The 57,671-nt window shown below is 40.6% G+C and carries 50 protein-coding genes (2 of these 50 running past the window's edge); 26 read left to right on the top strand and 24 right to left on the bottom strand.

Features of this window, described 5'->3' with window-relative positions:
* On the top strand, positions 1-260 hold the final stretch of the coding sequence (locus ACH30E_RS14120) for an MFS transporter (protein WP_490825300.1). 1,045 nt of this gene lie to the left of the window's left edge; 260 of the gene's 1,305 nt are visible here — the last part of the coding sequence; the start codon falls outside the window, past its left edge; its stop codon occupies positions 258-260.
* Between the two features lie 61 nt (positions 261-321).
* On the opposite strand, the gene ACH30E_RS14115 is transcribed toward ACH30E_RS14120, so the two are convergent.
* From ACH30E_RS14115 to ACH30E_RS14105, 3 genes are all read right to left on the bottom strand, one after another.
* Entirely contained in the window at positions 322-1,173 is an 852-nt protein-coding gene (locus tag ACH30E_RS14115; protein ID WP_490825301.1) for a hypothetical protein, read from the bottom strand.
* Between the two features lie 80 nt (positions 1,174-1,253).
* The gene (locus ACH30E_RS14110; protein ID WP_490825302.1) at positions 1,254-1,574 is read right to left on the bottom strand and encodes an EF-Tu C-terminal domain-related protein; all 321 of its coding nucleotides are present in this window, start codon (positions 1,572-1,574) and stop codon (positions 1,254-1,256) included.
* Between the two features lie 96 nt (positions 1,575-1,670).
* Entirely contained in the window at positions 1,671-1,886 is a 216-nt protein-coding gene (locus ACH30E_RS14105) for a hypothetical protein (RefSeq protein WP_490825303.1), read from the bottom strand.
* A 145-nt stretch (positions 1,887-2,031) separates the two neighbouring features.
* Here ACH30E_RS14105 and ACH30E_RS14100 point away from each other — a divergent pair, with 145 nt between their 5' ends.
* Entirely contained in the window at positions 2,032-2,508 is a 477-nt protein-coding gene (locus ACH30E_RS14100) for a YcxB family protein (protein ID WP_490825304.1), read from the top strand.
* An 85-nt stretch (positions 2,509-2,593) separates the two neighbouring features.
* Here ACH30E_RS14100 and ACH30E_RS14095 read toward each other — a convergent pair whose 3' ends face one another.
* On the bottom strand, positions 2,594-3,022 hold the full coding sequence (locus ACH30E_RS14095; protein WP_294990118.1) for a GNAT family N-acetyltransferase: 429 nt from the start codon (positions 3,020-3,022) through the stop codon (positions 2,594-2,596).
* A 483-nt stretch (positions 3,023-3,505) separates the two neighbouring features.
* Here ACH30E_RS14095 and ACH30E_RS14090 point away from each other — a divergent pair, with 483 nt between their 5' ends.
* From ACH30E_RS14090 to rnc, 3 genes are all read left to right on the top strand, one after another.
* Positions 3,506-3,742: an acyl carrier protein gene (locus tag ACH30E_RS14090; RefSeq protein ID WP_026751146.1), complete on the top strand. Its 237-nt coding sequence runs from the start codon at positions 3,506-3,508 to the stop codon at positions 3,740-3,742.
* A gap of 90 nt (positions 3,743-3,832) precedes the next feature.
* On the top strand, positions 3,833-5,086 hold the full coding sequence (gene fabF, locus ACH30E_RS14085; RefSeq protein WP_294990125.1) for a beta-ketoacyl-ACP synthase II: 1,254 nt from the start codon (positions 3,833-3,835) through the stop codon (positions 5,084-5,086).
* Between the two features lie 5 nt (positions 5,087-5,091).
* Positions 5,092-5,805: a ribonuclease III gene (rnc, locus tag ACH30E_RS14080; RefSeq protein ID WP_294990128.1), complete on the top strand. Its 714-nt coding sequence runs from the start codon at positions 5,092-5,094 to the stop codon at positions 5,803-5,805.
* A 678-nt stretch (positions 5,806-6,483) separates the two neighbouring features.
* On the opposite strand, the gene mce is transcribed toward rnc, so the two are convergent.
* Positions 6,484-6,897, bottom strand: coding sequence for a methylmalonyl-CoA epimerase (gene mce / locus ACH30E_RS14075; RefSeq protein WP_294990131.1), 414 nt, complete (start codon positions 6,895-6,897; stop codon positions 6,484-6,486).
* 125 nt (positions 6,898-7,022) lie between these two features.
* Here mce and ACH30E_RS14070 point away from each other — a divergent pair, with 125 nt between their 5' ends.
* The 3 genes from ACH30E_RS14070 to ACH30E_RS14060 all read left to right on the top strand — a co-directional run bounded on the left by ACH30E_RS14070 (position 7,023) and on the right by ACH30E_RS14060 (position 9,184).
* Positions 7,023-8,240: an IscS subfamily cysteine desulfurase gene (locus tag ACH30E_RS14070; protein ID WP_490825305.1), complete on the top strand. Its 1,218-nt coding sequence runs from the start codon at positions 7,023-7,025 to the stop codon at positions 8,238-8,240.
* 119 nt (positions 8,241-8,359) lie between these two features.
* On the top strand, positions 8,360-8,779 hold the full coding sequence (gene iscU, locus ACH30E_RS14065; RefSeq protein WP_294990136.1) for a Fe-S cluster assembly scaffold IscU: 420 nt from the start codon (positions 8,360-8,362) through the stop codon (positions 8,777-8,779).
* 54 nt (positions 8,780-8,833) lie between these two features.
* A complete protein-coding gene (locus tag ACH30E_RS14060) occupies positions 8,834-9,184 on the top strand; it encodes a HesB/IscA family protein (RefSeq protein WP_294990139.1) in 351 nt (116 codons plus the stop codon).
* A gap of 180 nt (positions 9,185-9,364) precedes the next feature.
* On the opposite strand, the gene ACH30E_RS14055 is transcribed toward ACH30E_RS14060, so the two are convergent.
* A complete protein-coding gene (locus ACH30E_RS14055; protein WP_490825306.1) occupies positions 9,365-9,697 on the bottom strand; it encodes a hypothetical protein in 333 nt (110 codons plus the stop codon).
* A 105-nt stretch (positions 9,698-9,802) separates the two neighbouring features.
* Between ACH30E_RS14055 and ACH30E_RS14050 the strand changes: the two genes are divergently transcribed.
* The 5 genes from ACH30E_RS14050 to ACH30E_RS14030 all read left to right on the top strand — a co-directional run bounded on the left by ACH30E_RS14050 (position 9,803) and on the right by ACH30E_RS14030 (position 16,573).
* Positions 9,803-10,525, top strand: a complete 723-nt coding sequence (locus ACH30E_RS14050) for an ABC transporter permease subunit (protein WP_490825307.1) — start codon at positions 9,803-9,805, stop codon at positions 10,523-10,525.
* A 9-nt stretch (positions 10,526-10,534) separates the two neighbouring features.
* Positions 10,535-12,280 carry a gliding motility-associated ABC transporter substrate-binding protein GldG gene (gene gldG / locus ACH30E_RS14045; RefSeq protein ID WP_490825308.1) on the top strand — a complete coding sequence of 582 codons (1,746 nt, stop codon included), beginning with the start codon at positions 10,535-10,537 and terminating at the stop codon, positions 12,278-12,280.
* Positions 12,281-12,328: 48 nt separating this feature from the next.
* A complete protein-coding gene (locus tag ACH30E_RS14040; RefSeq protein ID WP_294990151.1) occupies positions 12,329-13,294 on the top strand; it encodes a TerC/Alx family metal homeostasis membrane protein in 966 nt (321 codons plus the stop codon).
* Positions 13,295-13,311: 17 nt separating this feature from the next.
* Entirely contained in the window at positions 13,312-15,807 is a 2,496-nt protein-coding gene (locus ACH30E_RS14035; protein WP_490825309.1) for a bifunctional UDP-N-acetylmuramoyl-tripeptide:D-alanyl-D-alanine ligase/alanine racemase, read from the top strand.
* Between the two features lie 88 nt (positions 15,808-15,895).
* Positions 15,896-16,573, top strand: a complete 678-nt coding sequence (locus ACH30E_RS14030) for a lipoprotein signal peptidase (RefSeq protein WP_294990154.1) — start codon at positions 15,896-15,898, stop codon at positions 16,571-16,573.
* Positions 16,574-16,805: 232 nt separating this feature from the next.
* On the opposite strand, the gene ACH30E_RS14025 is transcribed toward ACH30E_RS14030, so the two are convergent.
* The 9 genes from ACH30E_RS14025 to hemA form a co-directional block, all read right to left on the bottom strand.
* Entirely contained in the window at positions 16,806-17,831 is a 1,026-nt protein-coding gene (locus ACH30E_RS14025) for a hypothetical protein (protein WP_294990156.1), read from the bottom strand.
* A 34-nt stretch (positions 17,832-17,865) separates the two neighbouring features.
* Positions 17,866-18,861 (bottom strand): 2-hydroxyacid dehydrogenase, encoded by a 996-nt coding sequence (locus ACH30E_RS14020; protein WP_490825310.1) that lies wholly within the window; start codon positions 18,859-18,861, stop codon positions 17,866-17,868.
* A 71-nt stretch (positions 18,862-18,932) separates the two neighbouring features.
* Positions 18,933-20,225 carry a glutamate-1-semialdehyde 2,1-aminomutase gene (gene hemL / locus ACH30E_RS14015; RefSeq protein ID WP_490825311.1) on the bottom strand — a complete coding sequence of 431 codons (1,293 nt, stop codon included), beginning with the start codon at positions 20,223-20,225 and terminating at the stop codon, positions 18,933-18,935.
* An 89-nt stretch (positions 20,226-20,314) separates the two neighbouring features.
* Positions 20,315-21,292 carry a porphobilinogen synthase gene (gene hemB, locus ACH30E_RS14010; RefSeq protein ID WP_490825312.1) on the bottom strand — a complete coding sequence of 326 codons (978 nt, stop codon included), beginning with the start codon at positions 21,290-21,292 and terminating at the stop codon, positions 20,315-20,317.
* Between the two features lie 72 nt (positions 21,293-21,364).
* Positions 21,365-22,273, bottom strand: coding sequence for an oxygen-dependent coproporphyrinogen oxidase (gene hemF / locus ACH30E_RS14005; RefSeq protein ID WP_490825313.1), 909 nt, complete (start codon positions 22,271-22,273; stop codon positions 21,365-21,367).
* 108 nt (positions 22,274-22,381) lie between these two features.
* Positions 22,382-23,413, bottom strand: coding sequence for a uroporphyrinogen decarboxylase (gene hemE / locus ACH30E_RS14000; RefSeq protein WP_490825314.1), 1,032 nt, complete (start codon positions 23,411-23,413; stop codon positions 22,382-22,384).
* A gap of 102 nt (positions 23,414-23,515) precedes the next feature.
* Entirely contained in the window at positions 23,516-24,220 is a 705-nt protein-coding gene (locus tag ACH30E_RS13995) for a uroporphyrinogen-III synthase (RefSeq protein WP_490825315.1), read from the bottom strand.
* Positions 24,210-25,184: a hydroxymethylbilane synthase gene (locus ACH30E_RS13990; RefSeq protein WP_490825316.1), complete on the bottom strand. Its 975-nt coding sequence runs from the start codon at positions 25,182-25,184 to the stop codon at positions 24,210-24,212. Before ACH30E_RS13990 ends, ACH30E_RS13995 begins: the two co-directional genes overlap by 11 nt.
* A gap of 8 nt (positions 25,185-25,192) precedes the next feature.
* On the bottom strand, positions 25,193-26,401 hold the full coding sequence (hemA, locus tag ACH30E_RS13985; RefSeq protein WP_490825317.1) for a glutamyl-tRNA reductase: 1,209 nt from the start codon (positions 26,399-26,401) through the stop codon (positions 25,193-25,195).
* Between the two features lie 245 nt (positions 26,402-26,646).
* Between hemA and hemH the strand changes: the two genes are divergently transcribed.
* The 4 genes from hemH to ACH30E_RS13965 all read left to right on the top strand — a co-directional run bounded on the left by hemH (position 26,647) and on the right by ACH30E_RS13965 (position 32,902).
* Positions 26,647-27,675, top strand: a complete 1,029-nt coding sequence (hemH, locus tag ACH30E_RS13980; RefSeq protein WP_294990180.1) for a ferrochelatase — start codon at positions 26,647-26,649, stop codon at positions 27,673-27,675.
* Positions 27,676-27,796: 121 nt separating this feature from the next.
* Complete coding sequence (locus ACH30E_RS13975; protein ID WP_490825318.1) at positions 27,797-28,348, top strand: CopD family protein; 552 nt, start codon at positions 27,797-27,799, stop codon at positions 28,346-28,348.
* A gap of 231 nt (positions 28,349-28,579) precedes the next feature.
* Positions 28,580-31,966, top strand: a complete 3,387-nt coding sequence (ileS, locus tag ACH30E_RS13970) for an isoleucine--tRNA ligase (RefSeq protein ID WP_490825319.1) — start codon at positions 28,580-28,582, stop codon at positions 31,964-31,966.
* Positions 31,967-31,972: 6 nt separating this feature from the next.
* A complete protein-coding gene (locus ACH30E_RS13965; protein WP_490825320.1) occupies positions 31,973-32,902 on the top strand; it encodes a TraR/DksA family transcriptional regulator in 930 nt (309 codons plus the stop codon).
* Between the two features lie 134 nt (positions 32,903-33,036).
* On the opposite strand, the gene ACH30E_RS13960 is transcribed toward ACH30E_RS13965, so the two are convergent.
* Positions 33,037-34,857, bottom strand: a complete 1,821-nt coding sequence (locus ACH30E_RS13960; RefSeq protein ID WP_490825321.1) for an ABC transporter ATP-binding protein — start codon at positions 34,855-34,857, stop codon at positions 33,037-33,039.
* Positions 34,858-34,922: 65 nt separating this feature from the next.
* Here ACH30E_RS13960 and rbfA point away from each other — a divergent pair, with 65 nt between their 5' ends.
* On the top strand, positions 34,923-35,294 hold the full coding sequence (rbfA, locus tag ACH30E_RS13955) for a 30S ribosome-binding factor RbfA (protein ID WP_490825322.1): 372 nt from the start codon (positions 34,923-34,925) through the stop codon (positions 35,292-35,294).
* Between the two features lie 109 nt (positions 35,295-35,403).
* Positions 35,404-36,609 carry an FtsX-like permease family protein gene (locus tag ACH30E_RS13950; protein WP_490825323.1) on the top strand — a complete coding sequence of 402 codons (1,206 nt, stop codon included), beginning with the start codon at positions 35,404-35,406 and terminating at the stop codon, positions 36,607-36,609.
* Between the two features lie 116 nt (positions 36,610-36,725).
* On the opposite strand, the gene ACH30E_RS13945 is transcribed toward ACH30E_RS13950, so the two are convergent.
* The gene (locus tag ACH30E_RS13945) at positions 36,726-37,568 is read right to left on the bottom strand and encodes a transketolase (RefSeq protein WP_294990201.1); all 843 of its coding nucleotides are present in this window, start codon (positions 37,566-37,568) and stop codon (positions 36,726-36,728) included.
* A 158-nt stretch (positions 37,569-37,726) separates the two neighbouring features.
* Here ACH30E_RS13945 and frr point away from each other — a divergent pair, with 158 nt between their 5' ends.
* A complete protein-coding gene (frr, locus tag ACH30E_RS13940) occupies positions 37,727-38,290 on the top strand; it encodes a ribosome recycling factor (protein ID WP_490825324.1) in 564 nt (187 codons plus the stop codon).
* Between the two features lie 176 nt (positions 38,291-38,466).
* On the opposite strand, the gene ACH30E_RS13935 is transcribed toward frr, so the two are convergent.
* Positions 38,467-39,339, bottom strand: coding sequence for a DMT family transporter (locus tag ACH30E_RS13935; RefSeq protein ID WP_294990207.1), 873 nt, complete (start codon positions 39,337-39,339; stop codon positions 38,467-38,469).
* A 377-nt stretch (positions 39,340-39,716) separates the two neighbouring features.
* Here ACH30E_RS13935 and ACH30E_RS13930 point away from each other — a divergent pair, with 377 nt between their 5' ends.
* From ACH30E_RS13930 to ACH30E_RS13920, 3 genes are all read left to right on the top strand, one after another.
* Positions 39,717-40,457 carry a PPK2 family polyphosphate kinase gene (locus ACH30E_RS13930; RefSeq protein ID WP_490825325.1) on the top strand — a complete coding sequence of 247 codons (741 nt, stop codon included), beginning with the start codon at positions 39,717-39,719 and terminating at the stop codon, positions 40,455-40,457.
* Between the two features lie 55 nt (positions 40,458-40,512).
* Complete coding sequence (mscL, locus tag ACH30E_RS13925) at positions 40,513-40,944, top strand: large-conductance mechanosensitive channel protein MscL (protein WP_294990213.1); 432 nt, start codon at positions 40,513-40,515, stop codon at positions 40,942-40,944.
* A 153-nt stretch (positions 40,945-41,097) separates the two neighbouring features.
* A complete protein-coding gene (locus ACH30E_RS13920) occupies positions 41,098-41,928 on the top strand; it encodes a segregation and condensation protein A (protein WP_294990216.1) in 831 nt (276 codons plus the stop codon).
* Here the strand turns inward: ACH30E_RS13920 and ACH30E_RS13915 are convergent.
* Positions 41,897-42,463 carry a murein L,D-transpeptidase catalytic domain-containing protein gene (locus ACH30E_RS13915; RefSeq protein WP_490825326.1) on the bottom strand — a complete coding sequence of 189 codons (567 nt, stop codon included), beginning with the start codon at positions 42,461-42,463 and terminating at the stop codon, positions 41,897-41,899. The two genes, ACH30E_RS13920 and ACH30E_RS13915, sit on opposite strands and share 32 nt — an antisense overlap.
* A 100-nt stretch (positions 42,464-42,563) precedes the next feature.
* On the bottom strand, positions 42,564-44,495 hold the full coding sequence (gene dxs, locus ACH30E_RS13910) for a 1-deoxy-D-xylulose-5-phosphate synthase (protein WP_490825327.1): 1,932 nt from the start codon (positions 44,493-44,495) through the stop codon (positions 42,564-42,566).
* Between the two features lie 191 nt (positions 44,496-44,686).
* Here dxs and ACH30E_RS13905 point away from each other — a divergent pair, with 191 nt between their 5' ends.
* The 3 genes from ACH30E_RS13905 (at position 44,687) to ACH30E_RS13895 (ending at position 47,915) form a co-directional block, all read left to right on the top strand.
* Complete coding sequence (locus ACH30E_RS13905) at positions 44,687-45,751, top strand: sensor histidine kinase (RefSeq protein ID WP_490825328.1); 1,065 nt, start codon at positions 44,687-44,689, stop codon at positions 45,749-45,751.
* 21 nt (positions 45,752-45,772) lie between these two features.
* Positions 45,773-46,504, top strand: a complete 732-nt coding sequence (locus ACH30E_RS13900; RefSeq protein WP_294990228.1) for a LytR/AlgR family response regulator transcription factor — start codon at positions 45,773-45,775, stop codon at positions 46,502-46,504.
* A 115-nt stretch (positions 46,505-46,619) separates the two neighbouring features.
* On the top strand, positions 46,620-47,915 hold the full coding sequence (locus ACH30E_RS13895; protein WP_490825329.1) for a M28 family metallopeptidase: 1,296 nt from the start codon (positions 46,620-46,622) through the stop codon (positions 47,913-47,915).
* A gap of 50 nt (positions 47,916-47,965) precedes the next feature.
* Here the strand turns inward: ACH30E_RS13895 and ACH30E_RS13890 are convergent, their stop codons facing one another.
* The 4 genes from ACH30E_RS13890 to ACH30E_RS13875 form a co-directional block, all read right to left on the bottom strand.
* The gene (locus ACH30E_RS13890; protein WP_490825330.1) at positions 47,966-49,006 is read right to left on the bottom strand and encodes a PorP/SprF family type IX secretion system membrane protein; all 1,041 of its coding nucleotides are present in this window, start codon (positions 49,004-49,006) and stop codon (positions 47,966-47,968) included.
* Positions 49,003-55,380 (bottom strand): PKD-like domain-containing protein, encoded by a 6,378-nt coding sequence (locus ACH30E_RS13885; RefSeq protein WP_490825331.1) that lies wholly within the window; start codon positions 55,378-55,380, stop codon positions 49,003-49,005. The genes ACH30E_RS13890 and ACH30E_RS13885 overlap by 4 nt, the downstream gene beginning before the upstream one ends.
* A gap of 463 nt (positions 55,381-55,843) precedes the next feature.
* Complete coding sequence (locus ACH30E_RS13880; protein WP_294990240.1) at positions 55,844-56,701, bottom strand: mechanosensitive ion channel family protein; 858 nt, start codon at positions 56,699-56,701, stop codon at positions 55,844-55,846.
* A 139-nt stretch (positions 56,702-56,840) separates the two neighbouring features.
* Positions 56,841-57,671, bottom strand: the end of a protein-coding gene (locus ACH30E_RS13875) for an APC family permease (RefSeq protein WP_294990243.1). It continues 909 nt past the right edge of the window; the window shows 831 of its 1,740 coding nt (coding positions 910-1,740); the start codon falls outside the window, past its right edge — the gene reads right to left on this strand; the stop codon is at positions 56,841-56,843.

Here is a 57,671-nt window from a genome sequence, read left to right as displayed (position 1 = left end):
ACATATTTACAACTGTAAGTGATTCATTCCCCAAAAAAGCCATCGCATCTGTTACAGGAATCGGTGGTATGTTCGGATCACTGGGAGGAATCTTACTTTCCTTACTGGTGCAGAAAAATATGTTTGTTTACTACCGCAGCATTGATAAAATTGAAGTGGCCTACTATATCATGTTCTTCATCTGTGGTTTCGCATACCTGGCTGGCTGGCTGGTAATGAATGCGTTGATTGGAAAGAGAAGGGAGATGGTGGAGATTTAGTTGTAGTCCATAGACCATAGACCATAGTCCATGGTCTATGGACAGTGAGTGGCGAGCGCTGTCAGGTCAGGTATTCTATATAGATTGTTTCTGTGGGATAGGATACTTTCTTGACGGCTAATGTAGGGCGGTATTCATTTTTGGTTTGTAGGAGAATCGTTGAATCGTCTTTCCAGCTAACGTTTATATTATGAATGCCTTCAATTGAATAAATAGGAGTTAGATATTCTTTAGTATAAATCTGCACTGATGTAGTAGCAGTTTTAGCGAATGTTTCTTGTTGGACAAGCAGTTGCTTATGGTGATCCGGAGATGCAACTGTCCAGGATTTAAAGTCTTTGGGTATTGGTCCGCCAACCGTTGACATATAGGTTACTGTTACAGAGTTATCATCATTTTGAACTCTAGATATTTCAGTACTATAATGACTTAAATCCTCGTACGTATGAGGCGGAAAGTTTTTTTCAACATAGTCTTGACTTAATTGTTCCAGTCTCTTTTTTTCCCCAGTATTGGTATTTGTTTTTTCATAATACTGCATCAGACTGTTGCAATCATATAGATCTTGCTGGCTGTTTAGCTCCGTCTTATTGTTGAATGATTCAGCAAGTGTTCTTATGTTTTCAAATAAGTCTTTTGTAAATCCTGTTTGCTCTTTAATAAAAGCGGCATAATTCAAATCCATCTTTCTTTCCAGCATCCTCAGCCAACGGTCAAGCTGGTATTTTAGTTTGGAAGCGTTCTTTTCCTGATAATCTTTTTCAGCCTGTATTTTTTCCCGTTGGAACATTTCCATTACCGGGTCTTCGTCATCACAGACAACAGTACTGCTATGATGTTTAATCATATAATCAAGCGTAGCTTGTAAAATGGTATATTTCTGTAAAAGCGTTGTTTTTTTAAAATCACTCATAAATGAACTTTAATTAGTGTTGGCGAGGAATATGCGTGAGTAAAAATTCAAATCAATTTTTACTCACTACTCACTATTGACTATTCACAACTCACTTTCTCTGCACTCAAAATAATTCCTGATCCAATGGCTTTGCTTCCTTCGTTCAGGGTGAAAGCATCATTGGACTTAAGATTCTTGCGAATATGTTTGGCGGGAATTAAGCGGATAAATACGGTGCCGGAATCACCAGGGTTTAATTGTGCCTGATCCAGCAGTTCTATTTCACCACAAAAATATTGCGTAGTATTAAATGCCAAGGCAGGTCTGTAACCTGTAGCAGCAGGGTTTTGTCTTCCACCCAAACTAGTGGGAAGAAGAGAAATTTTTGCTTTAATATTATAGGCTGTCCTTGATATCATTTGGTTGAATAAAGGTAATAAATTTGTTGAAACAGTTTAAATGTTGCTGGTCGATATTTATAGCGTCATGACCATCTAATTCCTGCCGAATATGTGTTACCTGTAAAAAAACTGATCATCAACCGATACGGTTAATATATCGGTATATGGAGGTACAAAATTCCGCTTAATACTTGCTACTACATATTCCCTTACAGCAACTTCATTACAAAAGAATTGCTTCGCCTCAAGCGTATTAATTTGGGTACGGAAACAGTTATGTAATTGTATATCTTCTTGTTCGGCATCAGAAACTGCACGATATAAAATCATAAACCAGATTAAAAATTAATCGGGCAATATGCATAATCATATCATGCTTTATGAACGTATTTATACCTGATTTTTTCCAAAGCCCCATGACAATAAATCCGACATCAGCGATCAGACATCAGCCATCACTCATTATCTTTGCTTTATGCAGTTAAGCTTCTCCTACGACAAACGAAAAGTAATACAGGCCCTCCGTTATCACTTTGTACAGAAACCTGAAATCAGGATTTTAATGATACTGGTGAATGTATTTGCTATTGCGGCGGCGGTGCTTTTTTATATGAAGAAAATAAGGCCAGAACCATTTCTGCTTGGGTCATTTATCTGGATCATGCTCATGTCATCCTTCTGGTATTTTCTACCCAATAATATTTATCGGAAAGCGAGTACATTCAAAGAAAGTTTTATAATTGATTTCAATGAATCGGCCATTAGACTGGAAAATGAGCGTGGGTATGTAGACTGGGAGTGGACAAAATTTGTCCGTTATTTTGAGAGTCCGCATTTTTTTCACCTCTATTTCGATAGTAAATCCTTCTTCCTGATCCCCAAAGAACCCATGGGCGACGAGTTCCGCCACGATTTGAGAGGACTGCTGAAGACGAAGATTGGCGATAAGTAAACAGAAGAACAGAGGAATGTCCAATATCCAATTTCCAAGGATTTACTTCGACGTTGGATATTGGACATTCCTCGGTTCTTCTGTTCTACAAGCTTTTTTCCATTACATAATGCGGAATGGTTACTTCCTGGAATTCGTCGCTGCAGATTTTATAGCCTTGTTTTTCGTAGAAACCAACGGCAGATGCGCGGGCGTGCATGGTGAGGCGCTTGTAGCCGCGGTCGCGGGCGATGTTTTCGGCAAACATCATCAATACCCTTCCAATCCCTTTTCCTTGTAGTCCGGCATAAACAGCCATTTGTCTTAGGCGAACTGTTTGAGGGCCGTCTTCCGTGAGCATACAGCATCCTTCCAGCTTTTCTTCGTCGAAACAGCCTATCAGGATATCATTGGTTTCTTTGGCCAAATCTTCCATGGTAAAACTGAGTCCCAGGGGTTTACGCAATATCTGGTAGCGTAATTCAACCATTTGCTGGTACTCTTTACTGCCGTGATCAATGAGTTTTAATGCCATAAGACGTACAAGATAGGAATCATTTTTAATATTTGAGATAGTGTCCGAAAGACCGAAAGTCGGGGAGTCCGGGAGATGGGAATGGGGTGTTTTGGGGTGAGGGTTGGAGTTATGTATATGATTTGAGAGGGAGTATGAAAGTCCGAAAGTCAGGGAGTCCGATGACCGGAAGACGAAAACCGGGTGTTTTAGGGGGAATACGGCGCAATCAATATTTAAAACGCACTTTCCTTCGGACTTTCGGACTCCCGGACTTCCGGTCTTTTTAAAATTAGTCCGAAAGTCCGGGAGTCCGATGACCGGAAGATGAAAACCGGGTGTTTTAGGGGGGATATTGGCGCAATCAATATTAAAACGCTCTTTCCTCCGGACTTTCGGACTCCCGGACTTCCGGTCTTTTTCTCTGTGGAAACAAATATGCCCGAAAAGATTGCTTATTTGACAAAAAGTATATTTTTGCGGCTGTAACAAAAACTTTTTACAATGTCAGACATCGCAACAAGAGTTAAGAAAATCATAGTTGACAAGTTAGGGGTTGACGAGGCCGAGGTTACCAATGAGGCTTCTTTTACCAACGATCTCGGTGCCGATTCACTGGATACCGTTGAGTTGATTATGGAATTCGAAAAAGAATTCAACATCTCTATTCCTGATGAGCAGGCAGAAACCATCACCACCGTTGGTCAGGCTGTTGCTTACCTGGAAGAACATGCCAAGTAAGAATTAATTTTATTTAAGGAATAATTTTACATCCGCCTTATTGCGGCTTCGGCCTCGAAAGGCGGATGTTCACTTAAACAGGTTTTGATCATGGAATTAAAGCGCGTTGTTGTTACCGGAATTGGCACCCTCACCCCGTTAGGAAATAACCTTGAAGATTATTGGACGGCGTTGATCAATGGTGTACCCGGAGCTGATAACATTACTTTATTTGATGCATCCAAATTCAAAACACGTTTTGCATGTGAGATCAAAGGCTTCGATCCAACACTCTTTATGGATCGTAAAGAAGCCCGTAAAACAGACCGTTTTGCACAACTCGCTATCGCTGCCAGTGAAATGGCCGTTTCCGATGCGGGTATTTCCAAAGACAATGTAGATATTGACCGCGTAGGCGTAATTTTTGCAAGTGGTATAGGTGGACTTACCACTTTCCAGGAAGAAGTGATCAACTTTGCAAAGGGCGATGGAACACCACGTTTCAATCCCTTTTTCATTCCTAAAATGATCCTGGATATTGCTGCCGGACTTATCTCCATGCGTCATGGATTTCGCGGACCTAACTACGCAGTAGTGAGTGCCTGCGCATCCAGTACCAATGCTATTATCAGCGCAGTAGATACCATTCGCCTGGGTAAGGCAGATATTATTGTTTCAGGTGGCGCAGAAGCCGTTATCAGTGAAGCCGGACTTGGTGGTTTTAATGCCATGAAAGCCATGAGCGAACGTAACGATGACCCTAAAACAGCCAGCCGCCCTTACGATAAGGACCGCGATGGTTTTGTAATGGGAGAAGCTGCCGGTGCACTTATCCTGGAAGAATATGAACATGCCATCAAACGTGGCGCAAAAATCTATTGCGAAATTGCAGGTGGTGGCGCAACAGCAGATGCATATCATCTTACTGCTCCACACCCTGAAGGACTAGGCGCGCGCAATGTAATGTTTGCTGCTTTGAAAGATGCTGGTATGCGTGCCGATGAAATTGATTATATCAATACCCACGGAACATCTACCCCATTAGGAGACGGAGCAGAAGTAAAAGCAATTACCGAAGTATTTGGTGAACACGCCTACAACCTCAATATCAGCGCAACCAAATCTATGACAGGTCACTGTCTGGGAGCAGCAGGAGTAATTGAGGCTATAGCCTGTATTAAAAGTGTGATGCACGACATCATACCGCCAACTATTAACCATTTTACCGATGACCCGGAACTTGATCCTAAATTGAATTTTACCTTCAATAAGGCACAACAAAAAACCGTAAGAGCCGCTTTAAGCAATACATTTGGTTTCGGAGGGCATAATGCCTGTGTAATCGTGAAAAAATATACAGCCTAAGATTTGTGCAGTTTTTAAAACGACTTTTTTCATCCAAATCGTCAGACGCTTCTTTTGAGGCACAACTGAAAAATGTATTGGGCCTAAAACCCGGTAACCTGCTTATTTATCGTACTGCCCTCAGTCACCGTTCGGTAAAAGACACCCCGGAAGAAAATAATGAACGCCTCGAATACCTTGGTGATGCGGTGCTAAGTGCCGTTGTTGCCGACTATCTTTTTAAAAGATATCCGTATAAAGGCGAAGGCTTTCTCACAGAAATGCGCAGTAAAATGGTTAACCGCCAGCAACTGAACGATATCGCCCTTAAAATGGGTCTGCGCAAGCTTACCTTCTACAACAAATTCGACAATTCCCTCAAAGGAAGTCAGATATTCGGAAATACACTCGAAGCAGTTGTTGGTGCGGTGTATCTTGATAAAGGGTACGAGAAAACACAACACTGGGTACTCAAGCAGATTGTTATTCCACACATGTTTGTAGACGATCTGGAATCGGTTGACATTAACCTGAAAAACAAACTAATCGGCTGGGCGAGTAAACACGGACGTACACTTACTTTCGACCTGGCAGACGAAAAAATGGAAGGCTCCCGCCGCCTCTTCACCATTCATATCATACTAGACGGCGAACTTCTTTCCGTCGGCAAAGGCTACAATAAAAAAGACGCCTCCCAGGTTGCCGCGCAAGCAGCGGTGGAAAAACTTGGGCTGCAATAGAAACAGAGTAATAAGGAACATGAAATAAGAAATCAGAAAGGATAACTACTTTCTGATTTCATGTTCCTTATTCCTTATTTCTCTGTTCTTTTTGCTTCCTGATACAGTTCAATCTACACCCCATTCTTTCCATCGGCAAAGGCTGCAATAGAAACAGAGAAATAGGGAACATGAAATAAGAAATCAGAAAAGGTAACTACTTTCATATTTCATGTTCCTTATTCCTTATTTCTCTGTTCCTTTTGCTTCCTGATACAGTTCAATCTACACCCCATTCTTTCCGTCGGCAAAGGCTGCAATAGAAACAGAGAAATAGGGAACATGAAATAAGAAATCAGAAAGGGTAACTACTTTCATATTTCATGTTCCTTATTCCTTATTTCTGTGTTCCTTTTGCTTCCTGATACAGTTCAATCTACACCCCATTCTTTCCGTCGGCAAAGGCTGCAATAGAAACAGAGAAATAGGGAACATGAAATAAGAAATCAGAAAGGATAACTACTTTCATATTTCATGTTCCTTATTCCTTATTTCTCTGTTCTTTTTGCTTCCTGATACAGTTCAATCTACACTCCATTCTTTCCATCGGCAAAGGCTGCAATAGAAACAAAGAAATAGGGAACATGAAATAAGAAATCAGAAAGGATAACTACTTTCTTATTTCATGTTCCTTATTCCTTATTTCTCTGTTCCTTTTGCTTCCTGACAAAGCTCCACCAACACCCCATTCGTTCCTTTTGGATGAAGGAAGCAGACGAGTTTGTTGTCGGCGCCGGATTTGGGTGTTTCGTTGAGGAGTTGGAAACCAAGCCCTTTTAAACGGGCCATTTCAGCCTCAATATCAGCTACTTCGAAGGCAATATGGTGTATCCCTTCCCCCTTTTTCTCGATAAAACGGGCAATTACGCCATCTGGGTCGGTACTTTCCAATAGTTCTATCTTGGTTTCCCCTACCTGAAAAAAGGCTGTATTGACGTTTTCTGAGGCCACAGTCTCGGTTTTGTAGCAGGGGGTAGACAGTAATTGCTCGAATAATGGGATGGAAATCGAAAAATTTTTAACGGCAAGGCCAATATGTTCAACTTTTAACATCTTTTATTGTTTTAAAATAGGCTTTCGATTTGTGAAAAAAAGCGGCTGGAAGCGGGTTTCAGTTCTGCAAGTATAAACCGATTGACGTATTTTTGTATTAATAAGCAAGCAAATTTCTCTGTACTATGTTGAAATTACCGATTTACCTTGATAACAATGCCACCACACCCATGGATCCCCGTGTGTTGGAAGCTATGATACCTTACTTTACCGAACATTTTGGTAATGCGGCCAGTCGTAACCACTCATTTGGCTGGCAGGCTGAAGAAGCGGTGGATTATGCACGTGAGCAGGTGGCTAAACTGATAGGAGCTGATCCGAAAGAGATCATCTTTACCTCAGGCGCTACCGAAGGTGATAACCTGGGTATCAAAGGGGTGTACGAAATGTACGCCAGTAAAGGGAATCATATCATTACCTGTACTACAGAACATAAAGCGGTATTAGATACCTGTAAGCATATTGAAAGATCAGGTGGGGAAGTTACCTACCTGGAAGTTAATCCGGAAGGATTGATAGACCTGAAAGAACTGGAAGCTGCAATTAAACCCAATACCATCCTTATTGCCATCATGTATGCCAATAATGAAATCGGGGTTATTCAGCCAGTAAAAGAAATCAGCGCCATCGCTCGCAAACACGGTGTTCTTTTCTTTACAGATGGAACCCAGGCAGTAGGTAAAATACCTGTTGACGTAAACAAAGACGGTATTGATATTATGGCTTTTACCGGACATAAAATGTACGGTCCAAAAGGCGTTGGTGCTCTTTATGTACGCCGCAAAAACCCAAGGGTAAAAGTAACTGCCCAGATGGATGGCGGTGGTCATGAGAGAGGCATGCGCAGCGGTACATTGAATGTATCTGGTATTGTTGGCTTTGGTAAGGCTTGTGAACTCGCAAGACTAGAAATGGCCGATGATGCTGCCAGACTGAGCAAACTGCGCGATAAGCTGGAAAATGCTTTAATGCAGTTGGAAGAAGCTTATGTGAACGGAAGTCGTGAACACCGTTTACCACATGTAAGTAATATTTCTTTTAAATACGTAGAAGGAGAGGGATTGATGATGGGCTTTAATAAAAACATTGCCCTTTCATCTGGTTCAGCTTGTACTTCTGCTTCACTGGAACCAAGTTATGTATTAAAAGCACTAGGACTGGGCGATGATCTGGCACATAGTTCGCTTCGTTTTGGATTGGGTAGATTTACTACCGAAGAACAAATCGACTACACCATCAAGGCTGTAAGTGAAACCGTATTAAAACTGAGAGAAATGAGTCCACTCTGGGAAATGTTCAAAGAAGGTATCGACCTGAACAGCATTGAGTGGGCACACCACTGATAATTTGAAAATGGGGTGATTTGAAAATTTGAAAATGATTTTTGAATTACCCAATTACTAACAAGTAGTATCGTCATTTTCAAATTTTCAAATTGTTTAATTTTCAAATTGATTCAACCATGGCATATTCAGAAAAAGTAATCGACCATTATAGTAACCCCAAAAATGTGGGTACGCTAGATAAAGGAAAAAAGAATGTAGGTACTGGTTTAGTTGGAGCTCCTGAGTGTGGCGACGTTATGCGTCTTCAGATTGAAGTAGACGATGCTACCGGTGTTATTACAGACGCTAAATTCAAAACTTTCGGATGCGGATCAGCCATTGCTTCTTCATCACTCGCTACTGAGTGGTTGAAAGGTAAAACAGTTGATCAGGCTGTTCAGATCGATAATATGGATCTGGTGGAAGAGTTAAACCTTCCTCCTGTAAAGATTCACTGCTCAGTATTGGCAGAAGATGCTATTAAAGCAGCTATCAACGATTATCGTAAGAAGAATGGTCTCGAAGAACTGGTATTCGAAGAGAAAGGCGTGCACTAATTTGTAAAAGGCTATTTTTCAACCATTAGCCATGAACTATTAACTATTAGTCAAATGGTCGCAACAGAGAACAGCATATACGTAAGCGATAAAGCAAAGAAAAAAGTACAGCAACTGATGGATGAAGCAGGTGTTGCAGGAGATACTTCGTACTTTTTAAGGGTCGGTGTTGTAGGAGGTGGATGTTCGGGCTTGAGTTATAAACTCGATTTCGATAATGAAATAAAACCAATGGATCAGGTTTTTGAAGACAATGGCGTGAAAGTAGTAACAGACCTGAAAAGTTTTTTATACCTCGTAAATACAGAACTTGATTTCTCCGATGGATTGAATGGCAAAGGATTTTATTTCAATAACCCTAATGCCAGCAGAAGTTGTGGATGTGGGGAGAGTTTTGCGGTGTAATGATAAATTATTAATGAATTATAAAATGCCTGGTATATCCAGGCATTTTTCTTTTGTAAACAAAAAAGCCTGGTATAGCCCAGGCCTTTTCCAAAAACCAACGGCATTTGTGTAAACAAATGCCAGAACAGGTTATCTGACACACATGAGAAAAAAAGAATGGCCTGTTCGATCGATTTGCTAGTTGAAAATAATATTCCCTTTCTCAGGCGGTGCCGGTGGAGCCGGCCGTTCTGGTTTTTGAATAACTATTGGAGGGTCTCCTTTTGGAGCTTTTTTGAGTTTTATTTTTGTTTTTTCAACCGGCGGAGGCGGTGGTGGCGGCGGTTGAGTGCCGGGCAACATTTTAATCTTTGGGGGATTGAATTTTGGTGCTGCTTTTGGCCGCTCAACTGGCGGCGGCGGTGGCGGCGGCATTTTCTTAACCAGCTTTTCAGATTGGTTCGTTTGAGCATTTGCAAATAAGCCCACGCCAAATACCGTAAGTAATAGCAGGATGATTTTCTTGAACATATGGCTGTTTTAACTTTAGATGCCATATTCAACAGATTCCATAAAGAACACATAAAATATTTATGAACGGCACTGTTATCGAAGAGAACAATTAGTTTTGACAATATGTGGATTATCTGCAAAAAAGAATGGCAACAATTCTTCAGTAGCTTAACAGGCTTTATTGCCCTGGCAGTATTCCTGCTGATCAATGGTCTGATGCTATTCGTTTTCCCGGAAACAAGTATCCTGGAGTTTGGATATGCCAGTCTGGCCGGCTTTTTTAGCTTAGTACCCTGGATACTTTTATTCGTTGTACCTACCATTACCATGCGAAGTTTTTCGGATGAATATCGACTAGGTAATTTTGAAATATTACGTACACTACCCCTTTCTCCGGGTCAACTTGTTTGGGGAAAGTTTTTCGGTGCCCTGATAATTGTTTTTTCCGCCATACTACCTACCATTATTTATGCCATCTCCATACAAACACTCAGTGTAACCGGAGGAATAGACATAGGTGCGACAATTGGTAGTTATTTAGGTCTGTTATTACTCGGTGCCGTTTTCACCGCAATCGGAATTTGTACCAGTAGCTATACTAATAATACAGTAGTAGCATTTATTGCCGGAGCTTTTGTATGCTTCTTGTTATACAATGGATTCGATGCCATCAGTAAACTGTCTGTATTTAGTGGAGGAATGGATTATTACCTGGAAATGCTCGGTATCCATTTTCATTACCGCAGTATCAGCAGAGGAGTAGTCCGCATAAGCGACATTGTTTACTTTTCTGCTATTATATACTTTTTTCTTTTTCTCACACAAAGGAACCTGTTGAAAAGATAACGCACCATTATGCCGCAATTATTAAAACATAAATATGGTTGGTTGGGCTTGCTGGTAATACTGGTAGCATTGATTTATCTATCGGCTAATATTGGTTACAGGGCAGACCTGACCGCAGATAAGCGATACAGTCTTACCAACCCTACAAAACAATTATTATCAACCCTGGATTCAACCATTCAGGTAGATGTTTTTCTAACGGGTGAATTGCCTGCAGACTATAAAAAACTTTCACTGGCTACACAGGAGTTACTGGATGAATTTAAGTCACTGTCGGGTAACCAACTGATTGTGAAATTTGAAAAGCCAGGGGAAGATTTATCCAACGATACAGCCCGAGCCATACTTTATGATAGCCTGGCAAGTTTGGGTGTTATATTTGAAAGAAGTGAAATAACCAGCAGCGATAAATCTACCGCACAACTTATTATTCCATCAGCCCTTGTGCGTTATGGAAACAGAAGACCTATTGCTATTGACCTGAGAAGCAGCAGAAAAATTTTCAGGCAATACAATGTGATGAATGATGTTGAGCCGCTTGAAGACAAGGAAGCCACACGTAATGCAGCCGAGGCATTATTGGAGTATAAGTTCGCTAATGCCATCGATAAACTTACCAGAAAAAATATTCCTACCATCGCTTATCTGGTTGGTAATGGTGAACCAACAGACCTTAAAGTAAATGATCTGGGAGAAAGTTTACGTAATGAATACAGGCTGGCCGTCTTTGACCTGAAACAAGGTTATCCCGACCCTACACTAATCGATGCAATGATTATTGTAAAGCCCACACAAACTTTTACGGAGGAAGACAAACTAAAATTGGATCAGTATGTAATGAATGGCGGTAAGCTGATTTGGTTCATCGATAAACTACATGCTGAATTAGACAGCCTGATGCGCAGCCAGGCAGAGTATACTGCATTTGACCGTGGATTAGACATTGATGATCTTCTTTTTAAATATGGTGTTCGTATTAATGGAGATTTGTTGCAAGACCTGAACTGTTCTAAAATACCTATTGTTATTGGCCGCAATCCCGATGGTTCACCCAATATGCAGCGTGTTCCCTGGCCTTATTATCCTTTTTTGGCATCCCAAACGAATAACCCTATTTCAAAAAATATAGACCGGGTATTACCCATCTTTCCATCCAGTATCGATACGGTTAAGGCACCGGGAATTCAGAAAACAATATTATTGGCATCTGATACCAATAGCCGTCGCATTTCTTCTCCGGCCATTGTATCAATCAACAGTGTAAAATCAGAAGAGGATCTGCGGAGCTTTAATAAAAGTTTTGTGCCGGTTGCGGTATTGCTGGAAGGAAACTTTCAGTCATTATTTGCGAACAGGGCCAGCAATAACTTAATGGATTCAGTACAAAGAACAACAGGCCGCCCATTTTTAAAAGCAGCTAAAGTATCCGGGAAACAAATTGTAGTATCTGATGCTGATATTGTAACCAATGCATTAAGTAATACAACCGGTCCACTTTCTATGGGTGAACTTCCCTTTGAAGGGTATCGATTTGCCAACCGGGAGTTTTTCCTGAACTGTATAGATTACCTGGTAAGCAATAATGGCTTATTTGAAAGCAGGAATAAAACCATTGTACTCCGCTTATTGGATAAAGAAAAAATAGCCAATCAAAAAAATACCTGGCAATGGATTAATATTCTTGCCCCGCTGGTATTATTGGGAATAGCAGGAGCAACACTGCAATTGAGGCGAAAAAAGAAATACGGCAAGTAAACACCTGCGACGTGCTGGAATCTTATCTTTACGGTCTAATTTACCCTCATGACCACTCATCAGATCGTATACCTTGTTTTTGGGATCGTTTTAGTTCTGGCACTTGTATTTGACCTTGGTTTGCTGAGTAAGAAGAATGCCCAGATAACCATTAAACAGGCTTTAAAACAGACTTTTTTCTGGGTTTCGCTTGCATTGGCATTTTTCGTTTTTATGTGGGTTGAAGAAGGACAAAAGCTGGCCCTCGAATACCTGAGTGCTTACCTGATGGAATGGAGCCTGAGCATCGATAATATTTTTGTATTCATCCTCATATTCAATTCTTTTAAAGTAAAAGAAAAATTCTACTCCCGCGTATTGTTGATTGGTATTCTAATGGCCATCGTATTCAGGGTTATTTTTATAACGATTGGCGTTGCCTTGGTTGAACAGTTTCATTGGGTGTTGTATATTTTTGGTGTGTTCCTGGTTTATACCGGATACAAAATGTTTACTTCAAATGAAGAGAAAGAATTTGAACCCCACGACACAAAAATTTATCGCTTCCTGAAAAAATACCTGCCCCTGGCACCTCATGATGGCGATGGCAAATATGTGGTTCGTGAAAATGGTAAACCTTTATACACCACTTTGTTTGTGGTAGTAGTATTACTTGCATCGATTGATCTTGTTTTTGCGCTTGATTCAATTCCGGCTGTAATGGGTATTTCCAGAGATAAGCTGGTGATTTATACCTCCAATATTTTTGCGGTACTTGGACTGAGATCCCTGTTTTTCTTATTGCGTGGAGCAGTTTCAAAATTCGATTACCTGCAACAGGGAATCGCTATTGTACTGGTAATTATTGGCGTGAAAATGCTAGGCGAACATTATATCAATATGTGGGTGGATAAGAGCACACAGGTATTTATCTCCCTCGGACTTATCGTACTCTGTATTTCGGGATCTATATTTTATTCGATGTTTGCTAACAAAAAAGGAGCGCCCAAGGATGTGCACGATGGGTCACTCTGATAAAACCATGCTCTTTATTGGCGTATACAATTCAACATATAGCAACCATCATCAAAGCAGAACGGATACCGTCCGTTGATCAGTCTATTCAATACCTGCTAACCGACAGCCGTAAACTGGTATTTGCAGAAAACACCTTGTTTTTTGCCTTGAGTGGTCCGCGGCGTGATGGGCATAGCTTTATTACAGAGTTATACAGCAGGGGACTTCGTTTTTTTGTAATAGGGAAACAGGGGATAGATACTACTATATATCCCGATGCCATATTCCTTGAAGTGCCGGATGTATTGCAGGCATTGCAACAATTAGCCGCATGGCACCGAAAACAATTCAGTATTCCCATTATTGGCATTACCGGTAGTAATGGAAAAACGATAGTAAAAGAGTGGCTATACCAATTATTACATACAGAGGCGCAAATTGTAAGAAGTCCAAGAAGCTATAATTCACAAATCGGTGTTCCTTTAAGTGTTTGGCAACTCAATCAATCTCATACACTGGGTATATTTGAAGCAGGCATTTCAAAGGAAGGTGAAATGGAAGCCTTGCAGCAAATTGTGCAACCTACAATTGGTGTATGGACCAATATCGGAGCTGCACATGCGGCAGGGTTTAAAGATGAATTATCAAAAGCTGTAGCCAAGGCAAAATTATTTTCGGATGCGGATAGTCTAGTGTATTGTAAAGATAGTATTGAACCTTTGCTGGATATTTCGGGAAAGAACAGACAACTATTTAAAGAAAATATTCAGTTCTTCAGTTGGAGCAGAGAGACTACTGCTGATTTGCGGGTGACTGCGGAAGAAAAATCAACACAACAAACCCTTGTCAGTGCAACTTACCAGGGTAGCCAGGTACAAATTCAAATACCTTTTACCGATCGTATATCAATTGATAATGCCATCACTTGTTGGGCCGTATTATTATTAATGGGCTATTCTGCAGAATGGATAAATAAACGCATGATGTTGCTGGAAGCAGTAGATATGCGTATGCAATTGAAGCGAGCAGTTAATAATTGTTATCTGCTGAACGATAGCTATAGTAATGATATAGCTTCACTCGAACTGGCACTCGATTTTTTATTGCAACAGGCTGGAAAAAATAAAACCACACTGATCCTTTCTGATCTTTTGCAAACCGGTAAAACGGATGCACAGTTATATACCTATATCATAGAACTACTGATACAAAGAGGGGTAAGCAGGTTGATTGGTATTGGCAGCATGATGCGCAGCCAAAGTACTGTTTTCGAAAAATATAAGTCCGATATTGAATTTGTTTTATTCGAATCGACGGAAGATTTTCTAAAGCATGCTTCATTGAATCAATTCAGGGATGAATATATTTTATTGAAAGGAGCCAGGGTATTTTCCTTTGAAAGGATCAGTCAATGGCTGGAACAAAAAATTCACCAGACCGCAATGGAAGTAAACCTTACGGCCATGGTTCATAACCTGAAAGCATACCAGCAGGAGCTTTCACCGAGTACCCGTATCATGGCCATGGTAAAAGCTTTTAGTTATGGAAGCGGTACTGCGGAAGTAGCAAGGATATTGCAATTCCATAAAGTAGATTATCTGGCAGTAGCATATGCCGATGAAGGGCTTGAATTGCGCAAAGCGGGGATAAGCATGCCGATCATGGTAATGAATGTTGATGAAGCCGGCTTTGATGCCATGATACAATACGACCTCGAACCGGAGATATATTCTTTCAATATTTACCATGCTTTCCACCAGTTTTTAAAGAGGCAGGCTATTACCCAGTATCCGGTTCACATAAAGTTCAATACAGGTATGAACAGATTGGGCTTTGAGGTTTCTGAAGCAAGCGAACTGGCTACTCACATGAAGGAACAGGGAACCATGGTTGCCAAATCGGTATTGAGTCATCTGGCAGCAAGTGAATCTGCTTCACTGGACGATTTCACCCGTGAACAGGTTCGCAGGTTTGAAATAGCAGTGGCAGCGATGAAAGAGGTACTTGGTTATTCATTTATCAGGCATATTGCAAATTCGGCAGGTATATTCAGACATCCGGAATACCAGTATGATATGGTGAGGTTGGGAATTGGATTATATGGTGTTGACAGCGCCAACCAGCATCAGTTGTCGTTACAGACAGTTGCAACGCTTAAAACTACCATAGCGCAAATCAGAAGGGTTCCTGTAGGCGAAACCGTAGGTTATAATAGAAAAGGTGTTCTAAGCCGTGATAGTATGATTGCGACCGTAAGAATAGGCTATGCAGATGGCTATAGTCGCAGCCTCGGAAATGGCAGTGGATATATGATGTTGAAGGGCAAAAAAGCACCTGTAGTGGGTAATATTTGTATGGATATGACCATGATCGATGTTACAGATATACCAGAAGCCACCGAAGGAGATGAAGTAGAAGTTTTCGGTGCCCAGGTACCGGTTCAGGACCTGGCTGACTCATCTGGGACCATTGTGTATGAAGTGATGACCGGAATCAGCCAACGGGTTAAAAGGGTATATGTAGAGGAATAAAAGCATGATTTAACAAACCAACCTTTTAGTGAATACCAGATTTGTTGGTTCAGCCCCTATCTTTGCGACTGTATAAATTTACCAGTAAGTGAAAGGAAAGCAGCTGTTTTTATTGATCCTCGCCATTATTGTAGCCGATCAGGCATTAAAGTTTTATATCAAACTGAATTATTATGCTGGTGAGGAGCATAAAATAATTGGTGATTGGTTCAGGCTGCATTTTGTTGAAAATGAAGGCATGGCCTGGGGCTGGAAATTTGGTGGCGGCTTTGGGAAAATAGCCCTCACACTTTTCAGATTGGTTGCCGTAATCTGGGGTACTTTCCTGCTGCGCGATTTCATCAAGAAACATTACCATAAAGGTTTTATGATCTGCGCCGGACTCATTTATGCCGGGGCATTGGGTAACCTGATAGATAGTTTATTTTATGGATTGATCTTTGAGCAAAGCAATCCTTTTACACAAAATGTAGCCACTTTGTTTCCTTCAGGTGGCGGCTATGCTGGTTTATTGCATGGTAAAGTGGTAGATATGTTTTATTTCCCCATCATTACTGATACTCATTATCCAAGTTGGGTGCCATTTGTTGGGGGAGATGACTTTGAATTTTTCAGACCAGTGTTTAACCTTGCCGATGCCTCTATCTCGGCTGGTGTAATAGCCATCTTAATCTTCCAGAATAAATTCTTCAAACACCAGAAAGAAGAAAAACATTCAACCGTAGAAACCAAATCTGTGGTGGATGATAAAACGCAGATATTCTAGTAATATTTCGCCAGATAGCATCATGTAAAATCAGCGGGTAAGATAAATATCTGATTGCTGTTGATGCGTAATCGTTATTAATAGAACAGGAATTTTCAAGATTTATCATGATATATCTTGAAAATCATGAAGATCTGCGTTCCATCATACGCTACACTTCCAACCAGATTATCTCAGACGGCAATGGCTATCAATTCATTGCTTACCAAGAACCCCTATTAATGTGGACTAATTAGAACACTTCTTTTCTCTTTAAGGAAACAGACTGATTAGCTGCAGGAATTACCTGATCAATCAGGCCAACCCCTTTCGCATAATAGCTGGTTCCTTCAATAAGCGCGCGGTAGCTGCCGCCATCTGGTTTGAAGTGAATAACCCTTTTTACGCTTATTACATCTGAATAGGAAGTATTAAACACATTGTAGGTAATGCCTTTACCCATGATGGTAAATACAGCTTTGCTAACACCTACTTCCGACCCTAGTTTTACTTTGCCATATTCCGGACTTTCCCATGTTGTGCTTACGGCTACATTATCTTTCAGAAAAGGATAGGTAATGAATGTATTTGGAATAGAATCGAAAAGAAAGAGGTAATCGAAATCTGTGGTGCTTAGTGCATAGTAATTTCCGGCATTGTCTTTCGAGAAATAATAAGGTTCTCCCAGTGGATTTGTATCAAATTGTTTGAAGACCATATTATCGAAGAATACGGTCTGATTGGTAACAGTTGACCTGAAAGTATCCAAAGTGCCAAGTTTTGGAAGGTATTCGTAGGTCCAGTTTGATGCAAGTGTATTGGGGAAATAATCTGTACTTGTACCCCCACCTGAACCGCCGGTTGCAGTTGTTACTACAGAGAAAGCACAGAAGCTGCTGCCAAATGTGAGTACAAAATCTGCTCTGTTGGGCAGTATGGGTTTACCGTATCCTTTCAGTTTTACGGTTGTAGCTCCGGTTGTTAAAGCAAAGCCCGAATCAATGAACCACATTCCATTGATGGTATCTGAATAAATCTTGTATTTTCCTTGTAAGGTGAAGTTTACCTTAATAACAACATAGTTGCTGTCTGTAAGATTCTGGTCAATTACATATTCACCATGTACAACTGCATCTTTGCATGAACCAGAGCTATCTGTTAATGAACCTTGGGCAGTACCGCCCAGTCCTGTTCCTTCTTTACTTACCTCTTTTTGGCAAGCCCAGATAAACAAAACTGCAGAAAGTAAAACGACCCATCTGGAACTGATTTTTTTCATAGTGCCTTAGCTTTTCTATACTCTTAGACTAAAATTAAGCCAATAACGCAGCCTCGTCCTTCAAATTACTATTTTTTAGTAAATGCAACACATTATTTAACGTAGTAATAGCAATCTGGGAAAGGGCCTCATCGGTGAAAAAGGCCTGGTGGGCGGTGATCAATACATTCGGGAAGCTCATGAGCCGCTGGATATCATCATCCTGGATGATATTTGAGGATAAGTCCCTGAAAAACAGCTTTTCTTCCTGTTCATAAACATCCATACCCAAAGCTCCGATATGTCCTTTTTTTAGTGCCTGGATAATGATTTTTGTATCAATTAATCCTCCTCGGCCCGTATTAATGAGCATGGCCCCTTTTTTTATATAATCGATGGTTTCAGCTCCGATAATATGTTTGGTTTGTTCGTTTAAGGGGCAGTGTAAAGAGATGATATCCGACTGTAATACTTCAATAAGTGGGTGATAAGTTACGCCGATTGATTCCATTTCTTTATTGGCAATCAGGTCGAAAGCTTTAACTGAACATCCAAATCCAAGCATGATTCTGCAAAATGCTTTACCAATATTTCCTGTGCCAATTACACCAACCGTTTTGCCATGCAGGTTAAAACCCAATAACCCATTTAGTGAAAAATTTTGTTCCCTTACACGGTTATATGCTTTATGTGTTTTTCGGTTAAGGGTGAGAATCATTGCAGTTGCATGTTCGGCAACAGCTTCAGGAGAATAGGCGGGAACCCTGCAAACATGGATAGCATTTTTACGGCAGGCTTCCAGGTCAACATTATTAAATCCTGCACAGCGAAGTGCAATCACTTTGACGCCATGTTCTTTTAAAATAGAAACAACGGATGCATTTACTTTATCATTCACAAAAACACAAACTGCATCAGCGTTTTTGGCTAATGAGGCTGTATGTTCATCGAGAGAAATGTCAAGAAATTGCAACTCAAACCCCAACGTATCATTATACCGCTCAAAAAAAAGCCGGTCATAAGGCTGGGATGAGAAGAAGGTGAGTTTCATGGGGTAAAGATAGTGAATGGTCAATGGTGAATTGTCAATAATCTATTTATTCACCATTGACCATTCACCATTCACACCTCACTAATTTCCCTCAAGCTCTCCCTAGTCGCCTCAATAGTAGCATCCAGATCGGCATAGCTAAGTGCGTTGTTGAGAAACCAGCTTTCAAAGGCGGATGGGGGGAGATAGATGCCTCGTTTCAGCATGGCATGAAAATATTTGTTGAAAAAGGCATTATCTGCTGCAGCAGCAGATGCAAAATCAGTAACGGGATGCTTGCTGAAATGCACACTGATCATCGAACCTTTTCTGTTGATAATATAAGGCACTCCGGATGCTGCCAATACTTTGTCTAGTCCTTCGTGCAGGTAATTTGTTTTATCGTTTAGTTCCTGGTAGATGGATGGATTATTTTTCAACTCCTGTAATAAAGTATAACCAGCAATCATAGCAATAGGGTTACCACTTAAAGTGCCTGCCTGGTAAACATTTCCAAGCGGAGCAATTTTTTCCATGATTGCTCTTTTTCCACCAAATGCTCCAACTGGCATACCGGCACCTATTACTTTACCATAGGTGATAAGATCGGCATCGATATTCAAAACTTCCTGAGCTCCGCCTGCTGCTAAACGAAAGCCTGTCATAACTTCATCAAAGATGAACACAATACCTTCATCGGTACATATTTTTCTTAACCCTTCCAGGAAACCAGGTGCTGGAAGAATACAACCCATATTGCCAGCTACCGGCTCAATGATGATGGCTGCAATTTCATTTTTATTTGAAGCAACCAATGCTTTTACGGCATCCAGATCGTTGTATGCACAGGTGAGCGTATCGTTCGAAACACCTCCTGTTATACCTGGTACTGTTTGTATATCAAAAGTAGCTAAGCCACTTCCGGCTTTTACAAGAAAGGCATCGGCATGACCATGATAACAACCTTCGAATTTGATGAACTTATTTTTGCCGGTATAACCACGAGCCAATCGTAAAGCACTCATGCAGGCTTCGGTACCACTGCTAACCATCCTGATAAGGTCTACATTCGGCGCCATGCTTTTTATCAGTTCAGCCATTTCAATTTCTAATTCAGTTGGCGCGCCGTAAGAAGTAGATAAAACTGCTTTTTCCTGAATGGCTTTCACCACAGGCTCATAAGCATGTCCGAGGATCATCGGACCCCAGGAGGCGATATAATCTATATATCTGTTACCATCTGCATCATACAGGTATGCGCCTTTGGCTTTTTCCATAAATAACGGAGTGCCACCCACACTTTTAAATGCCCTTACGGGTGAGTTGACACCTCCTGGAATTGACTGTTGCGCACGTTCGAAGAGACTAATGCTTTTATTGTACATTGTAATAATTATTGTTGGTGGATTGCCACTGAAAGCACTGAAATACACAGAATCTTTCTGTGCTTCTCTGTGTACTCTGTGGCAATCAATTATCCGTTAATCAGTCTAATAAGATCTTTCGCAAAATAGGTCGCAATCAAATCTGCACCTGCGCGTTTAATTGAGGTAAGACTTTCGATGATTGCTTTTTCTTCATTCAGCCAGCCCAATTTGGCGGCGGCTTTGATCATGGCATATTCACCGCTTACCTGATAAGCACTAACTGGTACATCAACTGCATTTTTTACTTCGCGAATAATATCAAGGTATGCCATCGCAGGTTTTACCATTACTATATCTGCACCTTCTTCCACATCCATAATGGTTTCTTTGATGGCTTCTGTTCGGTTGGCGAAATCCATTTGATAAGTTTTCTTATCACCAAAACCAGGAGCGCTATCAAGTGCATCTCTGAAAGGCCCATAAAAACAAGAAGCATATTTAGCACTATAACTCATAATGCCCACTTTTGTAAAGCCTGTTTCTTCCAATCCGGTTCTGATAGCACCTATGCGGCCATCCATCATATCGCTGGGGGCTACAAAATCGCAGCCGGCTTCTGCATGACTGATACTCATTTTAACCAGAGCCTCAACCGTTTCATCGTTTACAATCTCTCCATTTTTTACAATACCATCATGTCCATAAGAAGAAAACGGATCAAGGGCAACATCTGTCATGACAACCATACCCGGAACAGCCTCTTTAATTGCTTTGATGCTTCGTTGCATCAACCCGTTTTTATTCCAGGCTTCTTTACCTGTATTATCTTTCAGTTCATCTTTACATTTAATAAAAAGCAACACGGAACGAATACCCATATCCCATAACAATTTCACTTCTTTCACCGTAAGATCAAGCGACATACGGTAGTACCCAGGCATTGACGCAATTTCTGTTTTTATATTTTCGCCTTCATCAATAAATAAGGGAGCAATAAAATCAGCCGGCGTCAATATCGTCTCCGCCACCATCGCACGAATGGCAGGTGATTGTCGGAGGATTCGGTTTCTTCTTTGCAATTGCATAGTTTGTAAATTTATAGATGTCAGATATCAGATCGCAGATATATTAAATCTGACATCTGCCATCTGACATTTTTATATCCATTCCCCCGGATGCAAACAAGCCTGCAACAATTTCCATTCTTCAGATCCTTCGGCTGGTTGGTGGTTGTAATCGAAACGAACGGTTGGTGGTAAGCTCATTAGAATACTTTCAATCCGGCCATTTGTTTTGAGTCCAAAGATAGTTCCTCTATCGTGTACAAGGTTGAATTCTGTATACCTGCCCCTGCGTATCTCCTGCCAGTATTTGTTTGCGGCGGTAAAGGTTGTTTTCTTTCTTTTTTCAATGATGGGTACATAGCTATCGATGAATGCGTAACCACATGCTTTGGCAAGACCCATCCAGAATTCAACCGTTTTTTTATCATCTGCACGCTGGTAATCATAAAATATGCCCCCAATGCCTCTTCGTTCCATATTGCGATGCCAGTTAACGAAATAGTCGTCACATTCTTTTTTGAATTTGGGATACAAAGTGATGTCGAATGAGTCGCATGCATCTTTATATGTTCGGTGAAAGAACTGTGCATCTTCTTCAAAAAGATAATAAGGAGTCAGGTCTGTACCGCCACCAAACCATCTGTCGATTACTTCACCTGCTTCATTGTACAATTCAAACATGCGATAATTGCAATGTACAGTAGGAACAAACGGATTAAAAGGATGTATTACCAAACTCAATCCACATGCAAACCAACTGTGTCCGTTAATCTTCAGTTGGGTACGCATAAGGTCGGTAACTTCGCCAAATACGATGGATGTATTTACACCACCTTTCTCCAGCACGCTACCATTACTGATAACCCTTGTTCTGCCTCCACCTCCTTCAGGGCGATCCCAGAGGTCTTCTTTAAATGTTGCTTTACCATCTGCCTTCTCCAGTGTAGTGCATATATCGTCTTGCAACTGGTGGATGAAGGATATCCATTGTTCTTTGATCATAAGGTTGTATTGGTTAGTGAGGTGTGAATTGTCAATGGTGAATTGTCAATAGTTGATAGTAAAGTATATGATTTCAGCATACCCCATTCACCATTCACCATTGACTATTCACGCTTCATATCTAAACTCTTTAACTGCATCCACAAAAGCCCTTGCATGGTCAACGGGTACATTGGGTAGTATACCGTGGCCGAGGTTGGCTATATGTCTGCCCGGTCCAAATGCTTTGAGCATATCTTTTACTTCCTGTTGAATTACTGGAATGGGTGATAATAATTTAGCCGGGTCAAAATTTCCCTGGAGGGTAACATTATTACCTGCAAATTGTCTGGCTAGCGCTGGTTTAATACACCAGTCTATTCCCAATCCATGTGCGCCTGTTGCTGCCATTTGATCAAGACTATGCCATGCACCTTTGGCGAAGATGATGGTTGGTGCCTCATCTTTTACTGCGGCTACAATTTGACGCATATATCGCAAAGAGAGGTTTTCAAAATCATGCGGACTTAATAACCCGCCCCAGCTATCGAACAACTGTACGGTATCTGCGCCGGCTTTTATTTGTGCTTTCAGGTAGGCGATAGTGGTGTCGGTGATCATTTGAAGCAGTTGGTGAGCAAGTTCCGGTTGAGTATAACAGAATGCTTTGGCTTCATCAAAAGTTTTTGATCCCTTGCCTTGGACCATATAACAGAGTAATGTCCATGGAGCACCTGCAAAGCCAATCAATGGCACACGACCATTTAACTCCTGCTTAATTAGTTTGATGGCATCAAATACATAACCAAGTGTTTCATGAACATCGGGTACCCTAACACGGTTCATATCATTCACCGTTTTAATTGGATCGGGCAACACTGGTCCTTTGCTTTCTATCAGTTGCACTTCTAATCCCATTGCCTGGGGCACTACCAGGATATCTGAAAAAAGGATCGCAGCATCAACACCAATAATGTCAACAGGCTGTAAGGTAATCTCACAGGCGAGTTCCGGCGTCTGACAACGTTCAAAGAATCCATATTTTTCTCTCAAAACCATGTATTCAGGCAGATAACGGCCAGCCTGGCGCATCATCCAAACGGGAGTTCTTTCAGTTGTTTCACCACGAAGGGTGCGGAGGAGTAGATTGTTTTGTAGCATAGGCTTGTTGTGTGGGAGGCGTGAATTGTCAATTGTGAATTGTCGATAGATAGTACTACAAATTCTAAAGTCAATCCCTATTCACCATTCACAATTGACAATTCACGATCTCCTAAAGTGTTTTATCGCTTTTCTCACCAGTTCTTCTTTCCCTGGCGAGTTGGCGGTGATTATTTTATTATTGGTGTATTGTTTAATTGCTGTTGCGGTTGTTTGTCCAATGGCGAATAGTACAGTTTGATCAACCACTTTATTTATACTGAAATAACTGTGAACGGCACTTGGACTAAAAAATATCACACCCTGGTAATTGTTTTCCAATTTTTTCGGTAGGGCTATGGTTTTATAAACCACTACTTCATTCAGGTCAATGCCTGCTTTGGCAAGTTTTTCGGGTAGCTCGTCTCTGCGTTGATCTCCGCAGAAGAAAACGACTTCGTCGGTATCTTCATTTTCAATGATGAGGTCTGCCAGATCAGCGGCGCTGCCAGCGGTTCCGGCTATAGCATTTTCACCAAAATAGTTTGTGATCAGTTCTGCTGTAGTATTACCCATGCAATAGATATTCCATTCAGGAACCTGTTCATCGAGCATGGTTATTACTGATTCAACGGCATTCATACTGGTGAAAACAACCGTGGCATATTGCAGCGCGGTTTGTTCCACTTCTTGTTGAACGTCTATATCCTGAATGGGTTCTGTATCAATAAATGCAATAGCATTTAGTTGAATACCCGATTCAGCGGCTTCAGCTACCAGTGTTTTACTAACTGGTCTTGTACTTAATATGGAGTAATTAGCACTCATTTTTTCTAATGGCGCGAATAATTTCGGCGCCTCCTTTTTCTATGATTTCCCTGGCTGCTGTTTCTGCTGTTGAAATTGCTTTTTCAATGGATGTTTTATGGATCACCGCAATTTTCTGTTTGCCGTTGAGTGATAAAACATTTCCACGGAAAATAAATTCGTTGTTGGCTATCGTTGCCAATGCACTGATTGGCGTTGCGCATCCACCCATTAATGCACGAAGAAAAGTTCTTTCTGCACTTGCGCAGATTGCAGTAGCTTCATGGTTGAGGGTTGCGCATTGTTCAAATATTTCTTGCTCACCTTCTCTGCAAACAACCATCACAGCTCCTTGCGCAGGGGCAGGGAGCATCCAATCCAACTCAATAGATTTTTCCGGTCTAAGGTTAATACGCTCTAGTCCGGCAGCAGCAAAAATGGCACCTTGCCAGTTACTTTCTTCCAGCTTGCGTAAACGTGTATTTACATTACCCCTGAGATTATCAAACTGATGGTTCGGATACCTGTTCAGCCACTGGGCTTTTCTTCTGACACTGCTGGTCGCAACTGTGAATGGTGAATGGTGAATTGTGAATGACTCTTCATTCACCATTGACCATTCACCATTCACGCAACCAATTGCTTCAAGTGTGGTGTCATCTTTGTAGACCAGTAAATCTTTATGAGATGCTCGTTGTAATACTGCTGCTTCCCTGATTCCCTTTGCGAGTTGAGTAGGAACATCTTTCATGGAGTGAACGGCAATATCAATTTTATTGTTTAGCAGCGCGGCATCGAGTGTTTTGGTGAAGATACCCTGTACGCCAATTTCATATAAAGGAGTAACCAAGTCAATATCACCTTCACTTTTTATGTACACGAGTTCAGTAGCTATTCCTTTTTCTTCCAATAGCTTTTGTACCCATGTGGCTTGCCACACGGCTAACTGACTGTCGCGTGTACCTATTCTGATTACCCTGTTCATGTATAGAATTAATGACTTATGGTCATGAAATCGTTGATAGCCTCAATGTAATGACAGCCTGGTTGATTCCTGCTGCGCATTTTTACTGCTACATTATTCACCACTTTTTGGATGGCTTCGGTATTAATATCGTTCGACACCCGCTGTGAAGTTAGAAACAATCCACAGGAATGCATATCGTGTAATTTTTGTTTGACCGCTTTGAGTACAGGTACATGACGGCGCTGACTGGTCCATTCAGCAAACTCATTCATATATTGTTGAATGATGTTCATGGCTTTGGGCACTTCTGCCTTGCGCTTGCGGAGGGTTTGATCGTTGATTTTTGACAGGTCATCAACATTCGCGAGCACTATGCCTTGTTGATGCGCCAGTTGAGGATCTATATTATTTGGTATAGAAAGGTCGATCAGTATTTTCTGTGATCCGGTTCTAAGGTTAGCGGTAGTTAATACAGGGTTTTCAGCATTCGTTGCAACAATCACGATATCGGCACTGTTAACTTCCTCTGTAAGGTTATCCCAACTGGCATATTGCAGATTCATTGAAGCGGCAAGTTCCTGGGCTTTTTCTGCTGTTCTGTTAATCAGGGTAATATTATTTGTATCGAGATAGTCTACCAGATTTTTACAGGTGTTGCGACCAATTTTACCGGTTCCCAGTAAAACGATTTTTTTACCTTTTGTATCAACTATCTGTTGACGAATAAATTGAATGGCTGCAAATGAAACAGAAATGGTTCCGCCACTCAAGGCTGTTTCATTTTTGATTTGCTTGGAAGCCTGTAAAACGGTGTTGAATAGTCTATCGAGGAAGGCACCGATCATATTTCTTTCCCTCGCAAATTTTACCGCGAGTTTCATTTGTCCAACAATCTCATAATCGCCTAAAATCTGTGAGTCTAAACCTGCCCCTACAGAAAAAATATGTTGTAATGCCTCTTTATCCTGTTTGATGTAGCAACGCTGCATAAATGTTTCGGCGTCACCCACGGTTACTTCGCAAAGTAACTGTATAAGGGTGGCAGCATCTGGAGCCAGACCATAAATTTCGGTTCTATTACAGGTGCTTAATACAAAAAGCTCTTTTAATCCGATTTTGGCGGCCCTGTTAAGAATAGTATGGTATTGATCGGGATTAATAGCAAAATGTCCACGGATGGCTGCATCCGTTTTTTTATAGTTAATCCCTGCAACAAAAAATTGTCCTTTCTCCATAATCTTTAGCGAACCTTATATATCGCCTTAAATAAGTACGCAAAGGTATCTCGCATGGTTTCTTTAAAAACATGACAAACGTCATTACATTGTCATTTCTATGTCAGAATTTTATAGGAACGGTTGTTATTGCCCTATAAATTAAATCTGATGAACAGTTTACTTCGTTGATTATGCAAAATTGAAAGGGTAGAACTTTTTACAATGGTAATTGTTAGTCTACTTTTGCACATTCAAACCGAAATATGGCAACAAATACGAAGCGCGCACTTTTATTGATGAATCTTGGATCTCCTGATTCAACGGAAGTGAAGGATGTTAGAAGATACCTGAACGAATTTTTAATGGATGGACGCGTAATAGATATCCCATATCTCGTTCGTGTTTTATTGGTTAGAGGCATTATCGTTCCTTTTCGTGCCCCTAAATCGGCAGAAGCTTATAAGAGCGTCTGGACAAATGAGGGATCGCCGCTCATTGTTCTAACAAAACAGTTACAGCAGGCACTACAGCAAAAGATAAGTGAGCCGGTGGCCATTGCTATGCGGTATGGAAATCCATCCCCCAAACAGGCTTATGATGAACTGATGAAAGAAAATCCTGATTTGGAGGAAGTGGTATTACTCCCTTTGTACCCCCACTATGCCATGAGCAGTTATGAAACGGCGGTGGAATATGCGAAAGAACACTATGAAAAAGGCAAATATGGTTTTAAACTTACTATCATAAAACCATTCTATGACGATGCTGATTATATCGATGCGCTGGCACAATCCATGAAGCCTTATACGGAACAGGAGTATGATCATTTTTTATTCAGTTACCATGGTGTTCCCCAAAGACATATCCGCAAAAGCGATACAACCGGCTGTCATTGTCTGCAGGTAAACAATTGTTGTGAAACGGCTTCTGCTGCTCATGCAACTTGTTACCGTCACCAGTTGGTGGTAACCACAAAACTGGTAGCAGAAAAATTAGGTATTCCCAAAGAAAAATACAGTATCTCATTTCAATCAAGATTGGGCAAGGGATGGCTGGAACCCTTTACGGATAAGCGTCTGGAAGCTATGCCTGGTGAAGGCATTAAAAAATTACTGATCGCCTGTCCAGCTTTTATCAGCGACTGCCTGGAAACCATTGAAGAGATAGGTGAGGAAGGAAAAGAAACTTTTATGCATGCCGGCGGCGAATCCTTTACCCTTATACCTTGTCTGAATACACATCCTGCGTGGGTGGATACAATAATTAGGCAATTTGAAAATTTGAAAATTTGAAAATGATGTATTATTTAATAGTAGGCTATATTTAGCATTAGGAAAAAGAGTGAAAATGAAAGTCCGTATCAATCTGCTTCATTTTCAAATTTTCAAATTAGCTCATTTTCAAATTTCCAAATTGTACAATTATCTCAAAGCCCTCCACATCATCTTCATCGTAACCTGGTTTGCGGGGATGTTTTATATGCCGCGATTATTTATTTATGCAACTGAGGCAGGGGAGAAGGGTGAGCCGGAGCAATCTATTTTGAGGGCACAGTTTGCTATTATGATGAAAAGACTGTGGTATGGCATTACCTGGCCATCGGCTATTATCACCTTAATAATGGGCCTGTCGGTCTTATTTCATGGTGGCTGGCATAAAACCCTTTTTGAGCCTGAAGGAAGGTGGTTATTGGTAAAACTGGTTTTTGTCGTTCTATTGTACGCCTATCATCTTTCTCTTCACCGAATCTTTAAACAGGAAATTTCCGGGGTCTTTAAATACAGTTCTAACCAACTCAGGCTATGGAACGAAGTGGCTACGGTATTTCTGGTTGCCATCGTAATGCTGGTATCCGTAAAACAAAGCATGAGCTTTTTGTGGGGATTGGCCGGGTTATTCCTTTTTATCCTGGTTCTGATGGCTGCAATCCGCATCTATAAAATGGCCCGCAACAGAAAGAAATAGCCGATACCGGTTTTTTTGTGCAATTCCTGTCTTTTTTGTAACTTTATAGAATATATGCCTATTTATATTTAATTGATTATCAATTAAATACTTCTCATTTTCTATGCCAGATAGCGCATTTTTAGCATTCAGGCCTCGGCTTTAAGCATTCTCCCCTATATTACGTACCTTTGCAGCCTTTAAAACCTGCCTGATAAGGCGTTTCAGGCAAAGCAAGCAGATAGGAAATATATGAGTCTTAAATACACGGAATTTTCAGGATTGAACCTCCCGGCCATAGAAAAAGAAATACTGGCTAAATGGAAGGATGGACAGGCTTTCGAACAAAGTGTTTCATTGCGTGAAGGCAAAACACCATTTGTATTTTATGAAGGGCCACCCAGCGCCAATGGTATGCCCGGTATTCACCACGTTATTTCCCGTACGTTGAAAGACATGGTTTGTCGCTACAAAACCATGCAGGGTTTTCAGGTTAAACGCAAAGGCGGTTGGGATACACACGGATTGCCAGTTGAATTGGGTGTTGAAAAAGAATTAGGAATCACTAAAGAAGATATTGGTAAGAAAATTTCTGTTGAAGATTATAACCAGAAATGTCGTGAGGCGGTAATGCGCTACAAAGATATCTGGGACGATATCACTACTAAAATGGGTTATTGGGTAGATCTGAACGATCCATACATAACTTTTGATAATAAATACATTGAATCGCTCTGGTGGATTTTGAGTGAATTATATAAGAAAGGCTATCTCTATGAAAGCGTTTCTATTCAACCCTATTCTCCTGCGGCCGGAACCGGATTAAGTTCACATGAACTCAATCAACCTGGTACTTACAAAGATGTAAAAGATACCAGTGCCGTTGCAATGTTCAAAGCGATTAAAGACAGCAAAACGGCCTTCCTTTTTGATGCAGCAGGTTCTGAAGAAGTGTTTTACATGGCCTGGACCACCACTCCGTGGACACTCCCTTCCAATCTTGGATTAACAGTTGGACCAAATATTGATTATGTATTGGTTAGCACTTTTAATCCATACACACATCTTCCAGTGAATGTTGTATTGGCAAAAAGCTTACTGGGCAAGTATTTCAAACCAGAAGGTGAGAATGGTGATTTTGCTGGTTATAACGCAGAAGTAAAATTATTGCCCTGGAAAATTATTACAGAATTTAAAGGTGCCGCAATTGAAGGAGCTACTTATGAACAGTTACTTCCTTATGAAGCAAACGCACCAAAGGTTGTTGAAGAAATTACGCCCGGTGCTAAACCATTCCGCATATTGTGTGGCGATTTTGTAACAACAGAAGACGGTACAGGTATCGTACATACAGCGCCTGCATTTGGTGCGGATGACTATAAAGTTGGACAGAAATACAATATCGGTATACTTACCATGGTTGACCGCGAAGGGAAATTTGTGGATGGACTGGGAGAATTCAGTGGCCGTTATGTAAAGAATTACAAAGACGATAAAGATTATGTGGATGTAAACGTAGATATCTGCGTAAAACTGAAAAAAGAAAACAGGGCCTTCAAGGTTGAAAAATACGAACACAGCTATCCACATTGCTGGAGAACAGATAAACCTATTCTTTACTATCCTTTAGATGCATGGTTCATCAAAACCACTGCTGTTAAAGACAGGATGGTAGAGTTGAATAAAACCATCAACTGGAAACCAAAGAGTACCGGTGAAGGACGTTTTGGTAACTGGTTGGAAAACATGGTAGACTGGAACCTGAGCAGAAGTCGTTACTGGGGAACTCCTTTACCTGTTTGGCGCACAGAAGATGGCAGCGAAGAAATTTGTATCGGTTCAATCGAAGAACTGAATGAAGGTATCCGCAAAGCCAATGAAGTGTTAGGAGGCGATGTCAATAAAAATTATTTGCACGAAGGTATTCTTGATTTACATAAACCTTATGTTGATGAAATAGTATTGGTAAGTGCATCGGGCAAACCAATGCACCGTGTACCAGATTTAATTGATGTTTGGTTTGATAGTGGTGCTATGCCATATGCTCAGTGGCATTATCCATTCGAAAACAAAGAAATGATTGACCCCGCTCTTCCCTCTCCACACCGTGGAGAGGGCCAGGGTGAGGCGTTCCCTGCAGATTTTATTGCGGAAGGTGTTGACCAAACCCGTGGCTGGTTTTATACTTTACATGCGATAGGCGTAATGTTGTTTGATAGTGTTGCATATAAGACTGTTGTGAGTAACGGATTGGTGTTAGACAAGAATGGCAACAAAATGAGTAAGCGCCTCGGTAATGTGGTGAATCCATTTGAAACCATTGAAAAATATGGTGCAGACGCAACCCGTTGGTATCTGATTACCAATGCATCGCCCTGGGATAACCTGAAATTCGATATCGAAGGCATTCAGGAAGTACAACGTAAGTTCTTTGGAACCTTATACAATACTTATCAATTCTTTGTGCTGTATGCTAATGTAGATGGGTTCTCTTTCAAAGAAGCAAGTTTGCCACTGGCTGAAAGACCTGAAATCGACAGATGGATTCTTTCTTCCTTAAATACCCTGGTTAAGAAAGTTACGGCTGCAATGGATGATTATGAACCTACTATTGCAGGACGTGCCATTGAAGAGTTTGTAGATGAGCACCTGAGTAACTGGTATGTGCGTCTTTGTCGCCGTCGTTTCTGGAAAGGAGAATATGAAACAGATAAGATTAGTGCTTACCAAACTTTATATGAGTGTCTGGAAACCATTGTTAGACTGATGGCGCCTGTTTCACCATTCTTTAGTGATGCAGCATTCCGTAACCTCAATGCCGTTACAGGAAGGTTTAGTGTTGCATCTGTGCACCATGCAGATTTTCCGGTGGCCAATGAAGCTGCAATAGATGCTGTATTGGAAGAGCGTATGCAACTTGCACAGGATGTTTGTTCGCTGGTATTATCGCTTCGTAAGAAAGTGAATATCAAAGTACGTCAGCCATTACAGAAAGTGTTGATACCTGTGCTTAATCCGGCAATGAAACATCAGCTTGAGCTGATTGAGGATCTGATAAAAGCGGAAGTAAATGTGAAGGAGATGGAATATATCACCGACACAGAAGGAATCATCAAGAAAAAAATCAAGGCTAATTTCAAGGCACTCGGTACCAAACTGGGGGGCAAAATGAAAGCAGTAAGTGCATTGATCGCTGGTTTTAATCAGCAGGAAATTGCTACAATTGAAAAAGAAGGTCAAATTTTATTGAATCTGGAAGGTGAGCAGGTAGAAATCCTCCTGGGGGAGGTAGAAATAGCCGCTGAAGACATTCCGGGATGGAGTGTGGCCAGTAAGGGAAGTCTTACGGTAGCGCTCGACATAACCCTTACCGACGAGCTGAAACAGGAGGGAGATGCCCGAGAATTCGTGAATCGGATACAAAATATCCGGAAAGACAGCGGTTTTGACCTTACAGACCGTATATTCGTGACCGTGCTTGAGGCAGAAAGCCTTAAGCCGTCTATTGTTAAGTATAACGATTATATTTGCCGCGAAATTTTGGCAGATGTCATTCAATGGGTGCCTGAAATAACCGATGGCATTGAAATTGAAGTAAATGACACACTGCTGAAAGTGGTAGTAAACAAAAAAGGATAAAAGCGTATGGCTACGAAAAAACCAGCTCCTAAGGCAGCTAAAAAACCGGCTCCCAAGGCAGCACCAGCCAAGAAAACAGCTTCTAAACCAGCACCCAAGAAAGCTGCTGTTAAACCTGCGCCTAAAAAGGCGGCTAAACCGGCTCCAAAGCCTGCTCCTAAAAAAGCGGCTCCTGCCAAAAAAGCAGCTAAGCCTGCGCCAAAACCTGCTCCTAAACCAGCAGCAAAAGCGCCTGTAAAAGCTACCAAGCCTGCGCCTAAACCCGCACCGGCCCCAGTAAAAAAAGCGGCAGCTCCGGCAAAACCCGCACCTAAAGCACCCGTTAAAGCAGTACCTGCCCCGGCAGCAAAACCTGTTTCAACACCTTTGCCACCCATGAAAAAACCAGAGCCTAAAGGTCCACCCGCACCTCCTGTGAAACCAGTGCGCAAAGCACCGGAACCACTTAAAGAGGTAAAAGTGCCTAAAACAAGCACCAAGTCGAGCGTTCCTTATCAGCCCGGATATACACCATTAGAAAAAAGAGTAGAAACTGTGAGAAATAACGAAACATTAGTGAAATACAGTGATGCGGACCTGAATGAATTCCGTGACCTGATCAATAAAAAACTGGAAGCTGCTAAAAAAGAGCTTACTTATTTACAAGGTCTTATTACCCGTAAAGATGAAATGGGTGGCGATAATGACGATGCCCGTTACATGACCATGGAAGATGGCAGTATGAGCATGGAAAGAGAGCAACTGAGCCAGATGGCCAGCAGGCAGATTACTTACATCGATCACCTGGAAAAAGCCCTCATGCGTATCGAGAATAAAACCTACGGCATTTGCCGTGTTACCGGTAAACTCATCGATAAAGCACGCCTCCGCGCAGTACCTCACGCAACTTTGAGCCTGGAAGCAAAGCTTGGGTTGGTGAAGCCGAGTAGTGAATAGTGTGAATTGACAATGGTGAATTGTCAATAGCATTAATATAAAATAATAGAGGTCGCAAACTGCGACCTCTATTATTTTATATTAATGCTACCACGATCTACAGCCTATTCACCATTCACCATTGACAATTCACCCTACCTCACTTCCTGCATCTCCACTAACTTTCGGTAAATACCTCCTTTTGCCAATAACTCATCATGTGTTCCTCTTTCGGCGATTTCGCCTTTTTGTAATACGATTATTTCATCGGCATTACGGATAGTGGAAAGTCGGTGGGCTATGACGATGGAAGTTCTTTGCTGCATCATATTATTGATGGCATCCTGTACCAGTCTTTCACTTTCGGTATCGAGCGATGAAGTTGCTTCGTCAAGAATTAAAATGGGAGGGTTCTTAAGCACAGCACGGGCAATGGTTACACGCTGGCGCTCACCACCGCTGAGTTTAGAACCTCTGTCACCAATATTCGTTTCGAAACCTTCTTCCTTATGCTGAATAAAATCATAGGCATTGGCCACACGTGCTGCCTGTTCAATATCAGGCTGGTTCACCTGATCCATTCCCAACGCAATATTATTGGCTATGCTATCATTAAAAAGTATAGGTTCCTGCGTAACAATACCCATCTGGTTGCGAACAGAATGCAGGGTGTATTCTTTGATATTTACCCCATCTATCAGCAATTCACCGCTACTTACATCGTGAAAGCGGGGAACAAGGTCTGCCAATGTACTTTTACCGGCACCCGATGATCCAACAAGTGCAATGGTTTTACCTTTTTCAATTTTCAGGTTGATGTTTTTCAGAATGGTCACATCTTCATACATGAATGAAACATTCCTGAATTCAATAGAATGCTGAAAGCTCTCCAGTTTTTTCGCACCCGGGTTATCCGTAACAGTAACAGGAGCCTGCAATACTTCTTCGATACGTTGAATAGCAGCACTACCACGCTGGGCGCTGTAAAAGGAACCGGAAAGTGATTTAGCCGGATTAATGATCTGAGTAAAGAATACGATATAAGTAATAAAACTTTCTGCTTTCAATCCCATTTGTCCATCAAGCACTAATTTCCCGCCAAACCAAAGTATACAAGACAATACCAATACACCCATGAATTCAGACATAGGTGAGGCAAGGTCTTTCCGGAAATTCATCTTGTTACGGATATGATTTAGGGCATTGTTATTACCGATGAATTTGCTTTGTAAAATTTTCTCCGCATTAAATGCTTTGATTACGCGCAAGCCACCCAATGTTTCATCGAGAATGGACATCAATGTGCCCAGCTTTTCCTGTGATTCGGTTGACTGTTTTTTGAGAGAGCGACTAAGTCTGCCAATGATAAAACCAGTTAAGGGTAATAATACCAGTAGGAATAAGGAAAGCACCGGACTCAGTAAAACCAGCATTACAAGAATGATCAGGATATTGAGTGGATCTTTGATCAATCCTTCAAGGGTACTCATCACGCTCCATTCTACTTCATTTGCGTCATTGCTCATTCTGCTGATGATATCACCTTTGCGTTGCTCTGTAAAGAAACCTATAGGTAACTCAAGAATCTTACCGTAGAGGTCTGCCCTGAGTTTGGTCATTACATAGTTGCGCATAGGTGCCAGCACCCGAAACGATAAGTAGGTAAAGAGATTTTTTAGGAATACAGACACGATGATGATACCACAAATGGTTGCCAATGCATAGATTTCACCGTACTTGATGATCAGTTGACTGAGGAAATATTTGAAATAAATTAACACTCCATTGGCGCTGAGGGTAAAGTTGGGTTCAACATTTACCAGGTTCTCCTTATTAAACAGTAACTGTAGAAAAGGAGCCAGCATAGCTAGTGAAACCAATGAAAAAAGGATAGAAAACAGGTTGAAAAACAGGTATAATACAATGTTTCGCTTCTGGTTACGCAGGTAAAAGAGTATTCTCGAAAATCGCTTCATATTCAGGATAAAATCGGTAAAACACAGCAAAGTAACTAATTTTACCACCAATTAAAGCGATCAACATGGAAGAGGGAAAACGTCAAAGACAAGTGGCAGGGGCCATACAGGAATCAATGAATGATATTTTCAGACGGCTAAACCTGGCTATGATTGATGGCGGAATGGTATCTATCTCGTCTGTTAAAGTAACACCTGACCTTTTGGAAGCACGCATTTACCTGAGTCTTTTTCAGGTAAAAGACCAAAAGTCTGTGATGAAAACCATTGAAAGCCGTGCCTGGGAAATCAAAAAGGAACTGGCCGACAAAATGAAACATCAACTCCGCAGAATACCTGTTCTTCATTATTATCTGGATGATACATTAGATTATGTGTTTAAAATGGAAGAACTGTTTAAAAAAATAGAAGACGAAAGAAAAACAGGAGAACAGTAGCGTGTGAATGGTCAATGGTGAATGGTCAATAATGAGGTTTATTCACCATTCACCATTGACCATTCACCATTGACCATTCACCATTGACCATTCACCAAAACCCACAACATTGAACTTCCTTTTTGCCTGGCGCTATTTTCGTTCCAAGAAATCTACCAATGCAATTAATATTATTGCATGGATCAGCGTTACGGCTATTACTGTTGGTTGTGCGGCACTTATCATTATCCTAAGTGTATTTAATGGATTTGAAGAACTGGTAAAAGGACTTTACACGGATTTCTACACCGATATTCGGGTTGCGCCTGCAAAGGGTAAAATATTAAAATTAGATAATGAACGCCTGCATCAAATTAAAGCAGTGAAAGGTGTGGCAGTGGTGAGTCTGGTTGCCGAAGAAAAAGCATTGCTTGTGAATGGCCCATATCAGGCCATTGTATTGGTGAAAGGAGTTGATGAGCAATATGCTTCTACCAATAAAATTACCGACCATATTAAGAGAGGAAAATATAATTTGGGTAATGCTGAATCTCCCCAAATTGTATTAGGCTATGGTATTGAAAATGCGATTGGTGCTGAGGTTGAACGATCTGTTTATCCTCTCACACTTTATACACCCAACCGCAAAGCAAAGTTTAATTCTTTGGAAGGACTAAACGTGCAACAAATCAGGCCCTCGGGCACATTTCAGGTGCAACAGGAGTTTGACAATAAATATGCATTTACCAACCTCGATTTTTTCAGGTATATGCTTAATATGAACAGCGATGAATACAGTGCTGTTGAAATTAAAGTGACTGGAAAGGAAAATGAAGTAAAACAACAATTGCAACAATTGCTTGGCAAGGAATTTCTGGTGCAGACCAGGTATGAGCAGAATAAAAGTCTTTATGCGGTGATGCAAATGGAGAAGTGGGTTATCTATGCTATCTTATCACTGATACTTGTTGTTGCCGCTTTTAACATGATTGGCGCATTAACGATGCTTGTATTAGAGAAGCAAAAAGATATTGCAGTATTGCAGGCAATGGGAGCTTCTCAAAAAAGAATTCAATCTATATTTTTATCTGAGGGTTTATTGCTTGCAGGTGTTGGTGCCGCGCTAGGCATGTTGCTTGCAACATTAATCTGTTGGATACAAATTCGCTTTGAACCCATTAAACTGGGAGGCGATACATTTATTGTAAAAGCATATCCGGTAAAGCTCATCCTATCAGATTACCTGCTTGTACTTGTAACAGTAACTGCTATCGGTTTTATAGCCGCTTGGATTCCTTCGAGAAAAGCAAGTAAGCAGGAGTTGGCGTTGAAGTGAGATCAAAATTCAAAAGTCAAAATTCAAAAGTCAAAAAAAGAGAGCCGCTTATTATTCATAAGCGGCTCTCTTTGTAAACGATATTTTTGAATTTTGACTTTTGAATTTTGACTTCTCTAATAGTCCCCCAATGTTTCAGGCAATTGCGCCAAAGCTTTGGCTAATTGCTCGTCGCTTGGGGCGATGCCGTGCCATTCGTGGCTGCCTTCCATGAAGTCTACACCTTTACCCATCGCTGTTTTCATGAGTATGCAGATGGGCTTACCCTGGCCGGTCATTGATTTTGCTTTATCCAGAACTGCAACAACATCATCCATATCATTGCCATTCATTTCGAGAACGGTCCAGTTAAATGCTTTGAATTTATCGTGCAGACTATCCAGCGCCAGTACTTTACTGGTTGGGCCATCGATTTGCTGACCGTTCCAATCGATGGTAGCAATCAGGTTATCTACTTTATTATGGGCAGCAAACATTACTGCTTCCCAGATTTGTCCTTCCTGTAATTCGCCATCACCATGCAAAGAAAAAACGAGGTGAGGGTCGTTATTGTATTTTTTGGTAAGTGCAGCACCGATTGCCACACTCATACCCTGACCCAGTGAACCACTAGCAATACGTACACCTGGTAGATGATCGTGAGTGGTTGGGTGGCCCTGCAAACGGGTATTCAGCTTGCGGAAGCTAGCCAGCTCTTTCGCGTCGAAATAACCAGAACGCGCCAATACGGAATAATAAACAGGAGAAATATGTCCGTTAGAAAGGAAAAACAGGTCTTCCCCCACACCATCCATTTTAAACTGGCGGTCGTGCTTCATGGTATGAAAAAACAGGGCGGTTAAGAAATCGGTACAACCCAATGATCCACCGGGGTGTCCGCTTTGTACGCCATGTACCATTCTTACGATGTCGCGCCTGATCTGTGAGGCCGCTGACTGGAGTTCCTGGATGCTTGCCATAGTATGGTTTTAATAGTGGTGCGAAGATAAAGGTGAATTGTGAATTGTCAATGGTGAATTGTCCAATGTGCATACATGTTCTGATTCATTGGCCATTCACTATTGACAATTCACTATTTCCTCCTAATTCATTAGTTTTGCCCACTTAAAATGCTACTATGTCAGAAGAGCTGGATTTAATACTCGCCGATACGGAAGATAATATGGGTAAAGCCATCAATCACCTGGAAACGGAACTCACCAAAATACGTGCTGGTAAGGCTAATCCTACCATGTTGGATGGTATTGCAGTGGATTATTATGGCTCACCAACACCGATTAACCAGGTTGCTAATATCAGCGTACTGGATGTACGTACCATCAGCATACAGCCATGGGAGAAAAATATGCTTGCCGCTATTGAGCGTGCTATTATGGCTGCCAATATTGGCATTACTCCTCAGAATGATGGAGTTCAGTTACGTTTGTTTTTACCACCATTAACCGAGGAAAGAAGAAGAGAACTGGTGAAAAAAGCAGCCGGTGAGGGAGAACATTCAAAAGTAGCCATCCGTAATATTCGTCGCGACGCCATTGAGCAAGTAAAAAAATTACAAAAAGATGGTCTAAGTGAAGATGCCGCAAAAGATGCAGAAAAATCTATCCAGGATGTAACAGATAGGTTTATATCACTGGTAGACAAACACCTCGCGGCAAAAGAAAAAGAAATGATGGCGGTTTAGATATTTGTATGTCAGATGGCAGATGTCAGATTTTTATCGCTGATGTCGGATTTAGGATGAAATAATTTGAGGGTTGCGAACTTGTTCGCAACCTTTTTTCGTAAACAAATCTGACATCTGCGATCTGACATCCTCAAATTTCAAATCAGACATCCTACATCAGATATCAGCCATTTTTATGTTTTGTTTTTATTCACCAGATATACTCCGCATAGTATAATGCCGAGGCAGGCAACTTGTAGTATGGTAATGCTTTCGCCGTCTAGTAGTCCCCAGAACACTGCAACGAATGGGATGCCATAGGTAACCATCGAAGCAAAGAGGGTGCCTGCACGTTTTACCAGCATATAAAAAATGATGGAGGCAATTGCGGTTCCAAAAACACCGAGAATAAAGGAAGCGCCTGTGGCTTTAACAACACTGGCATCCGTTAAATTAAGCTGAAGATAACCCGTAAAGTATAAAATGATAACAGATGGAGTTATAAGGAAAACAAATGCCAGTGAAGCAATATTCAGAGAACCCACTTCCCGCATATGTCTGCCAACCATATTTACATTTATACCATAACAAAGTGTGGCGAGTAATACCAGCGCAGCATAGGATAAATTATTAAAGCTCACTTCTTTTCCGGAAAGCATCAGCAGGCATAGACCAATAAATCCAATCACCACGCCGATGATTTTTGTGCTGCTGGCTTTTAACTGAAAAAAAGAAATGCCGACCAGTATGGTAAATAAGGGCGTTAGCGCATTTAAAATGCCGGCAAGGGAGCTGTCTATCTGGGTTTCCGCAACACAAAAAAGATAAGCCGGAAAAAAGTTACCCAATAATCCAGAGAGTACTACCAGCAACCATTTATTCCTGGGTATCTGTCTTAATGCCTTAAGTGCAAACGGTGTGAGAACCAGTCCTGCACTCAAAATCCGTATAGAAGCTACCTGGTATGGAGAAAGTACGCGCATGCCTTCTTTCATCAGGATGAATGAGCTACCCCAGATTAAAGAAAGTGCAATAAATATCCCCCAATTAAGCAGTTTGTCTTTCAAGGCTTCGTTTTTGTAAAGGTGAGGTTTTTGAACGAGTTATTTTCAATCTACGAAATGGCGGTTTATAGGTGTTGCGTATTATGGAACACAGATTATCATGATTTTCAAGATTTATCATGATAGATCTTGAAAATCATGATAATCCGTGTTCTATTAATAACAGACAAGCATTAACAACAATCAAATATTTATTTAACCAGCTAATTATACATAACTGGTTCGCAGGCCTAAATATTTTACCAATAATAGCAGAAAACCTAAAACACCCACCAATCAAGGCTTGCAGCTTGCAGCTTGTAGCTTGCAGCCAAATGCCCTGATAGCAATGAAATAGATCTAACGATAAAGGTTAACTTTAAAGAACTAACTTTCTACCTATGATACAACTCAATAAAATCAGCACCCGTGCTCCAAAAAATCTGAATAAAGAACGAATAAAAGCCAAAACGGCCAAAATGGTAGCAGAACTCGATGAACTGCAGAATTTATTGTTTGCGGAAGGGAAACATTCAGTACTGATCGTAATACAGGGAATGGATGCCAGCGGGAAAGACGGTTCCATCCGTAATGTATTTGGTAATATGAACCCGCAGGGAGTTACTGTTAGTTCTTTCAAAGCTCCTACTGCTGAAGAATTATCGCACGATTTTTTATGGCGTATTCATAAACATGCACCTGCAAAGGGGATGATTCAGGTATTTAATCGGTCACATTATGAAGACATCATTATCACCAGGGTACATAAATGGTGTACTGATCAGCAGGCAAAGGAAAGGATGCGTGCTATCAATGATTTTGAATGGTTGCTTACCAAACATAACCAGACTCATATCCTTAAATTCTATTTACATGTTTCTCCGGAGGAGCAGAAGCAAAGGTTAACGGAACGACTTAGTGACCCGCAGAAGCAATGGAAATACAATGAAAAGGATTTTGAGGAAGCCAAACTCTGGAAGGAATATATGAGGGTGTATGAAGACTGTTTCAACCAGTGTAATAAAATACCCTGGACCATCACCCCGGCCGACCAAAACTGGTACAAGGAATATATATTGGCGAGTGCCTTGCATGGTTTGTTGAAATCATTGAATATGCGGTATCCGGGATTAAAGAAATAGGCTTTTTCTTTTCCGGTAATTTATTTATTTTCATCACTCACCAAACTAACACATTATGGGAATGCTCAAGGAATTTAAAGAGTTTGCCATGCGGGGCAATCTGGTAGATATAGCAGTGGCTTTTGTAATGGGAGCCTCATTTGGAAAAATTGTCACTTCATTTGTAGACGGGGTGGTTATGCCGGTTGTAGGGATGTTAACCGGAGGAGTTGATTTTAATGACAAAGTGTTGGTACTTAAAGAGGCCGTTGCAGAGGTTAAAGACGCCAGTGGAGCAGTTATTACCAAAGCAGCAGACGAGGTATCTATTAAATATGGCAGTTTTATTACCAATGTATTAGACTTTATAATAGTGGCTTTTGTAGTGTTTCTGGTAATTAAAGGAATCAATAAAATGAAAGCCCCTGCAGAACCATCAGCCCCAGCCGGACCTTCAGAAAGTGAGAAATTGCTGGCGGAAATACGGGATTCTTTGAAGAAGGTGTAGGAGAGTCGGAAAGACCGGAAGACCGGAAGTCCGGGAGAAGATTCTGCTGACTTTCGGACTTTCGGTCTCCGGACCCCAAAGTGGATAACTATTACCCCCTTCGGATACAAATAAGCTCCGAAGGGGTTTTCTTTGCAGCTAAAGCATGAACCAGTGAATACAGCGAGTTATCAGATTAAATTAGACCAGTTCGAGGGCCCATTCGACCTCCTTTTGTTTTTTATTGAAAGGGATGAACTGGATATCTATAATATTCCTATTACTAAAATCATCCAGGATTTCCTTGATTTTATACACCAGGGAGAAAAACTGAATATTGAACTTAGTAGTGAGTTTATTCTTTTCGTTTCTACGTTAATGCGTATTAAGGCGAGATTATTATTACCACGCAAAGAAATAGATGCACAGGGTAATGAAATAGATCCTCGTCAGGAACTGATCGATAAAATCCTCGAATACAAGAGATTCAAGGAAGCCGCTGTTCAGATGGCTGAAATGGAAGCCATGCGTATGCTGATGGTAAAGCGTGGTAACCTGCAGAAAGAGCTGGCCGAAATAGGTGAAGATGCTTCTGAAGGTACCGAGATACAGAACATCACCATGTTCAAGCTGATGAAGGCTTTTGAAAAAGTGATGCAACGTGTGCACGATCGCCAGAACAAACCAGTACACACCGTAGTTCGTTATAACTACACCATGGAAGGCAGCCGAGATTATATGCTCGATTTTGTAGCAAAAGAAAAAACGGTGGCTTTCGAAAAAGTTTTTGAACAATGTAACGATCGCATACATGCCATCTTCTTATTCTTATCTATCCTCGAACTTACCCAGCAGAAATTCATGAAACTGATGGTAGCTGAGGGTAAGAATAATTTTATTGTAGAATGGAATGAACATAGGGAGGAAGAATTGAAGGAAGAAGGACTTACCGACGAAGACTTCACCAATACTTTCACCGACGATCCAGTACCCACAGAAGAATAGGTTTTTTACTTGCTGTGATATACTTACTCAGTAAGCCAAAAAAGTAAGGAGATACAGTCGGGCATCCCTGACTATTTGGTATCTGATCGGGATATGATTCTTTATCCGGAATACTGCTATGCGCATGTAATACTACCGACCGTTTAAATGCATTGTTATTGGTACTGTCGAGCCCAAATAGCTTATATGATTTTCCAAACAAGCCATAATATTGAGGTCCAATTTTATACTTTCCTTTTGAACTGCATTCAGATCCAGGTTGGTTAGAATACCTGACATCAGATAAATAATATTCCCTGCAAGAACCGTGTGTTACCATGCCTGCATTTAATATGCTATCCTTCAAAATGTCGTAAATAAAAAAACGTTTTTTGCCATTATGAAGCTGGAGATCAACAAGAAAACAAAATCTGTCTTCCATTTTTTGTTGCTGAATAAAATTTTTTATAGTCGGTTGCAGATTTGCGAACCTTGTTTGAGCGGAGAGTAGATTAAATAGCAAAATTGAAACGGCTACTAAACTTAGGCGAAACATTTTTTTCTATAAAAGATGATCGCTCTTGTTTATTCCATAAAAAAAACTGTGAATCTGTGGCAAAAAAATAAGCCACAGATTCACAGTTTAGCAAAGATATTTATCCTAAGAGTACTGTTGTATTAACGATGTCTTTTACCAAGGTGCGAACTGCATCCGCAATTCCCTGTGCATCATAATTACATTCTCTGTGTAATTCTTTTGGTGTACCATGTTCTACCAGCCTGTCTGGGATACCGAGTATGGTTACATCGGCTTTGTAACCGTATTTATTCATGAATTCCAGTATGGCAGAACCAAATCCACCTACAACTGTTCCATCTTCTACAGTTACAATCTTGTTGTATTTACTAAATGCTTCGTGTAATAAATCTTCATCAATTGGTTTAACAAAACGAAGATCATAATGGGCAGGGTCGATGCCTTCGGTTCTTAGTTCACGGATGGCAGCGGTTGCAAAATTGCCGGGATGACCAAAGCTTAATATGGCCACATCTCTACCATCTTTTATTTTTCTTCCCTTACCAATCTGCACTTCTTCAAATGCCGTTCTCCATTCAGCCATTACACCTTCACCACGAGGGTAGCGAATGACGAAAGGATAGTTTGTTTTTTCCAGTTGGGCTGTGTACATCAGGTTGCGTAATTCCTGTTCATTCATCGGAGCACTCACAATCAGGTTGGGAATACAACGGAAATAAGGAATATCATAACAGCCATGGTGTGTAGGTCCATCTTCACCTACTAATCCGGCACGGTCTAAACATAGTACCACCGGTAATTTTTGTATCGCCACATCATGCACTACCTGGTCATAAGCACGTTGCATGAATGAGGAGTAAATATTACAGAATACCCGCATGCCTTGCGTTGCCAGTCCGGCACTGAGGGTAACGGCATGTTGTTCACAAATCCCAACATCAAAAGCTCGATGCGGCATTTTCTCCATCATAAATTTTAAAGAAGAGCCACTAGGCATAGCTGGGGTAACCCCCATTACTTTATCATTTAGTTCAGCCAGCTCAATCATGGTATGTCCAAAAACATCCTGGTATTTTGGAGGCTGAGGGGCATCGATTTTCTTTTTATAAATCTCTCCGGTAACCTTATCGAACAAACCGGGGGCATGCCATTTGGTTTGGTCTTTCTCTGCCAATGCATATCCTTTACCTTTCGTAGTAATAATATGCAACAGCTTCGGCCCTGGTATTTCTTTCAGGTCTTTGAGGGTATCCACCAGTTTGGTGATATTATGTCCGTCAATAGGACCAAAGTAGCGAATCTTTAATGCTTCGAATAGATTACTGCTTTTGCTCACCACACCTTTTACGCCTGCCTCCAGTTTAGAAGCCAGGTCGCGGCTCAGGTTTTTGCCCACAGGGAGTTTTCCAAGCAGGTTCCAAACCTCATCCCTTACTTTATTATAGGTAGGGGAAGTGCTGATATCTGTAAGGTATTCTTTTAAAGCGCCCACATTGGGGTCGATGCTCATACAGTTATCGTTGAGGATAATCAGCATATCACTGTCGGCCACTCCAGCATGGTTCATGGCTTCGAATGCCATACCTGCCGTCATAGAGCCGTCTCCAATAATAGCCACTGATTTGCGGTTTTCACCTTTATATTTAGCTGCCATGGCCATGCCGAGGGCCGCTGAAATAGAAGTCGAAGAATGTCCAACCCCAAAAGTATCAAACTCACTTTCCGACCTTTTTGGGAAACCGCTCAGGCCTTTGTATTTACGGTTGGTAATAAACTGGTCTCTGCGTCCGGTGAGTATTTTATGTCCATAAGCCTGATGACCCACATCCCATACTAATTGATCGTAAGGTGTATTGTACACATAATGAAGGGCTACGCTCAATTCTACTACTCCCAGACTGGCAGCAAAATGCCCTCCGTGAACGCTAACGACATCGATGATATATTGTCTCAATTCATCGCAAACCTGATGCAATTGCTCTCTGGAAAACCTTTTCAGGTCGTCGGGATGATTGATCTGGCCTAATAATTTGCCTGGTATGATCTCCATGCAGACTGGGATTTAAATGTAAAAGTACGTTTTTAGTCGTAAGTAAGTTCTGGTGATTCGTTAAGAAACAGCCGTAATTAAAGAAGGTTCGTCGACCCGCAACATTATTTTGCACCAAACAACTCCGGTATTTGCCTTTAATCAAAAATCAGGGGTTTACGGCGTAGCTTTCCTGCTATATTTGTTGATACATGAGGACGAGCAAAACTACATTATACTGGTGGTGCCAGTTTGGAGGCTGGCTGTTCTATGGTTTAACCATGGTCTTCTTTGCCTTTATATTCAAGGACCGTACCGGAGATATTAGCGAAATCTTTTATTACAGACTAATCATTACCACCGTGTTGGGATTGGTTTTTACGCATTTATTGCGTGAATTCGTAATCAGCATGGAGCTAAGGCCACCCATTCAAATCAGTAAATGGTGGCTTTTAACAACAGTAATTCTCACCATTATTGTGTTGTATAGCCTTTGTAACAGTGCTATAGTAGAATGGCTGGGTTATTATGATCATGCCAATAAAGCATCCATCGCCAAAAGATTCCTCTCAAACCTGATTTTTGATTCACCCATGATATTGGTTTGGGTGTCGATTTATTACATTTGGCATTATGTTGAGCTTGGAACCAAGAGTGAGATCCAGAAAGTAAAGCTGGAAAGCCTGGTTAAGGAGCTTGAATTGAAAACTATTAAATCGCATATCAACCCGCATTTTATCTTCAATGCATTGAATAGTATCAGGGCATTGGTAGATGAGAACCCGAACAGGGCCCGTACCGCAATTACCGAACTGAGTAATATATTACGGAGTAGTATGCAGGCTGAAAAACTGGAAACAGTGCCTTTTGAAAAGGAATTGAATATTGTGAAGGATTATCTGGCATTGGAACATATTCGTTTTGAAGATAGATTGAATGTGGAGTATGAAATTGATGAAGATACCCTGGACCAGCCTGTACCACCTATGATGTTACAGACCCTGGTAGAAAATGCGATTAAGCACGGTATTGGTAAGCAAAAAGATGGTGGCGTGATTAAAGTAATTTCCGATTACCGGGATGACCACCATGAACTTATTATCCGTAATACCGGACAGTTGAATAATAATGCCAGTAACGACGGATTCGGAATTAATAGTACCCGAAACAGACTGAAACTATTATTCGGCGGAAAAGCTAACTTTGAAATCAAGGACATTGGAAACAATATGGTGGAAGCCACTGTAAAAATGCCCGTACAAACCGTTTATTCTTAATTCTATATAATAATCTGAGCTATGGCTATCAAAGCAATCATTATTGATGATGAAAGACTTGCACGAAATGAGTTAAAGAAATTATTGCAGGATCATGCTGATATAGAAGTTATTGAGGAAGCTGCTAATGTGGATGATGGGATCGAAAAAATCGAAACCCTCAATCCTGATTTGATTTTCCTTGATATTCAAATGCCGGGCAAAACAGGGTTCGACCTGCTTGCCGAAGTAGAAAAAGCTCCTAAAGTAATTTTTACCACTGCTTATGATGAATATGCCATCAAAGCATTCGAAGTAAATGCACTTGATTACCTGCTAAAACCCATTGAACCCAAGCGTCTTTCAGATGCCATTCAAAAACTACAGGCTGAAATGTTCAAAGAATCAGCCGGTATTAATGGCGTTAACAGAGGCCCACTTACCGAACTCGACCAGGTATTTGTAAAAGACGGTGAACGTTGCTGGTTTGTGAAACTTGGTGAAATCCGCTTGTTTGAAAGTGTTGGCAACTACGCTAAAGTATTCTTCGGTACCAACAAACCCCTTATCTTAAAATCTTTGAACGCACTGGAAGAAAGACTTGACGACAGAATGTTTTTCCGTGCCAACAGAAAACATATCATTAATCTCCGCTGGATTGAAAAAATTGAACCATACTTCAACGGCGGTCTCCTCGTAGACCTGAAAGGCGGCGAAAAAATAGAAGTAAGCCGCAGACAGACGGTTAAGTTTAAAGAAATGATGAGCTTGTAGCGTGAATTGTGAATGGTGAATTGTCAAATAAAGAGAATTGACCATTCACCATTGACCACCCACATCTCACCATAAATTCACCATTGACCATTCACAATTGACACCCCCCATCAAAATGAAAAAATATTTCTTACTATTTGCCATCCTCACCACTGTAGCGGTTTCTGCGCAGGACGTTGAAAAATTAATCAGCATGAGTGAGGTTGAACGTATTGAACGCACTCTCTCTTCTGATGAAATGGAAGGCAGACGCACTTTTACCAAAGGAATTGATAAGGCTGCTGCTTTTATTGCAGATGAGTTTAAAAAAACCGGCCTAAAAACCTGGAACAATAGCGGCTCATACCTGCAACAATTTGCAATGGTTCGTCCAAAATTCATCAGCATTGCAGCAAGCATAGGCGGTGTTAGTTTAGATAGCAGAGATGTGATTGTGGTAACCTGTCAACCTGAAATAAACATCACCGAAAAATCTGGCTATGAAAAGGTAAAAATTAGCGCAGGTACTAATCTTATTTCGGAAGCAAGGAAATTGCTTACGGCCAATAAGAATTATGTGGTGATTGTTGATACGAGTCAGGCTAAAAATTTCAGTACACTTACAAGACTAAAATCTACCATCTTTAAAACAGACAAGAATGTTGTTTTTATATTGGCTGCAAATGATCCGGCAAGTTTTAGTGTAAACTGTAAACATGAAATCACTGAAATGCCATTGGCAAATGTGGTAGGAGTGTTGCCTGGGAAAAGTAAGAAAGACGAGTATGTAATTTTCTCCGGCCATTATGATCACCTGGGTGTGGTGAGCAAAGACAGGAACGGTAATGTATTAACCGATTCTATCTTCAACGGTGCTAATGATGATGCAGCAGGAACTACGGCTATGATGGTTTTGGCACAGTATTTCAAAAAAGTAAATAACAACGAACGTACATTGATTTTTGCTGCATTCACAGCAGAAGAAGTGGGTGGCTTTGGCGCCACTTATTTTTCTCGCCAATTCGATCCGGCAAAAGTAATGGCCATGTTCAATATTGAAATGATTGGATCAGAAAGTAAATGGGGCAAGAATTCAGCATTCATTACCGGATTTGAGAAAACAGATATGGGTAAAATTTTGCAAGCTAACCTGGCCGGAACTGATTTTACTTTTTATCCTGATCCTTATACTGAACAAAACTTATTTTATCGTTCAGACAACGCAACCCTTGCCCGATTAGGTGTTCCTGCACATACAATTTCTACCACTAAAATAGACGTAGACCCTTATTACCATAAAGCAACTGATGAATTCAGTACCATTGATATAGACAATATGACCCGTATCATACGTGCCATCGCGCTTAGTTCGAGAGGTATTGTAAGTGGAAAGGAAACGCCTACAAGGGTGGATACATCTGATTTGAGATAAACGATATTAGACCAAATAAAAAAGTAGCCCACCAAAATGGGCTACTTTTTTTATTTCCAGGGGCATGGTATTGGATTAGCCCTTTTTTGTGGCGATCGGAAGATTAATGAAAATTCGAAGGTTTTTAATGGCCCAACAAAATTTTTACTGTTCGACATGTTTACATCATAACTAATACCCCCCTGTACATTTCCGTATACAAGTCCCAGATAAGGTATTACAGCCTCATTTTGTCTGTACCAAACACCTGTATTAATAATTGTGGGTTGTTCATTAGTAGCATCGCCAATGATATTGCCAAGGTTTATACCTGCAGTATAACTATTGACACTTTTCTCTGTTACAAACATAATGTTTGCATTAAAGACTGCTCTATCAGAAAGAAAAGTTTGATAGTTGGCATTGATATTATAACGCGGTGGATCTAATTGATTGGGGTCTTTTAATGCAGATCTTGCGGTTCTGACAAATCTGTAACCGGCAAAGCCTATATCAAAACTTGAGCGATCGGTGCGATAAGTATAATTGATGCCAGCAAAAGCCGCATAATAAGGTTTAATACTATTTAGATAAGGTTCATCTGTAGGAAGTGTTCTGTTGAATCCGGCAGAAGATAATTGTTGCGCAAAACTAAGTTGGGAAAAGTCAATAAGTGTATTGGAATAAGAACCTCCCAAACCAACAGATAAGCCATGCATATCATCCTGGTCAAGACTAACATGGGAACTTACGGCAAGGTTAAATGAATTGCTTTTGTATGCACCGCCTAATCCATAATCTTGTAAGAAGAAGATACCCCCGCCAATATAGTTTTGATCATTGTCTTTTTGTTTGAATAACCTGCCATCAAAAGATAGCGAAGTAGTATTCAAAGGTTCAACTCCAGACGCGATCCATTGATTGCGGCGTAATGCCATAATACGCCAGTCGGCATCACCATTACCAGCCAAGGCTGGGTTAACTGTAAGTGGTGAAGCATAGAATTGAGAAAAAATAGGATCCTGTGCATGCAATGTTTGTACACTGCTAAATAAGATTGCAAGGATAGCGCAATACTTTCTAAGCGATATTTTATTATAGCGGTAGATCATCTTAATAATAATGTTTGTCCGGTTCTTTGAACAAGTGATCCATCTTCAGCAACACCTACAGTTACCCAGATATAGATACCCATTGGTTGTTTTGTTCCATTAAAGGTTCCATTCCAACCTTCATCATGGTTTTTGGTTTCAAACATGAGTTGGTTAAACCTGTTATACACTTTGAAATACTTAAATTCTTTTATGCCAGATAAATAAACAAATAATTTATCGTTGATTCCATCACCATTTGGACTGAAAGATTTCGGGATCATTATGTCGACTAATTTATTATCGAATACCCTTACAAGGAGCGAATCTCTTGTAATACATCCTGCCGGAGATATCAATTCAATTGCATATTGCTGTGTGGTTGTGTAATTAAAGAGTACCGATCGGCTATTAGGTCTGTTAATTCCCCATGATGGTGTCCATCGATACCTGTATCCTGGAATGTCTCTTATCTCAATTGGAAGTGGCACTGTTTTATAAGCACTTACTGATGGCATATTTACCCCCGGTATCGGAATGTGAATATCAATGATACTATCCATGGAAGTAGGTGTAGCCGGACAGTATAGCTGACTGGCAGTTAATCTTATTTCATGGTTACCTCCGATGGTGTATATGTTCTCTGCATTATAACTGTTTTGAATATTGGTATTGCCGAATTCCCATTTCCAAACAATTGGTCCGGTAGTATTTGTATCGGTTAGATTGGTGAAATGAACAGGTGTATTTATACAATACGTATCATACATGAATTTTAAAATCGGCTGATTTATTTTTATCAGTGTAATACCCTGCGATAAAGTATCAACACAACCATATTGGTTTGTCATCACCGCATTATATCTGCCAGGAATTCCTGTTTCAAGGGAATCGCCAATGGCTCCATTTATAGCCGATCCGTTATGTGTCCATTGATAAGTTAATTGTTGAGGCGAAGTAATAAATAAAGTATCTGAGATGTTATTACACAAGTAAATTCCCCTTCTGGTATTCATTGTACCAACAGGTAGCGGATTGATGATCTGTGTAAATCGAATAGTATCTTCATTATTAAAACATGCACCCTGCCTGAAATTGGTGAAAGATAAAACCCTGGTATCAGCAACAGATGCAGGAACCGGGAAAGCATATGGGTTTGTATTTACACCGGCAACATTCACTATTGGACCATTATTATCCCAATAACTAAAACTCCAAGGGGCATTTCCTGCAAAATTCATATTCAGGGTATCAAATGGGTATCTGCAAATCACAGAATCTCCTGTTATGATAGCTCTTGGTTTGGGAAGAACCCGAACTGTTGCGGTAAATATATTACTATTACATCCAGTATTTTTTGCTACAACTGTATAGGTCGCTGTTCCATTTGCAAAAGTGTTATTGTATAATACTTCACTAACAGATGGCTGTTGAAATATAGCATTGCTTATACCTGTAACGCTATTTGCTGGCGCAACTGTTGGTAATGTCCAGGTATAAGTTGTTCCGGGTGGTGCATTAACCGGACTTATATTAAAAGCTGTGCCACTGCATATTTCAGCATTTTGATTTGATATTGCTGGTAATTGAGAACCAACATGAGCTGTAACTGTGAATGGATTTCCGACACAGAACCCGGCAGTTGGGGTAACGGTATATATTAGTCTGGCAGGACTATTAGTAGTATTAATTAAGGTCTGGAATATACTGGCTGAAGAAGTATTTTGAGCTGTTGAACCGGTGATGGCACCAAAAGGAATCGCTGTTGGGTTTGTCCATGTATAGCGGGTATTGGCGGGCACATTCGTTGGTACTATTGATATCGACGCACCTGTGCAAATAGTATCTACAATATTATTGATTATTGGAGTTGGGTTCACTTGTGTTGTTAAGGTAAAATCATTTCCATTACATCCATTAAATGATGGTGTTACGGTATAGACTGCGGTGTTTACAACATTATTGGTGCTGCTTAATACCTGACTAACAGCAGTTTGTCCAACAGACTGGGCACTTCCACCAGAAAGTGAGTTAAATGGACTAATCAATGGATTTCGCCAGGTGTAGGTAGTACCGATAGGCGCGTTGTTTGCAGCAAAACTAAATGCTGAACCACTACATACATTTGATAAAACCTGATCAGTAATAACCGGAATTGGTTGAACAGATACTGCAAGTGTAAATGGAGTTCCCTGGCATCCGTTTGCTACTGGTGTTATCGTATAACTTGCGATAGATGTATTGATGGTTTGATTTACCAATGTCTGATTGATGACAGACACTCCAGCAATTTGCGCTGCTCCCCCAGTTAATGTTCCACCTGGGTTATAAGTAGGGTTACCCCATGTATATAGTGTATTAGCAGGTACATTGGCAGGTGAAAAAGAGAATGGTACATTACTGCAGCTTGATAAGGTCTGGTTATTTATTGCAGGCGTAGGTTTAATTTGAAGTGCAACAGTTTGCTGACTTTGACATCCATTTGCTGATAATAAATAATTGTAAACAACTGGCACCTGATTAAGCGAATTGTTGACCAAAACTTCAGCAGGGTTATTATTTCCTGTTGCAGCTCCATTATTTATAAATGCCTGTAATGCTCTTGTCCAGGTAAAGGAAGTACCAGCTACATTTGAGGTAGGGAAATAATTGAAAGTATTTCCCGAACAGATATCTGGTGCATTTGATACACTGGTTAATACAGGTATTGGATTTACAGTAACAGTAATATTTTGTGTATTTGTACAACCTTCTGTAGTTGCCAATGTATAAACATAAGTAACATTCAGTGGTGTATTGGAATTATTTACCAATACTTCATTCAAGTTATTAGCACCAGAAGCCGCTGGATTATTTATACCCGTAACTACCGCTCTCGTCCAGTTGAATGTTGCTGTAGAAGGAGTATTGCTTGTTGGTACGTAAGTGAATGCTGTATTACTGCAAATAGCTGCAGGAGTTAATGAACTGCTTAGTTGTGTTGCAGGATTTACTGTAAGGTTTACAGTGAAATTATTTCCGGCGCAAGCGCCAGTAATCGGAGTAACTGAATACTGAGCCTGTACTGGTACATTACTCGTATTCGTTACAAATTGAGATACAGAAGTTACGGGTGCAGATTGTGACACAGCACCTGCAACAGTTCCATTAGGGACAATTGTTGGGGTTGTCCAGGTATATGATGTACCGCCAGGCACTGGAGTTGGACTTACTGAAAATGAATTACCCGAACAAACAGTTGCATTGATGGTAGCTATGGAAGCTTTTGGATTAACAGGTACAGTAACTGTAAAATTATTACCGGTACAGCCATTAGCAGAAGGTGTTACGGTATATACTGCAGAAGAAGTTGCGTTCGTAATATTGGTAAGTGTTTGCCCAATACTGGTTCTTCCTGCTTCAGCTATAGCTCCTGACAAGGAAGACAATGGTGTTACTACTGCATTTCCCCAGGAATAAATAGTATTTGATTGTATACCAACTGGTGTATAATTAAATGATGCTCCACTGCATATAGCAGGTAAGGTGATATTTGCCGCTACAGGAATCGGATTTACCGTAACCGATACCGCAAATGGAATACCTGCACATCCATCAGCATTGGGTGTGACTGTATAGGTTAGTACTGCAGGATTTGCAGAAGTATTAAATAACTGTTGACCGATACTACCCACAAGATTTCCGGTTGTGCCTCCTGTAATTATTCCTGCCGGCGAGCTAACCGGAGAACCCCAGGAATACAAAGTATTTGTTGGAACATTATTAATGGTTGTTGTAAAACTGGTATTACTGCAAATCGTAGAAACCTTGTTCGTAATTGCTGGTGTTGGTTTAACTACAACATTAACTACTTGCGTATTTGAACAACCGTTTACTAACGTGGTATAGGAGTAGGGTACTGTTATTGGAGCTACAGTAGTATTAAACAGGAATTCATTTGCCGAACCTGTTCCTGCTGAACTACCATTGCTTATCCCATTTACAGCCGTTCTGCTCCATTGAAAAATAATCGATCCCCCAGTTGTAGGTGAAGTAGGGTTATAAATAAAATTACCTTCACTACATATATCTGCAGGGGTTAAAGTACTGCTGAGCTTAGGTGTAGGGTTAACCACAACTGTTACATTTTCATTGTTGCTGCATCCGCCGGCAGTTACTAGATTATATGCATATACGACCGAAATAGGACTATTTGTGGTATTGATTAATGCCTCATTTGGATTATTTGTTCCGGAAGCAGCAGCATTTGAAATACCTGCTACAAATGCCCTTGACCAGTTAAACTGGGTAGTTGAAATGGTATTGGACGTGGGTACATAACTGAATTGCTGGTTACTACATACAGGTGCAGGTGTTAATGAACTGCTGAGCGCTGTAGTAGGATTAACAGTTGCAGTAATAAAATGTGTATTGGTACAGCCCAATGATGTTATCGAAATGGCATATTGCACATTTACAGGAGTAGTAGTACTGTTGATCAGGGTTTCATTAATTGCACTACCTGTTCCTGTGGTGGCCGTATTTGTAATTCCGGCAGCAGCATATCTGCGCCATGCGAAACTAGGTGCATTTGCGCTTGTAGTTGCTACATAGTTGAATAGTGTACCACTGCATACCGGAGCTGGTGCAAAAGAACTGTTTAATGGAATACTTGGAGGTGCTACGCTAGATACATTTACGGTTACCGTAAAATCGCTACCTAAACAACCATTGGTACGTGGAGTAACAGTGTATGTTGCTGTTGCTATTGATCCGGTAACATTATTCAGTGTTTGGCTTACATATTGTGATTCTATTGACTGGGCATTACCTCCTGTTATAGCCAATGACGGACTAATAACCGGAACACCCCATGTATAAGTTGTACTGGCTGGTGCACCTGCGGGGTCGTGAGAAAATGCTTGTCCATTGCATATATTTTCGGTACCTGGTGCAATATTTGGAATTGGACTTACCTGTACAAATACATTCTGGATATTATTACAACCCGTAACTGTATTTAATAGGGTGTATGTATAGGGAAGTGTAATAGCATTAAGTGTATTATTATTTAAGGCTTCCTGCGGATTATCACTACCTGTAGCCGCACCATTCGTAATACCAGCAACTGCGGCCCTGCTCCAGTTAAAAGTAATGTTCGATTGCAGTGAAGTAGGATTGTAGTTAAAAGTAGATCCGCTACATACCGTATTCAAATTTGCAGAGCTGCTTAATTGCGGTCTGGGATTTACCAAAACATTGAAGCTTTGGGTGTTAATACATCCGGCTGCATTAAGTGTAAATTCATAGGTAACAGTTGCAGGGGTAGTTGCCGTTGTATTTACCAAAACTTCATTGATATTACCACTGCCTAAACCGCCACTAGGACTGATTCCCGCTACTGCAGCCCTGCTCCAGGTAATAGAAGTGCCGCCTAGAGATGAAGTAGGGTTATAAATAAAAGAAGTGCCACTGCATCTTACATCATTCGATGTACTACTGCTTAAATTTGGTATTGGCTTAACATTCATTGTTATTGCCTGAGTATTCGTACAGCCAGTAGCAGTGCTTTGCAAATTGTAATTGTAGGTAACCGGAACATTTGCTAATGTAGTATTGATTAAAGTTTCATCAGGACTATTACTTCCTGTTGATGCTGCATTTGAAATGCCTCCTGTTAAACTTCTGGTCCAGGTGAAGTTTATATTTGATTGGGTAGAACTTGGTGTATATGAAAATTGGGCTCCACTACAAACATCTGGCGGGGTTAATGAGGAGTTGAGTGTTGGTAAAGGATTAACAACTACTGAAACAGTTTGGTTATTAACGCATCCATTTGCTGTAAGGGTGTATATATAATTAGATGTAAGTGAAACATCAGATGTATTCGTCAATGCTTCACTAACACTGCCTGTTCCGTTATTTGTATTTGGTAAAATATTTACTACCTGTGATCTGTTCCACGCAATTGTTGTTCCTGCCGTTGCACTGCTTGCAGCATAAATAAATGTTTGTCCGCTACAAATATTTGCAGTTGCCGTGCCACCGCTCAATCGGGGTAGGGGATTTACCGTTACTTCTAAAGTGAAAGTGGTATTATTTGATGCCTGAACATTATACGTAACAGTTGCTGGGTCACTTGTATTATTAGTAAGTGTTTGAATAACTCCTGTTTGCGGAGTAGCTTGTGGTGTGGCATTAACTGATCCTGCAGGGTTAACAGTTGGAACTCCCCATGTATAGGTTAATGAACTTGAAGCAGCAGGTGGTTTGAAATCAAACGATTGTCCGCTGCAGATAGTTAAGGTATGTTGTGAAAATGCCGCATTACCTGCAAATACAAATAATAAAATAATCCAAATTCTTGTACAGGGCACAAGAATCCATTGGCCTTTTCCAGATTGCGCAGTTCTCATAAGGTTATAGTATCGGTTGCTTCTGTTTTGGTTGTATTTATTTAGGTAACCCATGCATTTATTAGGGTTATCCTTAAGACCTTTTGCATTTTATAAATGCAGCCTGAAAATTCTGTTCAACTTCATTATTCTTACAAAATCTTAACTGATGCATCGGGGGCGCATCTATAAAGAACAGATAATCAAGCAAAAGGACATACAAGATAGGCGGAACGTCTCAGACAATCAAGGAGAATTGTATTAAAAAAAAGCCACCCTACACTTTTTACCAGGTTTAAACGGCTTTAAAATGATGGTAGCTAGCTATATTGTTGGTTATCAAATATTTAGAAGGAGGAAGTTTTATGGGTGTTTTTTATATTAAATATTAATTGCATTTAATTATTTTACCAATGGCTTTCTTAAACGACTATCTGCTTAATGTAGGTTAGGCTTATAGCAAAAACTATCAACAAGTATTTTATCAAACACTCGCCTGATGCACCACCCTTTGCGGAAACGGAATCTCAATACCTTCCTCGTCAAATACCTGTTTAATTCTTTTTCTTAGCTCTCCGGTAACATCCCACTTTTTATGGGCAGGGGTTTCACCAATTATTTTTATGTCAATTGATGAATCGCCAAACTGATCAATCCGCAAAAACTGTGGCGCTTTTAAAATCGAGTCTTTCCATAATGGATCTTCTGCCATTTCATTCCCAATGCGGTTTACTACTTCGATTACATGGTCTATTTTACAGTTATAGGAAACTCCAACATTTATATTTACCCTTGAAAAATATTTAGAGTGATTAGAAACGCGTTTCACTTCACCATGTGGAATATGATGCACCGTTCCATCCAAATCTCTCAAAGTAGTGAGTCGCAAACTAATGTCTTCCACTAATCCACCTGTACCATCCAGGTTCACTATATCTCCAATGCGGTACTGATTTTCAAGAATAATAAAAAAGCCTGATATCAAATCCCGGATAAGGTATTGTCCGCCAAAACCTAAAGCAAGTCCGATAATACCTGCACCGGCAAGAATTGGCGCAATTGGCACACCTAGTTCTTGTAATATAATAAGTGCACCCATCGCCAGTATAACAATTCTAGCGGCCCAGCTAAAAATGCGGGTGAGTGTATCTTTTCTTTTTCTCTCAGCTTCACTGTTTATTTCTGCGTCTTTTACAATGCTAAGCATAACAAGCCTGCGAATAAATACGATCACATAACGGTGCAATAGCCAGGCAATTAATCCAATAAGAATAATCCTGATGCCATGCGACAAAAACCATGGCCAAAAATTATTCAGCCATTCTGTGAAATGACGATTCATACAATAAATGATTTAAATAGATGCGCAAGCAGTCGAAATAACTACACATCAGATGAACAATAAACTCAGGGGAAAAGATGCAGTTTGAACTGCTTTAGGAACTATAAAGGTACAAAATTTTTAGCAATACCCAAAGTCGCTACAGCACCAATCGCACACCACCCAGTTCCTCAACACGATAGCTGAATTTTTCACCAGGTGAACTAATGAACATAAAATTCTTAGGAACATTCCATTCCTTACTCAATTCATCAATCAATGCTGGTCCGAATATGCCCTGAATTGTGATATACTCCATTTTAACATCCGGATAAGCTCTGTCAAGTACTTCAAAATCCTGCATAAATTTTTCGGGAACAGGTTGGTGTTCCGCCAACACGGTTACTATGCGAATTTTTCTGGTAATTTCATTTTCCTGCAGGTAAATCATCACTTTATTTAGCGTGGCTATATCATCTCCCTTTGAAAAGAAAACAAAATCCTGCTCATGTAATTTATTGAGAAACTTATTGATCACTATATGACTCAGCAAGGAAAACTTTCTAAGTTTGGAAGTTACTGTTTTTAATATGCTTAGTACAAATTCCATAATATGGTTTCTGTTCAGCATCGCATAAATCAATAACAGTGAAGGAATAAAATATTGCAGGAATACCACTAGGTATTCAGGCCTGAGTTTTACATTCCCATATAAACCAATAGCAATACCGGTTAATGCAATAATAACCAAAGTAGGAGATGCATATTCCGGACGGGGAAGCCTGGCTCTCCTGATTTTCAGGATCAGGTTACCCAAACCAAAAAAGAACATTACCAGTAAGAATGAAATGGTATACACGCCTGCTAAAGGTCCCAGTTCACCACTCGTTACAAGTAATACGGAAACACATAAGAGAAAGAATACGATCAGTATTCGATAACTGCTTCCTCTACGATTTTCTTTTAAGAGGAATTGGGGAAGTATTCTGTC

Source organism: Sediminibacterium sp. FW305-C-61 (genome assembly GCF_058231065.1).
This window is presented reverse-complemented; position numbering and strand designations above follow the sequence as displayed.

Bases quoted from the DNA above. Each gene is read 5' to 3' on its own strand.
- hemE (WP_490825314.1), bottom strand. From the start codon at position 23,413: ATGCTACAAAACAATCTACTCCTCCGCACCCTTCGTGGTGAAACAACT.
- ACH30E_RS13880 (WP_294990240.1), bottom strand. From the start codon at position 56,701: ATGAATCGTCATTTCACAGAATGGCTGAATAATTTTTGGCCATGGTTT.
- ACH30E_RS14020 (WP_490825310.1), bottom strand. From the start codon at position 18,861: ATGAAACTCACCTTCTTCTCATCCCAGCCTTATGACCGGCTTTTTTTT.
- iscU (WP_294990136.1), top strand. From the start codon at position 8,360: ATGGCATATTCAGAAAAAGTAATCGACCATTATAGTAACCCCAAAAAT.
- ACH30E_RS14100 (WP_490825304.1), top strand. From the start codon at position 2,032: ATGCAGTTAAGCTTCTCCTACGACAAACGAAAAGTAATACAGGCCCTC.
- ACH30E_RS13990 (WP_490825316.1), bottom strand. From the start codon at position 25,184: ATGAACAGGGTAATCAGAATAGGTACACGCGACAGTCAGTTAGCCGTG.
- hemA (WP_490825317.1), bottom strand. From the start codon at position 26,401: ATGGAGAAAGGACAATTTTTTGTTGCAGGGATTAACTATAAAAAAACG.
- ACH30E_RS14055 (WP_490825306.1), bottom strand. From the start codon at position 9,697: ATGTTCAAGAAAATCATCCTGCTATTACTTACGGTATTTGGCGTGGGC.
- ACH30E_RS14050 (WP_490825307.1), top strand. From the start codon at position 9,803: ATGTGGATTATCTGCAAAAAAGAATGGCAACAATTCTTCAGTAGCTTA.
- mscL (WP_294990213.1), top strand. From the start codon at position 40,513: ATGGGAATGCTCAAGGAATTTAAAGAGTTTGCCATGCGGGGCAATCTG.
- ACH30E_RS13995 (WP_490825315.1), bottom strand. From the start codon at position 24,220: ATGAGTGCTAATTACTCCATATTAAGTACAAGACCAGTTAGTAAAACA.
- ileS (WP_490825319.1), top strand. From the start codon at position 28,580: ATGAGTCTTAAATACACGGAATTTTCAGGATTGAACCTCCCGGCCATA.
- hemF (WP_490825313.1), bottom strand. From the start codon at position 22,273: ATGATCAAAGAACAATGGATATCCTTCATCCACCAGTTGCAAGACGAT.
- ACH30E_RS13895 (WP_490825329.1), top strand. From the start codon at position 46,620: ATGAAAAAATATTTCTTACTATTTGCCATCCTCACCACTGTAGCGGTT.
- ACH30E_RS13885 (WP_490825331.1), bottom strand. From the start codon at position 55,380: ATGAGAACTGCGCAATCTGGAAAAGGCCAATGGATTCTTGTGCCCTGT.
- rbfA (WP_490825322.1), top strand. From the start codon at position 34,923: ATGGAAGAGGGAAAACGTCAAAGACAAGTGGCAGGGGCCATACAGGAA.
- ACH30E_RS14115 (WP_490825301.1), bottom strand. From the start codon at position 1,173: ATGAGTGATTTTAAAAAAACAACGCTTTTACAGAAATATACCATTTTA.
- hemB (WP_490825312.1), bottom strand. From the start codon at position 21,292: ATGCAATTGCAAAGAAGAAACCGAATCCTCCGACAATCACCTGCCATT.
- ACH30E_RS13965 (WP_490825320.1), top strand. From the start codon at position 31,973: ATGGCTACGAAAAAACCAGCTCCTAAGGCAGCTAAAAAACCGGCTCCC.
- ACH30E_RS13905 (WP_490825328.1), top strand. From the start codon at position 44,687: ATGAGGACGAGCAAAACTACATTATACTGGTGGTGCCAGTTTGGAGGC.
- ACH30E_RS14090 (WP_026751146.1), top strand. From the start codon at position 3,506: ATGTCAGACATCGCAACAAGAGTTAAGAAAATCATAGTTGACAAGTTA.
- ACH30E_RS14105 (WP_490825303.1), bottom strand. From the start codon at position 1,886: ATGATTTTATATCGTGCAGTTTCTGATGCCGAACAAGAAGATATACAA.
- ACH30E_RS13915 (WP_490825326.1), bottom strand. From the start codon at position 42,463: ATGTTTCGCCTAAGTTTAGTAGCCGTTTCAATTTTGCTATTTAATCTA.
- ACH30E_RS14095 (WP_294990118.1), bottom strand. From the start codon at position 3,022: ATGGCATTAAAACTCATTGATCACGGCAGTAAAGAGTACCAGCAAATG.
- ACH30E_RS13945 (WP_294990201.1), bottom strand. From the start codon at position 37,568: ATGGCAAGCATCCAGGAACTCCAGTCAGCGGCCTCACAGATCAGGCGC.
- dxs (WP_490825327.1), bottom strand. From the start codon at position 44,495: ATGGAGATCATACCAGGCAAATTATTAGGCCAGATCAATCATCCCGAC.
- mce (WP_294990131.1), bottom strand. From the start codon at position 6,897: ATGTTAAAAGTTGAACATATTGGCCTTGCCGTTAAAAATTTTTCGATT.
- hemH (WP_294990180.1), top strand. From the start codon at position 26,647: ATGGCAACAAATACGAAGCGCGCACTTTTATTGATGAATCTTGGATCT.
- ACH30E_RS14110 (WP_490825302.1), bottom strand. From the start codon at position 1,574: ATGATATCAAGGACAGCCTATAATATTAAAGCAAAAATTTCTCTTCTT.
- fabF (WP_294990125.1), top strand. From the start codon at position 3,833: ATGGAATTAAAGCGCGTTGTTGTTACCGGAATTGGCACCCTCACCCCG.
- ACH30E_RS13930 (WP_490825325.1), top strand. From the start codon at position 39,717: ATGATACAACTCAATAAAATCAGCACCCGTGCTCCAAAAAATCTGAAT.
- ACH30E_RS14070 (WP_490825305.1), top strand. From the start codon at position 7,023: ATGTTGAAATTACCGATTTACCTTGATAACAATGCCACCACACCCATG.
- frr (WP_490825324.1), top strand. From the start codon at position 37,727: ATGTCAGAAGAGCTGGATTTAATACTCGCCGATACGGAAGATAATATG.
- hemL (WP_490825311.1), bottom strand. From the start codon at position 20,225: ATGTACAATAAAAGCATTAGTCTCTTCGAACGTGCGCAACAGTCAATT.
- ACH30E_RS14040 (WP_294990151.1), top strand. From the start codon at position 12,329: ATGACCACTCATCAGATCGTATACCTTGTTTTTGGGATCGTTTTAGTT.
- ACH30E_RS14060 (WP_294990139.1), top strand. From the start codon at position 8,834: ATGGTCGCAACAGAGAACAGCATATACGTAAGCGATAAAGCAAAGAAA.
- ACH30E_RS13900 (WP_294990228.1), top strand. From the start codon at position 45,773: ATGGCTATCAAAGCAATCATTATTGATGATGAAAGACTTGCACGAAAT.
- ACH30E_RS13890 (WP_490825330.1), bottom strand. From the start codon at position 49,006: ATGATCTACCGCTATAATAAAATATCGCTTAGAAAGTATTGCGCTATC.
- gldG (WP_490825308.1), top strand. From the start codon at position 10,535: ATGCCGCAATTATTAAAACATAAATATGGTTGGTTGGGCTTGCTGGTA.
- ACH30E_RS13960 (WP_490825321.1), bottom strand. From the start codon at position 34,857: ATGAAGCGATTTTCGAGAATACTCTTTTACCTGCGTAACCAGAAGCGA.
- ACH30E_RS14025 (WP_294990156.1), bottom strand. From the start codon at position 17,831: ATGAAAAAAATCAGTTCCAGATGGGTCGTTTTACTTTCTGCAGTTTTG.